This window comes from Pseudomonas sp. B21128 (genome assembly GCF_044218865.1).
Taxonomy (GTDB): Bacteria; Pseudomonadota; Gammaproteobacteria; order Pseudomonadales; family Pseudomonadaceae; genus Aquipseudomonas; species Aquipseudomonas iridis.
Genome location: NZ_CP162590.1, coordinates 2,419,395 through 2,477,065, shown reverse-complemented (window position 1 = coordinate 2,477,065; position 57,671 = coordinate 2,419,395). Strand labels below are relative to the sequence as shown.

Genomic DNA, 57,671 nt, shown 5'->3' with positions numbered 1-57,671 from the left:
TATCTCGCCTGCCACTGACAAGCGCGCCACACCTAAATTTTCGACAATCAAGTTTAACTTTAGAAGTCGAGCATACCTTTCAAGAAAAAACTTTAGCGAAAACCTACTCCTACGATAAATAGTGAACGGTTCCAATCCGCCTGACGACGCCAAAATAATGTATAACAACTTTACATCGGCAAGTATGAGATCGCGTTGCACTTCAGGACTGAAATTCATGCATCCCCCATAGCCCTAGTCATTAATACATGTCTATCTTCGCCATCACTATTGAAAGCCCACCAGAAAATAGGAAAAACACTATTGGGGGCGTTTCCATCCTCTCGGCAGTATGTTGCTTGGGCCTCATTATAACCGAGGCTCGGCATTGCTCTGCCTTCATACTCAGTGGAAAGATTTCCCTCAACAAGTCGCATTAAATCGCGATGCCGAGCAGCCTCTACTGATGGGTAATAGTCATCAATACCCTTTTTGACAAGCCTTTGCGCAGTCATATCGATACCAGCGGCAGTCACATTCCCCAGACCAAACTCAGTAGAGACTAATACTTTCACCGCAATAGAATAATCCACGACCCCAGCATTTGTTAACTGCCTATGGATTGACGCAACTCTACCTAAAACGGTTTGCCCCGAGCCAACGAACTCATCGATTAGCACTATTTGGTTGTGTTTGGTTTTTTTGTATTGTTTGTATACATCTCCAAAATCATTAATTATCGCATGATGTCGCCACTTTTTTTTCTCCATAATCGGCTTTAGAGTGTAGGCTACAAGTTGCGAGCTGTCAGTTGCGGAGCCGGTACCCATCGCAGTTATTAGCGTACTAGCTTCCCGACCATAATACTTAGCAACTATTTCGCTGGCGAGGTTATCTATAAGTCGATAGTTATCTTCTCTATTTATATAAAGAAATCTATCTATTACGTCAGAGATAAGCTGTCTTGATGTATCGCACTGACAATCAGAAAAAAGAACATGTTCAAGCTCATCAATCTTTCCTTCCAGCCATGGCTGACTTCTGATTATATTAAGCATCAAATTAAAGTGTTCTTTTTTCATTGGTGCGCTACACGCCTGAGCTGATCATGCCTTGACAAGAAACGGCATCATAGCAGTTAAATTAATAGCCACAAGCCATTATAGCGCTGATCAATACCTTCCAAGGTGCGTTCGATAATGCTGAAACGCCCCGGGTTTCGTTGACACTTCTAAGCCTCAATACAGACCTGCTAGGGCACCCTGCGCAACAGTCTGCTTTTGGCCGGTAGCGGTCGCTTGCCAACGTCCGCTTCTCGCCGCTTGCAGGCGGTCGTTGCGGTCCGCTGCCAGACGCGAAGCTGCCGCTCAAAACAGATCCACTAAGTCGAAAGTCGCCAGAGCGGATGCCTTTCCGTAGGCACTCGGAGCCAGCTATTCGGCCTGAGCCCGGCTGATGAGGTTTTTGTTAGAGATCGCCCAAGCTGGGTAAATGTAATTAGAAGATGGTCTTGATGACCTTGTCGACGCCATTGATTAGGTCAGTTACTTCGTCGGCAGTGGGATCCGTTGCGTTCTTGTGACCGCACTTATTTCTTACATCACCAAGGAACTGGATGTGCCGATGTTGAGGCAGTCCGATGACGTCGGCTCCCTTGAGGGCGTCGTTGAGAACCGCGATGGTGCCGGATTTCTTCGGTAAGCTGTGATTGTCACATACGTGCTTCAGGTGACCTTCCAGGACAACGCCGGCCACGGCTCCTGCGGCGCGAGCGAATCCTGCCTTCAGTAAGCCCTTGGCGGTATCAAGCTCGGAGTCGAAGAGGTCGGCTTGTACGAGCTGCTTGATATCAAACAGCGAACTCTCGAAGCGACGCTTGATCGCTTCTACTATCGCGATCTGTTGTTCTAACAGATTGATTGCAGTCTTGGGGTCCACCGTCACCAGACCGCCCCGCGTACCTGACAACCCCTGGCATGCGTCCTCGATACGATACGAGGCATGGGTTATCTCCTTCCGGGTCTTGGGTCGTTCATAAAGACGAATAAAATCCGCGAGTCGATCTGGTAGAAGCTGCCTCACAAGTGGCAAAGCTTCCGAATACCAGTGATGATAAATCTTCTCGAAAGGTTGCACGCTCTCGATCTCTTCGTTGGCTTTTTTCTCGTCTCCCTTGTGCTGGCGTAAGACGGCGTCGCGATACACCTGGCCGTAAGCCATTTTATAAAGCGAGATGCTTGCGCTGGCACCCTCGCGGAGCAGTTTGTCCAGATCGTCCCTGTACTTTTCTAAATTCGATATCGTCATAACATTCCTTGCTTGCTGGGCTGAAATTCGCTCCATGAGCGCCTAGCGGTTGAGAGTAGTGTCAACAAGCCTTATCGCAAAGCGGGATGCCATTACTCGTGACTTTTGCGGCCGGTTTACTCATAAGCCGGGTTGTTCAGGGTGAGATACTTCAGAAATTTCTGGGGCAACGTCACCTGAACAAATAGGGACACCGATATTGGTGATGCTAACCGTCCGAATCTGGCCGAAAACAGTCTTTTGCGACTGCCTGCGAATTGCTGACACAACTGACGGCCTGATGCCAGGTGACTACCGACGGCTAACCATTAATAACGGGCGGTCAACCCCATGGAGCGCCCTGCCTTCATCTGAAACTGTTACACGACTTGACTCAGTTACACGCTTGAAAATTGGTGTGTCAGATCGGTGTAACCCAAATAAAACCCAATAGATACAATGAGTTATAGATTTTTGTTACACGAGTTACACGAGTTACACAGCGTTTCAAACAGATACGAACCCCGCTCCCCGGTAGCACCACGCCCTCCAGCGAACTTCAGGTGCATCTCCCGCGATCTGCCGGGGGCCCCTGAGGTTTTCATTGAGACACGGGGTCGGAAACCCGCCGGACTTTGTTAGCGGACAGGTGCGCAGCTTAGTGAACTGGTGAACCGGGTGAACACACAGCTCACCAGTGCAATTGCACAAGGTGTTGAGAGGTAGCCGGGGACCCTGAGCATTTCTGAATGGCACGGGGCATAAAACCCGCGTGATCTTGGCAGTGGCTGATTTTTGTACATTGGTTGACAGGTTGACGGCCCAAGGTGTCCATAATCATCAACACAAAAGGCCATCGTTACCGCTGCGGGAACGATGGCCTTTTTTCAGCAAAATTCTTTCGATTTCAACGGCTGAAATTTCAGTAACTTTGAAATCCTCCCACTAACACAGTGCTGCGGGTTTCCGACCCCGTGCAACTACAAAGCTCCCAGGGTCCCCGGCACCTAATTCGAACTGAAGATCGGATGACCTTGAAAATCGAACCCCGGCAAGGCCCGCTCCAAATATCCGAGGGTTCGCGATTCTAATAGGGCTTTGGCATCGGGCAGCAGTGCATGTACCTCACCTCTCGTGGGCGCTCTATCCAACCGCTTGTTCTTCACCAGTTCCACCAGCTCAGTACGAAGACGTGTAGCCGCCTGTTTTGGACCAATCCTCGCATAGACCGAATCTCTCACCAGAAATGTCGGGAACGCCTCTTTGTACACTTCAACCAACGCATTCCAACGTAGGTCGTGAAACTCCTTACCTACTAGCTCTTTCACCATGGCAAACGCCTGCCTATGCTTTTCTCGTGATGCATCCCCATCGGCGTAGCTGTCGGCCATGTACTGCGCTTCCTGCTCGTCTTCTAGTTCGCGACTACGGTTAATGCTGTCGAGAACCTCTTGTGCCTGGGCGATCAGTAACGAGTCATTCGTTATGATCCCGACATCCAGAGCAAGAAGAGCGGCGCCATGGGCGATGCCTTCGCTTTCGTAATCATCCCTTTCGCGCTGCTCGAAAGCACCGAATCTAATTTGCAAAGCTTGGCTCACTGCCTGGTTGGAATGCATTGCTGAACACTCTTATCTGGAATTTTGAAAAGCGTCACACCGGTAGAGACCGGTTATAGCAGAACCTTCCACCGGCGCAGCTACATTCGCCCATCCATAAAACGCATGAGGGGGCTGACATGCAGCAAAAACTCGACAGCTACAAAGGCCCACTTTCCATTACTCAAATAGCTGATGGAATGAATGCCGCTTTACGAAACGCGGCACGTCTCGCCAAAGATGCCCGATTGCTTTTTGACGCTGATCGGCTCCCTTCAGCCGTATCGCTCGCGATCCTTTCCATTGAAGAAGCCGGGAAGATTTCAATTCTCCGCGCATTGGCTTTTGCCGGGAACGAGCAGGATCTAAAAACGGAGTGGAGGAGATATCGGTCTCATACCAGCAAGAACCTACAGTGGATTTTTCCACAACTGGTGGTCGCGGGAGCTCGATCTCTCGATGACATGCGCCCACTGTTTGACGAGGATTCGGATCATCCGCAGGTGCTGGATCAACTGAAACAAATCGGTTTCTATACTGATTGTTTGGGGAGCAAAGCTCATTGGTCACTTCCGGAAGAGGTCATCGACCTCGATCTGGCAAAAATGCTCGTAAATACAGCAGAGATCTTAAGCTCTGGCTCCCACACGACTGAGCGAGAGATCGCATTGTGGGTTGAACATCTCGGGCCTGTTTGGAAACAGAGTGACCGACAAATGAAGCAGGCTTTGGTCGATTGGTATGGAGCTATGCAAGCAGAAGGTTTGAAAGAAGCCGGACCAAATAAAATGGAGCAGTTCGCTCGCGGTGGACTGGTCGATTGACCAGTTGGGGCCTCCGGCTTACCCTTTCTTAAAGCACAGCACTTATGACCGTGTATCCCTACATGTATCCCTTGAAGCATAAAAGGGCTACACACCACGGATTATATGGAACGCTCGAGTCTCCCTCGGCACCAAAATTAAGAAAGGTCTTGCTTAGGCAAGGCCTTTTTTTTCGTCTGCGATAAAGTCCTCGCCCTTGTAGAAGCTGTCGCAGGCTGCGATCTTTTGATCTTCAGCTTCTTGATCAACAGAAATCCCAAGGATCCACCCCATGGAAACGTCACTGGAAACAGTCGCTCTCTTCTCCCTCAAGCTCGCTTACGAGGAAGAAGGCCTGAGCCCGATTTTGCGGGACGACATGGTCATGGGGGATTACCAGAAGGACATTTTCGAGTTGCTGGTGCGGCGGGGTGATGTCGAGACCATTCAGTTGAAGATGAACGAATGTCTGGCGCTGGCGATGGATGCGCTGGGCGGTGTCGAGAAACCGTTGGGGCGTGAGCTGCACAAGTTGTCTGCCGACCTCCGCCAGGCGCAATCGCTGGAGCAGCTTGATCAGCCGCTCCTCGCGCTCAAGGGTTACTTGAAAGATATTCTGTGATTGTCCGCCCCGGGCACTCTTACAAAATCCCGTCCCTATCGATGCTCTCGCCTCTTTCCACACTTTCCCCGCCCGGCACCGCGACCTCCTTACAGACTGCGCAACTGCCCTCATCAGGATGGGCGGTGCAGATCACATAGGGTTTGACGTACCCCACGGCGCGAACATGGCGGCCGCAGCCCCAGTCGACCGTGATCATCAACGTCTTCAGATTCGCCTCGCCATCCATTTCCGAATGTTGGTCGAGTTCGCCGACGTCGGCGAAGCCCAGAGAGCGGGCGCAAGGCCGAAGCAGTAGTCGACATGTGTAGTCCATTACGGGAATCAAGCGTGTGGCACGACGCTACTAGTTTGCTATCTTGCCGTCCACTTTAAGACGGAGCGCGCAAATGGCAGCTCCACTGACATTGTCATCAAGGAACGAGCACGATGGAATTTCTGTGGGCCATGGCAATCACGGCCGGCATGTGGACTTGGGTTGTAAAAAGCCGAGGTGAATGGAACCTGGTTCTCGCCAACCTTGCGGGGCTCGGCAGCGGCTTGATCGTCTACGTGGTATCGGCTGTGGTTTTAGAGGATGTGTTCGATCTTGAAAACCCGAAGAACCTGGCTTACAGCATCATTGCGCTCATGACGAGTCTGGGTGCCTTGTTCGGCGTGTGGATGTGGATCGCGAGTCAACCTCAGCCGGAACATGCAGTCGCGCGACACTTATTGGGCGCGCTTGGTGGTCTAGTGGCCGGCGTAGTCATGATGAGTATCTTTGCTCTCAATGATTAGTCTGTTTTGATATCGTGCTGCGCCTCTTCGCGGCACTCTGCGAATGCCTGTTGTCGGTTATTGAAAGTTAAGGAAAGGATCAAATGGAGTTTTTGCGTTTTCTGGCGTTTGTCGCGGCTTGGGGTTTCATGTGGCGCTGGGTGGTCAAGAACCGTGGCAGCTGGAATATTTTCTACGGCAACATTGTTGGCGCGGCCGGTGGTTTTATTGTGGCCATGGTGGTGTTGTCGATCACCCTGTCGCTGTTTCCGTCTTCACCTGATTACGAAACCGTGCAGACGCAGGAGGCCGAACCCACTTCGCTGTTGCCCGAAGCCGAATCAGTCACCCCTCCCGCTGCGCTGAATGATGCGCCGGTGTTTGCCGCCATCGAACCGGATGACAAACCTTCGCCCGCCGACTCTGCCTTGCTGCCGAACTACGCCAGCCGAGCGCCGAAGTCGATGGCGGTACAAACCGTGCTGGACCAGAGTGACGACCAGGGGCGCAAAGCCCTCGCGGCGTTGAGCAAAAAGTTTCGCAGCGACGCACAAGCCGACAAGTCGATGCTCGCGTATGTCATGTGCAGCCCGTTCGTGACCGGCACGTTGCGCTTCCCTGCGTCGGCTCGCTTTGCTGACAGCAAAAGCCTTGTCAGCCACCGTTTCAAGGATCAGGTTTACACCTTCAGCAACACCGTCATCGCTCGCAACATGAACGGCGACGATGTCACCTACCGTTTCGATTGCTCCTTGCAAGAGCTGCCGAGAGTTGACGCGACACCTCCTGAATGGCGTCTGCTGGGCCTGAAGCTGCAGAAAGCGGACTCTTAAGCCTCACTTAAGCGTTCAAGGCGCCGGCTGCGCTATCATCGCCGGCCGTGCGCCTTGAGTCTTGTCCCCGGATGTCTCCACCACTTGATGAACTGATCCCGCTGCCACCGGTTTTGGCCGGCCCGTTGTTGCGACGGCTTGAGCCCAAGCGACTGGTCCTGTGGCTGGTTGGCACGCGCCAACTGTCGCTGACTTTGCGCGTGCAAGGTGTAGGAGACATTCCTCTGGATGCCGAGAAATGCACGGTCATTCCCGTAGGCACTCGCGCATTCGTTCATCTCATTGATGTCAGCCTCGAAAACGCCCTGCCCCTCGACGAATGTATCGACTACGACCTGCTGATCGATGGCCAGGAGGGTATCGCCGATTGGGCGCCACATCTGTTGTACGGCGGCGCTACGTGTCCAGACTTCGTCGTGCGCTCGCGGATCGATCAGTTGCTTCACGGTTCCTGCCGCAAGCCGCACCATCCGGCGGTGGATGGTTTGCTCTGTGTCGACCAACTGCTGGCCGCCGAAACCGACCCGCAGCAGCGCCCGGCGCTGTTGATGATGAGTGGTGATCAGGTCTACGCCGATGACGTCGCCGGACCGACGCTACGAGCGATTCATGACTTGATCAGGCGCCTCGGCCTGTTCGACGAACACCTCGAAGGCGCCGTGGTCAGCGACAGCGCCAAGCTCTACGAACACCCGGCCAGCTACTACCACCGTGCGGATTTATTACCGGCGCTAGAGAGCAACGAGACTCTGCGTGAGCGATTTTTCGGCGGCGCGCGTAAGCCGATTTTCACCAGCAGCAGCGCCGACAATCATCTGGTGACGTTTGCCGAAGTCATGGCGATGTATTTGCTGGTGTGGTCGCCGGTCGCGTGGACACTGATCAACCCGACAGCGCCAACGCTGACGCCCGAACGGCTCAAGCGCTATACCCTCGAACAGACGCGTATCGACGCTTTCAAGTCAGGGCTGGGCAACGTCGCCCGGGCGCTGGCGCATTTGCCGAGCCTGATGATTTTCGACGACCACGACATCACCGATGACTGGAATCTGTCCGCGCAATGGGAGGAAACGGCCTACGGCCATCCGTTCTCCAAACGCATCATCGGCAACGCGTTGATCGCCTATATGTTGTGCCAGGGCTGGGGCAATAACCCGGACGCTTTCAAGGATGTGCTGGTGAAGACTCGACGTCTGATTGCCAGCGGCGATGACCATTACCTCGACAGCCCGGTGCAGGATGATCTGATTGATGAACTGCTGCGCTTTCAGCACTGGCATTTCGTGCTGCCCACCAGCCCGGCGCTGGTGGTCATCGACACCCGGACCCGACGCTGGCGCAGCGAAGTGGCGCTTAAGCAACCCTCAGGACTGCTCGACTGGGAAGCGTTGAGCGAACTGCAACAGGAGCTGCTCGATCACCCATCGGCGATCATCGTTTCACCCGCGCCGATCTTCGGTGTGAAGCTGATTGAAACCGTGCAGAAGATCTTTAGCTGGTGCGGTTTTCCACTGCTGGTCGATGCCGAAAACTGGATGGCCCATCGGGGTGCTGCGCAGGTGATCCTGAACATTTTCCGACACTCGCGCACACCCGGAAACTACGTGGTGCTGTCCGGCGATGTGCATTATTCCTTCGTCTACGAAGTGCTTATCCGACACCGCAAGGCCGGTCCGCGCATCTGGCAGATCACCAGCAGCGGCATCAAGAACGAGTTTCCGCCTACGTTGCTGGAGTGGTTTGATCGCCTCAACCGCTGGCTTTATTCACCACGCTCACCGCTCAACTGGCTGACCAAACGCCGCCGCATGCGCATCGTCCCGTATACGCCGGAACACGCTGAGGCCGGTGAGCGCCTGTGGAATTCGGCGGGGATCGGTCAGGTGTTTTTCAATGAACAGGGGCAGCCGCGAGAGATCATTCAGCACAACTCGAACGGCGCGCCGAAAACGCGGATGCTGGCGCCGGATTTGGCGGATTATCCGGACTGAACTTATCCAGGCAACATCCTTTCGTGTGGGAGCGCGCTTGCTCGCGAAAGCAGCAGGTCAGTCGACATCCATTTTGAATGATCAAACGCATTCGCGAGCAAGCTCGCTCCCACAGGGTTATCGCGTAGCGATCAAATCGCGGTCACAGCCCGCGCAACACCCCGAACAATCATCCCCACCTCCCGCTCATCAATCGTCAGCGGCGGCAGCAGCCGTATCGTCTTGCCGCGCGTGACGTTGATCAGCAGCCCATGATCCCGCGCTGCGATCAGTGTCAGATCCCGAATCGGCTGTTTCAGCTCGATGCCGATCATCAATCCCAGCCCTCGAATCGCCAGTACATTGGGGTTGTCCGCCAACTCTGCGCGTAACCGCGTCAACAGGCGCTCACCCTGCACTTGGGCATTCTTCAGCAGGCCTTGTTCTTCGATGATATCCAGCACGGTGCAGCCAACCCGACAGGCCAATGGGTTACCGCCAAACGTGCTGCCATGACTGCCCGGTGTAAACAGATCCGCCGCCCTGCCCCGCGCCAGACACGCGCCGATCGGCACGCCGTTGCCGAGTCCTTTGGCCAACGTCATGACGTCCGGAACGATACCTTCGTGCTGGAAGGCAAACCACTGGCCAGTGCGGCCGATGCCGGTCTGGATCTCGTCAAGCATCAACAACCAGGCATGCCGGTTACAGATGTCGCGCAGGGCTTTCAGGTAACCGGGCGGCGCCAGTTGCACGCCGCTTTCGCCCTGAATCGGCTCGACCAGAATCGCCGCGATCCGCTCGCCATGCTTGCGCTGAACCTGCTCGATTGCGGCGAGATCACCGAACGGGACTTTGACGAAATCACCCGGCAGTTCACTGAAGCTCGAACGCACCGCCGGCCCGTCGCTGGCAGACAGCGTGCCGAGCGTGCGGCCATGAAATGCGTTGGCCATCACCACCACCAGCGGTTGCTCGATGCCTTTGCGCCAGCCGTAGAGCCGTGCCAGTTTCAGTGCAGTTTCATTGGCCTCGGCCCCGGAATTGTTGAAGAACGCGCGCTGCATCCCCGACAGTTCGGTCAACCGTTTTGCCAATTGCTGCTGCCAGTCGATGCTGTACAGATTTGAAGTGTGCAGCAGCAGTCCGACCTGCTCGCTGATGGCCGCCACGATCCGCGGGTGCGAGTGGCCGACGTTGGTCACGGCGACCCCAGCGACCGCATCCAGATACTCGCGACCCGCCTGATCCCACAGTCGAGTGCCCAGGCCCTTGGTGAAGCTCAGGGCCAGTGGTTGGTAGGTGTTCATCAGGGCGGCGGTCATGACTTCAAACTCCAGTGAAGGTCGGTGTGTTTGCAGTATGGTTAGCCACCAGAACTGGATAAACTCGGTAAAACTTCAATCATTTAGAAGCTGGGCTTGATAATGGATGTGTTCCAGTCAATGAACGTCTACGTCAAAGTCGTTGAAGCCGGGAGCATGACGGCGGCCGCGTTGCAGTGCGACATGTCGACGACGATGGTAGGCAATCATCTGCGCGCGCTGGAGCAACGGCTCGGTGTGCAATTGCTGCAGCGCACCACCCGGCGTCAGCGGCTCACCGAATTCGGCAGCGTTTATTACCAGCGTTGCCTGGATGTATTGGGGCTGGTGGCGGACTCCGAACGCCTCGCCGAACAGGCGCTCGATGAGCCGCGCGGCATCCTGCGCATTACCGCGCCGCTGACCTTCGGCGTTGAACGGCTGGCGCCGGCACTGAGTGAATATTCGCTGCAATGGCCGAAGGTCAAACTCGACGTGGTGCTGACCAACAGCCGCCCGGATCTGCTGGAAAGCGGCCTCGACGTCGCCTTTCGACTGGGCCACTTCGAGCAATCCAACCTGATTGCCCGGCCGCTGATCGATTACACACTGACCGTCTGCGCGTCGCCGGACTATGTGGCACGGCGCGGCATGCCGCTGACGCCCCAAGACCTGCAACAGCATGACTGTCTGTCCTTCGCCTACCCCACCGGCGATGACTGGCAATCGGTGGAGAAGCGCTGGCGCCTCAGCGGCCCGGACGGCGAAATCATGGTCGATGTCAGCGGCCCGATGCTGATCAACAGCTCTGCCGGTTTGCATCAGGCCGCACGCACCGGCATGGGCATCGTGATGCTGCCCGATGCACTGGTGGAACAGGACCTGCGCGATGGCAGACTGGTGACGGTCATCCCCGACTACCAGCCGCCCAGCCGTCCATTGCACCTGTTGTACGCCCCGGATCGGTATCGATTGCCCAAGCTCAGACGTTTCGTCGAGTTTGCCATGACAGCCTGGGGCAGATCCTGATTCAGATAACCATTAACCTGACCTCGAATGATCACCGACAAGGAGTCGCCCACCGATGAACACCAACCCGAACGTACGCGACATGCTGCCCGCCGAAGCGGAGTCGGTTCGACGATTCCTTGATCAAAATGGCTGGGAACACCGGGCAGGCTCCAGCAAGTACTTTGCGCAACTCGTCAGAAATTCCCAACGCACTGCCGTCGCGTTGGATGGCCAACAGATCATCGGCTTCGCGCGTGGCATCACCGATGGTTTGTCCAATGGTTACCTGTCGATGGTCGTGGTCGACGGGGAACATCGACGCCGAGGGGTTGGCCGGGCGTTGGTCGAGCACATCATGGGCGACAACCCGGACATCACATGGGTGCTGCGGGCTGGCCGTGAAGGTGCGGAAGCGTTTTTTGCCGGTCTGGGTTTTGAAACATCCATGATCGCGATGGAACGCAGACGGTTGAAGTAGCCCTCAATTCGTCAATGAAGAGTCGGAGCGCAATGGATGTCTTTTGATCTCCTCTATAAGCAGACCTGACCTCTATCTCCGAAATACATGTAGGAAATTTCGTTATCCTTTTTTTCGAAACAATTGGCACCTGACACCTGAATACAATCCGTCGCCTCCACGGACGTCGAACGCGACAAGGCGACTCATGACCTTCAGCTCTCCAAAATTTATCCTGATCTTCCTGCCCATTGTCTTTTTCGTGTACTTCCTCCTCAATCGCCAACGGCTGATCACTGCGGGTAAATGGTGGCTGGTTATCGCCAGCCTGGTATTTTATGGACACTGGAGTGTGATCTATATCCCCCTCCTGTTGCTGTCAATCTCTTTTAACTTCACCGTCGGAAAAAGGCTTTCCTCGACTGATGAAAACAACGTTTCGACCATCCCCCGAAAGACCCTTCTCTGTATGGGTATCGGCGCCAACCTGTTACTTCTTGGCTACTTCAAATATACAAATTTCTTTATCGACAATATCAATTCCACTTTCGGCACTAATCTATTCTTTGAGCAAATCATTCTACCGCTTGGAATCAGCTTTTATACATTTACCCAAATCGCATTTCTTGTGGACTGCCACAGAAACCTGGCCAAAGAGTACAACTTCATAAACTACGCGCTCTTTGTGACCTTCTTCCCGCACCTCATCGCCGGGCCGATCCTTCATCACAAAGAAATGATGAGCCAGTTCCAGTCCAGATGGACACTCGCCATTCGCCATAGAAATATAATGATGGGGCTGTCCATATTCGGCATCGGCCTGTTCAAAAAAGTTGTAATCGCCGACACATTGGCCGTCTGGGCCGATGCAGGATTCGCCAGCGGTGTCAGCCACAACTTCTTCAGTGCCTGGACAACCAGTCTTTCCTACACGTTTCAGCTCTACTTCGACTTCAGCGGCTACTGCGACATGGCGATTGGCGCTGCCCTGCTCTTCAACATCTGGCTGCCGGTCAACTTCAATTCTCCTTACAAATCGCTTGATATTCAGGATTTCTGGCGACGCTGGCATATGACGTTGAGCCGCTATCTGCGTGATTATTTATACGTCCCTCTGGGTGGTAACCGCTGTGGTCGACAACGATTGTATTTCAACTTAATGGCCACATTTGTACTTGGCGGACTTTGGCACGGTGCAAGCTGGATGTTTATCATCTGGGGCGCGTTGCATGGCGGAGCCATTGTTACTCATCGAATATGGAAACTGTCCGGACTGTCAATGCCTCATTGGGCCGGCTGGTTTTGCACCTTCATGTTCGTGAATGTGACGTGGGTATTTTTCAGAGCCACCTCAGTGCCCGACGCCATTCTTATACTGCAAGGCATGATTGATTTTGACTCGATTCGCAGTTTGCCTACGAACTTGATTCCAACGGCGAATCTGGCGTGGGGAGGAACCTTGTCCGATCAGTTACTTTATTTACTGCCCGACGGCGTTGCTGCCCACTTGTGGCCGATATCAATGATCGTGGTCTGCCTTATCATCATCCGTCAAAAAAATGCATTTGAGCTTGCCATTCCCCTACAAGCTGAAAAAGCACAGACGCTCAGAATGTCTATTATATTTTGCCTGGCTCTGTACTCCACCATTCAAAGCAACAGCTCCATCTTTCTTTATTTTAATTTTTAAGGCTGCTTTTTTATGAAAAAGAGTCTGTACTCAGCGCTTATCATTTCAATGTTGTTTATGTGCATAGTCCCCGCCATTAATCTGCACCGCGTACTGACAACCCAAAGCGAAGTTAAATGGTGGAAACGCAAAGTGCTGTACAACATGGATTTCATTTATGCAGCAATCAGTCGATTAACCTATCCCTACGGGGTGTCGATTGACCCATCGCGGGCAATCATCGGCAAGGAAGGCTGGCTGTTCCTGGGCGACGATTTCGCCGATTCGATCACTTCGAAACGCATGGGTCTTGGCGCCCAGGATTCTCGAGTACTTGAGACAGTCGCAGAGTCCGCCGTGGCCTGGGATCATTGGCTGACAGGTATGAACGTAGCGGCATTTCGCATTGTGGTAGGTCCGGACAAAGACTCTGTTTACCCGGAATATCTCCCCGACTGGTACGCGCATGCCATCGCCCGGCCGACCGATACGCTGATCCGCCGCGTCAGCGCGAACATCTATATCGACCCGACCAAAGCGCTAATTCAGGCCAAGGCAGAATACTCAGAGCCGCTGTACTACAAGACCGACACTCACTGGAACAATCTGGGTGCATTGATCGCTTTCGATGAGTTGCGCAAAAATCTGGCCGAGAGCGCAATCCAGTTGAGCTGGCCACAGACCCGGGAAAACCTGCTAGCCGACAGCGTCGAACGCAACGGCGGCGACCTGGCCAAATTCCTGCGGATTCAGGAGCAATTGACCGACCGCGAAGTGGTGCTGAATGTCGATGCGGTGTACACATTGCAGGTCGAACACCATGATTTCGACAAAGGGCAAATCGCTTTCTCGGGCCACAACCTTGGCATCGCCTCCCCTGAAACACCGTTACTGGTCAAATCTAAGCACGCCCTCAATCGCAAGAAAGTACTTTGGCTGCGCGATTCGTTTGGCTCGGCAATGGCGCCGTTAATGGCTGCTACGTTCACCGAGACGCTGCACGTCTACTATCCGCTGCTTAAAGCACAAGGATTGGCGGAGCTGGTTGAACGCTACCAACCAGACCTTGTATTGGTCACAGCGGTTGAGCGCGATATGCGCAGTGATTTTTTCCAAACCGTCCCCCCTTTGCCGACCGATGGATAGCAAACCGCCGGACAACGGAGGGCGCAGGTAAATAGTTGGGACCACCGGCCCGTTGCTCCGTGACAACGTCGCCCCGCTCCCCTAAATTAGTCGACCTGAAAAAGCCCCGTGCTTGCTCATCCCCACTCAAGTTAAAAAGTAGTGAAATTTCAATGTCCGATTTCAACACCGCTGAATCCGTAGTCACCGAATCGTCCAAAGCGGAATACGAAAACTCCATCAATCTTTCACAACACCTGCCACAAGCCAAAATCATCAGCGAGATGGTGCTGGACGCGTTCCAGTCGAGCCGCGAGAGCGACCAGATCCGTGAACTGCGCACGGCGATCCGTGAAGCTCACGACCGCTTCGATGACGACAAGGCCTACGAACTGATGGGCGAACTCAAGAGCCTCAAGGATGCCGAGGCTGCCGACATCGCCGCCCTCGAAGACCTGAGCAGCAAGTTCTCGATCGGCCGCATCCTCTCTAGCTTCAAGGACGATCCGGCTTTCCAGGAAATCGTTTACGGCCTCGCGCTCAAAGTGCTGAACCAGACCCATCAGGCGATCAGCAACCCGAGCGGCGGCAAGAGCAAAGCGGCACGTGCGAAGAAAGAAGTCGAAATATTCACCATCAGCAAGGATGGCAGCAGCGTGACCCTGCCATTGCGCACGCCACGCTCGCGTCTGAATGTTGACCGAGAAGCGCTGGAGTTCCTTGGTTTCACCTTCGTCGGTGAAGGTGAGGAAGCCGAAATCGATAGCGAAACCTTCGTCGACAATGCCGGCACCGAACAGGCCGTCAACCGCAAGAACATCATCACGGCCCTGCAGCAGCAGACCGCATTTGATGGCTACAGCATCGCCGCGCAGTAATCCGGCCACGCTGACGAAAAAGCCCCGCACTGAGTGATCAGGCGGGGTTTTTAGCTTTCCGGCGCGAGGATTATGCGCCCGAGTGCAACGCCACAATCATGTCGACTTCAATCGCCGCATTCTTCGGCAACTGATAAACACCCACCGTGGTGCGCGTATGCCGGCCAGCGTCGCCGAGCACATGGCTGAACACATCCGATGCGCCGTTGGCCACTTCACTCAGGTCAACAAAGTCTGGCGTGGACTTCACGTACACCGTGACCCGCAACAACGCCCGGATCTTGTCCAGTGAACCGACCGCATCGACGATCAGCGCCAGACAACGCATCGCGCTGATGCTCGCGGCGGCCTGTGCATCCTTGAGCGTCAACTCCAGGCCAACCCGACCGGGGTACTGAATCTTGCCGTGGGTACGGGGCACCATGCCGCTGATGTACAGCTCATCGTGATGACGGATCAGCGGCGCATAGTTGCCGCCGGCGGTGTTCTCACCGTGGATGTCGTAGTTCAGCTCTTGTGCCAGGGCAATGAAGCGCTCGTCGCAAGACATCCTTTCAGTCATTTCGCCCAGCCTCGTTATCGGTGCATGAAGAACAGTTGAGCATCCGGAAAATGGCATGACGCTATCACTGTCGTGGTTGGATCCGAATCTAGGGGGTTTGCACTCGACTCGCAACCCTCACCCTAGCCCTCTCCCAGAGGGCGAGGGGACCGAGCGTGGGATATTGGCGCAATACACCGACTTGCACGCGCTGTAACGAATCCATCATCGCCACGAACTTTCAGTTCGACGGAGGACTGAAGACAACGGGGGCGGCTCCCTCTCCCTCGGCAGAGTGCTGGGCGGGCGGCGCTTCGATGAGGGGGAAGCCGCTCAGCAACAAAAAACCCCGCACATCTCTCGATGGCGGGGTTTTTCTTGAAGCGTCCAAACCTTACGGCGCGTACGTCAGCAACAACTCGCTCGGCACCTTGAAGTCCAGGGACATCATGACGCTCAACGCAGTGATGGTGAAGATCGAGAACACGAACAGCTTGCGTGCCCAGACCGTGTCATCCACTGCCTTGTAGCCGGTCCAGGCCATGTACAACCAGTACATGCCCATCGCGGCTGCGACGGCGAGGTAGCTCATGCCGGCGTAGCCACTGAAGGTCAGCATCAAGGTCGCCACGAGGAACGCCAGGATGTAGAGCAGGATGTGCTTCTTGGCCACTTTAATCCCGCGCTTCACTGGCAGCACCGGAATCGATGCGGCCAGGTAATCGTTGAAGCGGAAGATCGCGATGGCGTAGGAATGCGGCATCTGCCACAGGCTGAACATCACCAGCAGAACCAGCGCGGCCATGTCGAAGCTATTGGTTACAGCGACGTAACCGATCACTGGCGGCATGGCGCCCGACAGACTACCCACCAGCGTGCCGTGAACCGACTTGCGCTTGAGGTACAGGCTGTAGAAGCCGACGTAGATCACGAAGCCGATTACCGCGAACAGGGCGGCCAACGGATTGGCCACCTTGTACAACAATGCAACGCCGAGAACACCAAGGATGGTCGCGTAGACCAGGGCCAGTTTCAGGGAGATCAAGCCCTGGACCAGCACCCGGTTCTTGGTGCGTTCCATCTTCAGGTCGATGTCGCGGTCGATGCAGTTGTTGAACACGCAACCGGAGGCTACAACCAGGGAGGTGCCGATCATGGCTGCCAGAAACACCGCCAGATCGACATGCCCTTTCGAGGCCAGGAAGAACCCGCCTGCCACAGAAAGCACGTTACCGAAAATGATCCCCGGTTTGGTGATTTGGATAAAGTGCTTGAGCGACATCGGGTCTACCTCACTTCGCCATCATGTACGTGTGAATGCTGAACATGATCCACAGCGACAGGCCAACCAGCAGCACGATCACGATGGCCGTGAAGACGAACGCAATCACGTTGTTACGCTGAGCAATGGAACGGTCCAGGTGCAGGAAGTAATACAGGTGAACAATCACCTGGATCACTGCGAACAGCAGGACGATTGCCAGTGTCGTCATCTTCGGCAAGGTCGGGTACATCACCAGGCCGAACGGAATGACAGTCAGGATTACCGACAGAATGAAGCCAATGGCGTACGACTTGGCGCTGCCGTGGCCAGCATCGTGGCTGTCATGGGAGTGTGCGTTAGCCATTACAGAGTCCCCATCAGGTAAACAACGGTGAATACGCAGATCCACACCACGTCCAGGAAGTGCCAGAACAGGCTCAGGCAGCTCAGACGGGTCTTGTTGGTCGCCGTCAGGCCGTGCTTGTTGACCTGGTACATCATGATGCCCATCCAGATCAGACCTGCGGATACGTGCAGACCGTGGGTACCGACCAGGGTGAAGAACGCGGACAGGAAGCCCGAACGGCTAGGACCGAAGCCCTCGGAGATCAGCAGGTGGAACTCGTTGATCTCCATGGCGATGAAGCCAGCGCCGAGCAGGAAGGTCATGAACAACCAGCCCAGGACCTGCTGCTTCTTGCCTTTGTACAACGCCAGCATGGCGAAGCCGTAGGTGATCGAACTGAACAACAGCAGAGCGGTTTCGCCCAGCACGTAGGGCAGTTCGAAGATGTCGTGGCCCGACGGGCCACCGGCAACGTTGTTTACCAGTACCGCGTATACCGCGAAGATCGACGCAAACAAGATGCAGTCGGTCATCAGGTAGAGCCAGAAACCGTATACGGTCATCTCGCCCGAATCGTGGTGATGGTCATCGTGCCCATGTTCGCCATGGGCGTGTCCAGCATTGGTCACTAAATTCGACATGGTTTAAGCCTGTTCCAACGAGGTTTCAACACGGGTGGCACCGGCCGGGATTTTCCCTGCCGCAACCAGACGCTTGTGCTGCTCGGCTTCGATGCGCTCGATCGTTTCAACCGGAACCATATAGCCCTGGTCGTCACGTGCAGCGTGGATCACGAAGTAGACGACAGTGCCTACCAGGCTCGCGATTGCCAGCCACCAGATGTGCCAGATCATGGCAAAACCGAAGACGGTCAACAGCGCGCCCATCACAACGCCAGTGGCGGTGTTGTTCGGCATGTGGATCGGCTCGTACTTGGCCGGACGCTGGTACGCGGTACCGTTTTCCTTGGCTTCGGTGAACGGGTCGATGCAGTCAGCCTTAGGCAGCACAGCGAAGTTGTAGAACGGCGGTGGCGACGAGGTCGACCATTCCAGGGTGTGTGCATTCCACGGGTCACCGTGATCGCAAACGTTCTCTGGCTTGTTGCGGTCACGCACACTGACGTACAGCTGGATCAGTTGGCAGGCGATACCGACAGCGATCATCACCGCACCGAACATGGCAACGTACAGGTACGGTACCCACTCAGGGTTGGTGGTGGCGTTCAGACGACGGGTCATGCCCATGAAGCCCAGTGCATAGAGCGGCATGAACGCGACGAAGAAGCCCGAGATCCAGAACCAGAACGCTGCTTTACCCCAGCCTTCGTGCAGCTTGAAGCCGAACGCTTTCGGGAAGTAGAACGCGAAACCTGCGATGTAACCGAATACCGCACCGCCGATGATCACGTTGTGGAAGTGAGCGATCACGAACAGGCTGTTGTGCAGAACGAAGTCAGCACCCGGGATGGCCAGCAGTACGCCAGTCATGCCGCCGATGGCGAAGGTCACCATGAAGCCCAGCGTCCACAGCACCTGGCTGGTGAAGCGCAGACGGCCCTGGTAAATGGTGAACAGCCAGTTGAATAGCTTCACACCCGTCGGGATGGAAATCAGCATCGTCGCCAGACCGAAGAAGGCGTTGACGCTGGCACCCGAACCCATGGTGAAGAAGTGGTGCAGCCAAACCATGAAGCCCAGTACCGAGATCGCGCCCGAGGCGTAGATCATCGAGTGGTGGCCGAACAGTTTCTTGCCGGTGAAGGCCGAGATGACTTCCGAGAAAATGCCGAATGCCGGCAGGATCAGGATGTATACCTCAGGGTGGCCCCACGCCCAGAACAGGTTGACGTACATCATTGGATTGCCACCAAGTTCATTGGTGAAAATGTGGAAATCCATGTAACGGTCAAGGGTCAGCAGTGCCAGGGTAGCGGTCAGGATCGGGAACGAAGCCACGATCAGAACGTTTGCCCAGGTGCAGGTCCAGGTGAAGATCGGCATGTCCATCAGTTTCATGCCAGGGGTACGCATTTTCAGCACGGTGGCGAGGAAGTTAACCCCCGTCAACGTTGTACCCAACCCGGATAACTGTAGCGCCCAGATGTAGTAATCCATCCCCACGCCCGGACTGTATTGCAGGCCCGACAGCGGTGGATAAGCAACCCAACCGGTCTTGGCGAATTCGCCAACGCCCAGCGACAGGTTGATCAGCACAACGCCGGATACCAGCAGCCAGAAGCTCAGGGAGTTCAGGAACGGGAAGGCAACGTCACGCGCGCCGATCTGCAGCGGCACTGCAAGGTTCATCAGGCCGGTGAAGAATGGCATCGCCATGAAGATGATCATGATCACACCGTGAGCGGTGAAGATCTGGTCATAGTGTTCAGGTGGCAGGTAGCCAGGCGAACCCTCGGTGGCCATGGCCAACTGGGTACGCATCATGATGGCGTCGGCAAAACCGCGCAGCAGCATGACCATGGCGACGATGATGTACATCACGCCGATTTTCTTGTGGTCAACCGAGGTCAACCACTCGGTCCACAAGTACGTCCACTTCTTGAAGTAAGTGATTGCAGCGAACAGTGCCAGACCACCCAGCGCGATCATGGCGATGGTCACCATCACGATCGGCTCGTGGAAAGGAACCGCTTCCCAACTTAATTTACCAAACATTGTTTACTCCTCTGCCCCGGCAGCTGAATGCGAACTCGAGTCAATTTCCGTGGCCGCCACTTCTTTCTCTTTCTTCTCGTGCTTCAGCGGCTTGCCCGGCTTCATACCTTCGTACTTGTCGACGATGATCTGGAACTGGTTCGGCGTGACCGAGGAGTAGAGCTCGACTGGGTTGTTCTGGCTCGGTTTGGCAAGGGCTGCGTATTCAGCTTGATCAAGCTGTTTAGGTGACTTCTTGACTTCACTTACCCAGGCGTCGAAATCTTCCTGAGTTGTCGAGATGGCTTTGAACTTCATGCCGGTGAAACCTGCGCCGCTGTAGTTGGCGGAGATACCGTCCATTTCAGCGTTGCGGTCAGCGATCAGGTGCAGTTTGGTCTGCATGCCCGCCATCGCGTAGATCTGGCCGCCCAGGCCCGGGATGAAGAACGAGTTCATCACGGCGTCGGAGGTGATCTTGAAGTTGATTGGCGTGTGCGCCGGGAACACGATCTTGTTGACCGTGGCAATGCCTTGTTCCGGGTAGATGAACAGCCACTTCCAGTCCAGCGCAACCACTTCGATGGTGATCGGCTTGACGTCGGATTCGATTGGACGATACGGGTCCAGTTCGTGGGTCGAAATGTAGGTGATGTAACCCAGCGCGATGATGATCAGAACCGGAATGGTCCAGACGGCCACTTCGATCTTGGTCGAGTGCGACCATTTCGGCGTGTAGATGGCGTCTTTGTTGGAGGCGCGATACTTCCAGGCGAACAGGAAGGTCATGACGATAACCGGCACGACGACCAACAGCATCAGCAGGGTCGCGGTGATGATCAGGTTGCGCTGTTCCAGGCCGACCTGGCCCGTTGGATTGAGCAGGGTCATGTTGCAGCCTCCCAGCAACAACGTGCCGAGCAGCGGCGCTAGGCCTAGTAATCTGGGGTACCTGTTTTTACTCATCTCACGACCTCTAAAGCAGCTTGCGCAATGCAGTTGGGTTTTGATCGCCAACACTTCACCCTGCCAAGGGTTGGCATTTTCTTTGGATTGAATAAGGGCCGCCCGTCGCGCGTCAGACGCTCGACAAAACCTGGGACAGCGGTAAGTTCTTATTCGAATTCGTGGTCAAAGGCCTTGTTACAGACCAATTCCATTTGGTGCGGAAAGTTGGAAGGCACCGACACCTGGGTGTCTTGAAAGCCTCACAGCCTGCTCGACACCCGACTTCCTGCTCGCCTCCTTAATAAAGGCTGAACAGCGCCGGGAATTCAGTGCGGGCGATTGTAGATAGGTAGCGCCCTATACACCATGTCTTATCCCGAAATAATTTTTATCCGTTCGAGCAACAATCCATCGCCATTTTTGCAAAAGTTCCGCATGTTATCGAAATAGATTCTCAACAAAACGCCAAAATTTGTAGGTGTATCCGCCTCAGTTCAGACAGCTCCGAAGGCTTTTTCCGAGGGCAGGATCGGCGCAAAGCCCGATACCCCAAGGCTTCTGGCCATTTGCCCGCGCTTGTTAAAACTGCCTGATCTGGCACTCGCGTTCAAAAGCCCAAAAACACCAAAACAGACCAATCCTTTTTTGTAACAGTGCGCCAATCCGGGTAGGTGGATCGGCTTGCGACACCGCCTGTGTGACAACATGTCGCACACCTGCCACACCCTTCCTTGCCGTTCGTCACGGTGTTTTCACAAACACTCTGAAATGCAAAACGCCCCGATTTGCTGAACCGCAAATCGAGGCGTTTTCTGTATCGGCAGTAACGCGCGATAGTTGACTCAGCGCAGTGCTTTTCGATTACGCGAGGCCAGCAGCGGAACCAGGATCACCACCAGCACGAACGCTACCAGCGCCCATTGCGCCAGCGACAGACCGAGGATCGGCGGGTACGGCGTCGAGCAGAAACCGTCGACCTGGAAGCCCAGCGGGAAGATCTTCGCCAGCGGCAGATCATCAACAATAGGCTGCAACACATCGATGCCACAGCTGATCGCCGGATAGAACTGGGTGTACACGTGATGCCCGGCGACTGCCGCCCCGGCAATCGCACAGATCACCACCAGGACTTCGAATACGGTGATGCTGCGCCGGGTGCGCGTGGCCGCACCGATAAAGGCAAACAGCGCGATCAGCAGCAACGCATAACGCTGCAGGATGCACAGTGGGCACGGCGCCTCGCCGAGCACGATCTGCATGTACAGCGCGCCGCCGATCAACGCCAGGCAGATGATGCCCAGCAGCACCAGAAAGCGTCGCTCACGTCCCAATCGAATTGTTTCCTCGCTCATCGCGTTTCCCTTATATGTCCATGGTTCAGCCGTCTGGCGACTGAAAGTTGTCGCAAGTCTACACCGGGGAAATAAACGATAAAGCGGTTAAGGAACCATTAACCTCAAGCTCGATTGATAAATTCACACCGCGTAACGGCCTTCGCGAGCAAGCTCGCTCCCACATAGGATTTGCGGCGAACACAAATCGTGTGGGAGCGAGCTTGCTCGCGAAGCAGACAACTCAGTCTCGACTATCTATTCCAAAGCAGCAGCCGGCCCGAAGAACTCATACCGGCTCTGTTTCTCCGGCACACCCAGCGCTTTCAGATGCCGCTTGATCGCGCTCATGAAACCTTTCGGCCCAAGGAAGTAGGCGTCGACATCACGCTGCTCCGGCAGCCATTGAGCGAGCAACTCCTGGCTCAGTATCCCGACCTTGTCTGCTGCCGGGCTCACGCCGTCGTCTTCGGCGTAGCAATAGAAACGCTTGAGTTGCGGATGACGCGCAGCCAGGCCGTCGATCCAGTCGCGGAACGCATGCACACTGCCATTGCGCGCGCAGTGGATGAAGTGCACTGGGCGCTCGGTTTCCAGCGCCGCTTCGAGCATCGCCAACGTCGGGGTGATGCCAACGCCGCCGCTGATCAACACCAGTGGTTTATCGCTGGCAGCCAGGGTGAACTCACCCGATGGCGGGAACAGCTGAATGCTCGCGCCGACATGCAACTGATCGTGCAAGTGATTGGACGCGCGGCCACCCGGTTCGCGTTTGACGCTGATACGGTACTGACCTTTATTCGCCAGCGCCGACAGCGAATAGTTGCGGCGGACCTCTTCGCCATCCAGCACCAGTTTCATGCCGATGTACTGACCCGGTTCGGCCGCCAGAGTCGGGCCCTTGTCCGCAGGCTCAAAGTAGAAGGAGGTGATTTCCGCGCTCTCCTCGACCTTGGCCGCAACGATGAATTCGCGCGCCCCGCGCCAGCCACCGACGGCTTGCTCTTTCTGGTCGTAGATGGCGGTTTCGGCGCCGATCAGGATGTCGGCCAGTTGACCGTACGCCGCGCCCCAGGCACTCATCACTTCGGGCGTGGCGATCTCCTCGCCGAGCACTTCAGAGATGGCGCGCAACAGGCAGGCACCGACAATCGGGTAGTGCTCCGGCAGGATCTGCAAGGCGACGTGCTTGTTGATGATCTTCGCCACCAGATCGCCCAACTGGTCGAGCTGATCGATGTGCCGGGCGTACATCAACACACCGTTGGCCAGCGCACGCGGCTGGTCGCCGCTGGCCTGATGCGCCTGGTTGAACAATGGGCGCACTTGCGGGTATTCGGAGAGCATCATGCGGTAGAAGTGCGTGATCAGCGCCTCACCGCCGCTTTCCAGCAGAGGCACGGTGGATTTGACGATGGCACGATCCTGGACGCTAAGCATAAAGGTGACTCCTGCTTTATTTGAAAAGTTAACCTGGCTTTATCAGATTTCGTGCCAACTATTTTTCTGTTTTAAATCAGTCACTTGAAAATATCGTAGTCATATCGACTCAAAGCACCTTATAGTCACTCCGACTACATCTTGTCTCTTTGACTACACGACCATGATCGCCAAATCCTTGCTGACCGCTCTACTGCCGCTGGTCTCCGACCTCTCCCGCGAATTGCCGGAGGGTGAGCGTTATCGTCGACTGCTCGAAGCCATGCGCGCCCTGTTGCCTTGCGATGCCGCCGCGTTGTTGCGCCTCGACGGCGAATCGCTGGTGCCGCTGGCGGTGGATGGCTTGAGTACGGACACCCTCGGCCGTCGCTTCAAGGTCAGTGAGCACCCGCGCTTTGAAGTGTTGCTGGCAGGGTCCGGGCCGACCCGGTTTGCCGCCGACAGCGACTTGCCCGACCCTTACGACGGTTTGATCGACGGCCTCGACGATCACCTGGAAGTTCACGACTGCCTCGGCTGTCCACTGTTTGTCGATGAAAAACTGTGGGGGCTGATCACCCTCGACGCGCTCGATCCGGAGCGCTTCGAGCCGATCGAACTGGACGTATTGCAAGCCTTCGCCAGCCTTGCCTCGGCCACGGTCAACGCCGCCGAACGCATCGAGCGTCTGGCGATCCGCGTTGAAGACGAGCACCAGCGCGCCGAGATTTACCGTCAGGCCAGCGGTCAGCAGGACCGCGAAATGATCGGCCAGAGCAAGACGCACAAGCGCCTCGTGAAAGAGATCAACCTGGTCGGCGGTAGCGACCTGACCGTGTTGATCACCGGCGAAACCGGGGTTGGCAAGGAGTTGGTGGCTCAGGCGATCCACGCTGCCTCGGCGCGCGCCGACCAACCGATCATCAGCCTCAACTGCGCGGCACTGCCCGACACCTTGGTGGAAAGCGAGTTGTTCGGCCACGTGCGCGGCGCCTTCACTGGCGCTACCAGCGACCGCCGCGGCAAATTTGAACTGGCCAATGGCGGCACGCTGTTTCTCGATGAGGTGGGCGAATTGTCGCTGACCGTCCAGGCCAAACTGTTGCGCGTGCTGCAGAGCGGCCAGTTACAACGTTTAGGCTCGGACAAGGAGCATCAGGTCGACGTGCGCCTGATCGCTGCGACCAACCGCGACCTGGCCGAAGAAGTGCGCAGCGGTCGCTATCGTGCCGACTTTTACCATCGCCTGAGTGTCTACCCGCTGCGAGTGCCGGCCCTGCGTGATCGCGGGCGTGATGTGTTGTTGCTCAGCGGTTTCTTCCTCGAACAGAACCGCTCGCGCATGGGCCTTAATAGCCTGCGGCTGAACAGTGACGCCCAGGAAGCCCTCCTCGCCTACACTTGGCCAGGCAACGTGCGCGAACTGGAACACTTGATCGGGCGCAGCGCGTTGAAGGCCTTGGGCAACTGCAAGGTGCGGCCGAAGATTCTCAGTTTGAGTGCAGCGGATCTCGATTTGCCGCGTGAGGTTGTGGATAACCTGCCTGAGCCGCTTGCCGGGGTTGTGGCGTCGGCGCCATTGATCAGCGGGGATTTGCGCAGTGCTACCGAGGCGTACCAGCGCCAGTTGATCAGTGCGGCGCTGGAACGTCATCAGGATAATTGGGCGAGTGCGGCGCGGGAGTTGGGGCTTGATCGGGCGAATCTGGGACGGATGGCCAAGCGGTTGGGCATGAAAAGCTAAAAGCCCCCTCACCCTAACCCTCTCCCGGAGGGAGAGGGGACTGAGTGGGGGATATTGGAGCACTGCGCCGACGTGAGCGTGCAGTGTCGAATCCATAATCGACTGGGTCTTTCAGGTCGATGTATTGCGCAAGACACCTCGGTCGGCCCCTTCTCCCGGAGGGAGAAGGACTGATTGGGGGATATTGGAGAGCTATGCCGACGTGAGCGTGCAGTGTCGAATCCATAATCGAATCGGTCTTTCAGGTCGATGTATGGCGCAAGACACCTCGGTCGGCCCCCTCTCCCTCCGGGAGAGGGCTGGGGTGAGGGGCTTTGGCTCTGGAACGCAACGCCATCCGACAACTGACCTAAAGCCCACCCCATTAGCGCCGATAACCCGGCATCAATAGTTTCTGGCGATTTCCACCCTCGCCCATCACCTTTTTCCACAGAAGGTTTTTATGTCTTCCAACAAAGCCCGCGCAGATTCACTTTCGCTTCTGCTATTTACCTTGCGCAGCGGCAAGCTGATGGCGATCAACCTGCTGAAAGTCAGTGAAATCATTCCCTGCCCGCCGCTGACCAAGCTGCCGGAATCGCATCCGCACGTCAAAGGCATCGCCACCTTGCGCGGTGCCGCGCTGTCGGTCATCGACCTCAGCCGCGCCATCGGCGAGCGACCGCTGGAAGACCCCAATGGTGGCTGTCTGATCGTCACTGACGTCAGCCGCTCCAAGCAGGGCCTGCACGTTCAAGCGGTGAGCAAAATCGTCCACTGCCTGACCACCGACATCAAACCACCGCCGTTCGGTTCCGGCGGGCCGCGCGCCTACATCACCGGTGTGACCTCGGTGGACGGCACGCTGGTGCAGGTGCTGGACATCGAAAAAGTCATCCACAGCATCGCCCCGGCGCAGATCGAAATGGCCCCGACCGACCTGACCATGGAAGACGCCGACGTTCTCGGCAACGCGCGGATTCTGGTGGTCGACGACAGTCAGGTGGCGCTGCAACAATCGGTGCACACCCTGCGCAATCTCGGCCTGCAATGCCACACCGCACGCAGCGCCAAGGAAGCCATCGACTGCCTGCTCGATTTGCAGGGCACTGCCCAACAGATCAACCTGATCGTCTCCGACATCGAAATGTCCGAGATGGACGGCTACGCCTTCACCCGCACCCTGCGCGAGACCCCGGATTTCGCCCATCTCTACGTGCTGCTGCACACCTCGCTCGATAGCGCGATGAACAGCGAAAAGGCACGACTGGCCGGCGCCAACGCAGTGCTGACGAAGTTCTCCTCGCCGGAGCTGACCCAACGTCTGATCGAAGCGGCCAAACACGTCGCGGCCAACGGTTATTGACTCTTGGGCGAGATTTACTGCTTTTTGCTGCGGCGCGATCTGAGTGCAGACGTGCCGGATGTCGTCTGGCCGCAAGGTGTTGAAATCAGCACCTATCGCCCGGAACTGGCTGGCGCCGTGCATGCCTTGATGCAACTTGGTCACCGCGAAGGCGGCGGCCGGGTACCGGCGCTGGAGGTTTGGCAGCGACGGTTTGAACGCGATCCGGAATATGACCCGGCGCTGTGTTTCATTGCCATTGATGCCGAGGGTGTCGTGGGTGTGGCGCAGTGCTGGACCAGTTCATATATCAAGAGCCTTGTGGTGCATCCGCGTGCCCAGGGACTTGGTTTGGGCCGGGCCTTACTGCTCAATGCATTCAAGGTGTTTCAGCAACGGCGCGAAGGATTTGTTGATTTGAAGGTGCTGGAAGATAACCTTCGGGCGCAGCGCCTGTATGAGGGGGCCGGGATGTATAGGGTTCGCCTTGAGTTAGTGCACGACTGATCCACCGCCATCGCTGGCAAGCCAGCTCCCACAGAGATTGGCGGCGCTCACAAAACCTGTGTGAGCCGGCGTGCCAGCGATGGCGGCCCCAAAGACAACTTTTCGCTCTCAGGCATACTCCAACCCTTGCCACTACAAGGATGCCAAAACCATGAAAGCGACCACCCTGAGCTTCATCTGCCTCACCGCCCTCGCCTCCAACGCCCACGCGTCCAGCCCTGACGCCTGGGCTGCCTACGACAAAACCGTGCTCGCCAGTTGCACCAAAGCCAGCGGTTTGAAGAACGCCAAACCGGTCGGCAATGCCGCGCAATTTGACGACCGTGTCGGCTACACCGCTGTGTTGCTGCAAGGCCAATATCCGCAGAAACACATGAAAGGCCAACAAGGTACCGAGCTGTGCCTGTACAACAAAAAATCGAAAACCGCATTCGTCACCGAATGGGATTCGATCCGCCCGACCGCCAAAACCCAATGAATGGCGCATAACTTGCTTCGATCGGTGATCCCATGGCGGCTTTACGTCGCTGATTCACACCTGATTGAAGATTGATCGTTCAATGAATACGACGTTTTCCTGCGTAGGCTGCGGCAAGTGCTGCACCGACCACCATGTCCCCCTGACCCTAGCCGAAGCCCGCATGTGGGCGGCCGACGGTGGTCAGGTGATCGTGCTGGTAGAGGCTTTTCTCGGCAACGGTCTAGGCTTGCCGGCGCAGCAGCGTGAACATGCCGAACGGCGTTCGGTCGCGGTGCGCAGCGGTGAATCGGCGGCGCACGTGGCCATCACTTTCGCCGCGTACAATGTCGGACCTTGTCGGAATCTTGACGATGACAAGCGGTGCCGCATCTACGAGCGTCGACCGTTGGTGTGTCGGATTTATCCGGCGGAGATCAATCCGCACATCCCGCTCAACCCTGCCGCCAAGGATTGCCCGCCCGAATCGTGGGAACAGGGGCCGCTGTTGATCGTCGGGGGCGATCTGGTCGATCAGGAACTGATCGAGCTGATTCAGCGTTCCCGTCAGGCTGATCGTGATGACATTCGGACAAAGGATGCGATCTGCGCTGCGCTGGGTATCCGGACCACGGCGCTCAAGGGCGACGGGTTTACCGCGTATCTGCCGAATATGGAGGCTTTTGCGAAGGTAATTGATCAGGTGAACGCGCAGTCACTGGATGAAGTGGCCAGTGAATGGCTGTTTCATTTGTCCGGAGAGGATGTGGCCGCGCAAGTGCGGGAGGCGGGGGCGCGGGTGGTGACGGAGCCGGCGCTGACCTACGCGTTTATTTCGTTGCGGGCGGCTTGATACAGATACTCGAGTGGTGTTCGGGCCTCATCGTTGGCAAGCCAGCTCCCACAGGGTTGTGGGTCGTGCATCACTGAAGTGAACAACCGGAAAACCTGTGGGAGCTGGCTTGCCAGCGATGGGGCCAGTGAAGACGACCTCAATCCCAAACCTGTCGCCGCCCCTCAAAAACCCGCGCAAGCCAATGCAATTCCCCGAAGGAAACTCAGCGCTTGCCCATCGAACGACGGGTGCCCGGCGGCGCCATGCCTGGGCTCTTGGTATGGCCGTTCTTGGCGCCGTTCTTGTACCACGGCTGGTTAGAGCCTTTGGCACCTGCCAGTTCGCCCGGTTTGAACGGGAACTTGAATGCCGGGATCTCGGCTTTGGAATCGCTGGCGTCGGCCATATCGGCCGGGACATCGCTCACGGCGTCGTCAACCGGCGGTTGGATCGGGGAAGTCATGAAAGCTCCGCAAAACGAAAAGTCGCGCCCGGTAAGTGAGCCGCGAAGGCGCGCAGTATACCTATGTACCGACGGCCGGCATCTGAAGATTTAAGCCTTACGCCGAACGGCTGACAGGTAAGCGGTGGTCACGATGCCGTCCACGCAGCTCTATCGTCATGACTAGCGGGCTGGCTGCCACCATTGCAACACCAGGTCGAACTCGCGCTTCGGCGCCATGCATCAAAAGCCCCTCTCCCTGGCCCTCTCCCAGTGGTAGAGGGGACTGACCGAGGTGATTGGAAAAGTGACCCGCCGTAAGGGCGGAACCCTAAGTGGCCGTTACCACAGCAACGAATATGTACACAAAACGAAACTGACAGCGCTGACAGCTAGCCGTCACCCTCCTGACCCCCACACTGGTTTATAACCGACCCAATCTGCCCGAACTCCAAACCTTGGCGCCCTAAAGCATGCGAATCCAAAAGCACAAAGCCCTGCTAGCCATCCTGTTGATTACCTTGGCAGCCGCAGGCCTGTGGCTTGCAACCAGACCCGCCCCGACCAAACTCGCCACCCCTACCGCCATCCCGGTGCGCGTGATCGCCGTCAGCGAAAAAGACGTTCCCCGCTACACCAGCGGCATCGGCTCGGTGCTGTCCCTGCACAGCGTGGTCATACGCCCCCAAATCGACGGCACCCTCACCAAAATCCTCGTCAAGGAAGGTCAGTTAGTAAAAGCAGGCGACCTGCTCGCCACCATCGACGACCGCTCGATCCGCGCCAGCCTCGACCAGGCCCGCGCCCAACTCGGCGAGAGCCAGGCGCAACTGCAAGTCGCCCAGGTCAACCTCAAGCGCTACAAACTGCTCAGCGTCGATGACGGCGTCTCCAAGCAGACCTACGACCAGCAACAGGCTCTAGTGAACCAACTGAAAGCCAGCGCCCAAGGCAACCAGGCCTCGATTGATGCAGCGCAGGTACAACTTTCCTACACGCAGATTCGCTCCCCGGTCACCGGCCGCGTCGGTATTCGCACAGTCGATGAGGGCAACTTCCTGCGCATGACCGACACCCAGGGCCTGTTCACCGTCACCCAGATCGACCCGATTGCCGTCGAGTTCTCCCTGCCACAACAAATGCTGCCGACCCTGCAAGGCCTGATCGCCGACCCGCAACACGCACAGGTCAAAGCCTACATCGGTGCCGACACCGATGGAGAAACCGGCAACCTGCTCGGCGAAGGTCACCTGACCCTGATCGACAACCAGATCAACGCCAACACCGGCACCATCCGCGCCAAAGCCGAATTCGCCAACGCCAGCCAGAAGCTCTGGCCGGGCCTGCTGGTGACGGTAAAAATTCAGACGGCCCTCGACAAAAATGCGCTGGTCGTACCGCCCACCGTCGTACAACGCGGTCTCGACCAACACTTCGTTTACCGAGTGAATGGCGACAAGGTGGAAGCCGTGCAAGTGCAGATGGTTTATCAGGGCAGCGGTCAGGACATCATCAAAGGTGTGAAGGCCGGTGACGTGCTGGTAACCGATGGCCAGTCGCGGCTCAAACCCGGTTCGACCGTGCAAGTCATGACCGAGCCGCCGCAAGTGGTGCAGGCGGAGCCGAAACCATGAAGGCGCACAAAGGGGTTTCGACGTGGTGCATTGATCACCCGGTGGCGACGATTCTGCACACCCTCGCACTGGTGCTGGTCGGCATCCTTGCTTTCCCGCGCTTGCCAATTGCCCCACTGCCGGAAGCGGAATTTCCTACGATTCAGGTGTCCGCAAAATTGCCCGGCGCCAACCCCGACACCATGGCCTCGTCCGTGGCCACGCCTTTGGAGGTGCAATTCAGCGCCATCCCCGGCATGACCCAGATGACTTCCAGCAGTGCTTTGGGCTCGACCCTGCTGACCCTGCAGTTCAGCCTCGACAAAAGCATCGACACGGCCGCGCAGGAAGTCCAGGCGGCGATCAACACCGCCGCCGGCAAGCTGCCCAAGGACATGCCGACGCTGCCGACCTGGAGGAAGGTCAACCCCGCCGACAGCCCTGTGCTGATCCTGAGTGTCACTTCGACGCAGATGCCCGGCACCGAACTCAGCGATCTGGTGGAAACCCTGCTGGCCCGTCAGATCAGTCAGATCGACGGTGTAGGCCAAATCAACATTACCGGTCAGCAACGTCCGGCGATTCGCGTTCAGGCTTCGGCAGATAAACTCGCGGCCATCGGTCTGACCCTCGCCGACATTCGTCTGGCGATTCAGCAAACCAGCCTCAACCTGGCCAAAGGTGCGCTGTACGGCGAGTCGAGTATTTCCACGCTGTCGACCAACGACCAGTTATTCCATCCCGAGGATTACAGCCAACTCATCGTTTCCTACAAGAATGGCGCCCCGGTCCACCTAAGAGATGTCGCCAGCGTCGTTAACGGTTCGGAAGATGATTATGTGCAAGCGTGGGCGGGTGATCGACCGGGGGTAAACCTGGTGATCTCGCGCCAACCGGGCGCCAACATCGTCGAAACCGTGGACCGGATTCAGGCCGCCCTGCCCGCCCTCGAGGCCATGCTGCCGGCCTCTGTGCAGGTCGACGTACTGATCGACCGCACCCAGACCATCCGCGCCTCCCTGCACGAGGTCGAGATCACCTTGTTGATCGCGATCCTGCTGGTGGTGGCGGTGATGGCGCTGTTTTTGCGTCAGTTGTCGGCAACGTTGATTGTCTCGGCAGTGCTCGGTGTGTCGCTGATCGCCAGTTTCGCGCTGATGTACATCCTCGGGTTCAGCCTGAACAACCTGACCCTGGTCGCCATCGTGGTGGCGGTGGGATTTGTGGTCGATGACGCGATTGTGGTGGTGGAAAACATTCACCGGCACCTGGAGGCCGGCGATGATATGCGCGAGGCGGCGATCAAAGGCGCAGGCGAGATCGGTTTCACCGTGGTCTCGATCAGTTTCTCGCTGGTGGCAGCGTTTATTCCGCTGTTGTTCATGGACGGCGTGGTCGGGCGACTTTTCAAGGAGTTTGCCCTGACCGCCACCTCGACCATCATGATTTCCGTGGTGGTTTCGCTGACGTTGGCGCCGACCCTCGCGGCGCTGTTCATGCGCAAACCGGTGCATCACGCCCACGCGAAACCGGGTTTTAGTGAACGCTTGCTTGGTGGGTACGAGAAAGGCCTGCGCCGCGCCTTCGCCCACCAGAAATTGATGATCGGCGTGTTCGGTTTGTCCCTTGCGTTGGCCATCGCCGGCTACATCCTTATCCCCAAGGGTTTCTTCCCGGTGCAGGACACGGGCTTCGTGCTCGGTACGACTGAGGCTGCTGCGGACATTTCCTACGGCGACATGGTGAAAAAACACTTGGCCATGGCCGAAATCGTCGCCGCCGACCCGGCAGTACAGGCGTTTTCTCACTCGGTGGGTGTTTCCGGCAGTAACCAGACCATCGCCAACGGGCGCTTCTGGATCGCCCTGAAGAAACGCGGCGACCGTGACGTCAGCGCCAGCCAGTTCATCGACCGGATTCGTCCGCAACTGATGAAAGTCCCCGGCATCGTGCTCTATCTGCGTGCCGGCCAGGACATCAACCTCAGCTCCGGCCCAAGTCGCGCGCAGTACCAATACGTACTCAAAAGCAACGACGGCGCGACGCTCGCCACCTGGACCCAGCGCCTGACCGAAAAACTGCGCAGCAACCCGGCGTTTCGCGACATTTCCAACGACCTGCAACTGGGTGGCAGCATCACTCACATCAGCATCGACCGCAGCGCGGCGGCGCGTTTCGGCCTGACTGCCAGCGATGTCGACGAGGCGCTGTACGATGCGTTCGGCCAACGCCAGATCAATGAATTCCAGACTCAGGTCAACCAGTACAACGTGATTCTGGAGCTGGACACCAAACAGCGCGGCAAGGCCGAAAGCCTTAACTATTTCTACCTGCGCTCGCCGCTGAGCGGGGCAATGGTGCCGCTGTCGGCGCTGGCCAGATTCGATGCACCGACCATTGGCCCACTGTCGATTGCCCATGACGGTATGTTTCCGGCCGCCAACATGTCGTTCAACCTGGCGCCCGGCGTGGCGCTGGGCGATGCGGTGATTCTGCTCAATCAGGCCAAGGCCGAAATCGGCATGCCGACCGCGATCAGCGGCAACTTCCAGGGGGCGGCGCAGGCATTCCAGAGTTCGCTGGCCAGCCAGCCGTGGCTGATTCTCGCGGCGCTGGTGGCGGTGTACATCATTCTCGGTGTGCTTTATGAGAGCTTCGTGCATCCGCTGACGATCATTTCGACTTTGCCGGCAGCGGGTTTGGGCGCGGTGATCATGTTGTGGATCTGCGGCCAGGATTTTTCGATCATGGCGCTGATCGGGCTGGTCTTGCTGATCGGCATTGTGAAGAAGAACGGCATCCTGATGATCGACTTCGCCCTCGAAGCCCAACGTCAACGCGGGATGTCACCTGAGGATGCGATTTTCGAAGCGTGCATCACGCGGTTCCGGCCAATCATCATGACCACTCTCGCCGCGCTGCTCGGTGCCTTGCCGCTGATGCTCGGCTACGGCACCGGCGCCGAACTGCGCCAGCCGCTGGGGATCGCGGTAGTGGGCGGCTTGCTGGTCAGCCAGATGCTGACGCTGTTTACCACGCCGGTCATATACTTGTGGCTTGAGCGACTTTTCCATAGACCCAAACCTGCGCCCGTACCGGCGTTGGCGACCACAGACTGAGGCGGGTCATGCGCGTTCTGATTATCGAAGACGAGGAAAAAACCGCGGACTATCTGCACCGCGGTCTGACGGAACAGGGTTACACCGTGGACCTGGCCCGCGACGGCGTCGAAGGCCTGCACCTGGCGCTGGAAAGCGACTACGCGGTGATCGTCCTCGACGTCATGTTGCCGGGCCTCGACGGCTTCGGCGTGCTGCGCGCATTGCGTGCGCGCAAGCAAACTCCGGTGATCATGCTCACCGCCCGCGAGCGGGTTGAAGACCGGATCAAAGGCCTGCGCGACGGCGCCGATGATTACCTGGGCAAACCCTTTTCCTTCCTCGAACTGGTCGCGCGTCTGCAAGCGCTGACCCGGCGCAGTGGCGGGCATGAGCCGGTACAGGTGAGCATCGCCGACCTGTGGATAGATCTGATCAGCCGCAAGGCGACTCGCGCCGGCACGCGCCTGGACCTGACCGCCAAAGAGTTCTCGTTGCTCAGTGTCCTCGCCCGCCGCCAGGGTGAAATCCTCTCGAAAACCGCCATCGCCGAAATGGTCTGGGACATCAATTTCGACAGCGATGCCAACGTCGTCGAGGTGGCAATCAAACGCCTGCGCGCCAAGCTCGACGGCCCGTTCGACGAGAAACTGCTGCACACCATTCGTGGCATGGGTTATGTGCTGGAGAGTCGTGGTGTCCAGTAACTCGATTGCCCTGCGCCTGAGCGGAATGTTCACCTTGGTGGCGCTGCTGGTGTTTCTGTTGATCGGCGGCGCGCTGTATCAACAGGTGGATAAAGGCTTGGGATTGCTCCCGGAAGCCGAGCTGGATGCGCGCTATAGCGTGCTCGAATCCACCGTTGGCCGCTTCGGCACTCCAGAGCACTGGGTGAAAATCAACAACAAACTCAAGTTGCTGGGCGAAGAGGATAAACGCATCAGCTTCTGGATCAGCAGCAGCGATCCACAGTACGAATACGGCAGTTTGACCCCGCAGATCCGCGAGTTTGCCAATGGCCCGCTGGGCATGCGTGACCTGCAATTGCCGGATCAGCCTTTTCCGCTGAAAGTGCTGGTCAGCCAGTTCCCTGCCAAGGATCAGCGCCCGCCGCTGCGTTTTATGATCGGCATCAATACCGAGACCTTTCACCAGACCCAGCATCATTTGCTGATCGCCTTGATCAGCCTGGCAATTGTCGGCGTGCTGTTGGCCTCGGCGCTGGGGTATTGGGTGGCGCGGATCGGCCTCAAGCCGCTGATCAAACTGTCCCACGAAGCCCAACGCCTGACCCCGCCGCTGCGAGCCGGTCGCTTGCGATTGTCGCCATTGCCACCGGAGCTGGAACAGTTCGTCAACTCGTTCAACTCGACGCTGGAGCGGGTCGAAATGGCCTATTCGCGACTGGAGTCGTTCAATGCAGACGTGGCGCACGAACTGCGTTCGCCGCTGACCAATCTCATTGGCCAGACCCAGGTAGCATTGACGCGCGGGCGTTCGGCTGAACATTACTTCGAAGTGCTGCAATCCAATCTCGAAGAGCTGGAGCGGCTGCGCTCGATCATCAACGACATGCTGTTTCTGGCCAGTGCGGATCAGGGCAACAAGGCGACCAAACTGACGTCGACATCGTTGGCCGATGAAGTGGCAACCACGCTGGAGTATCTGGATTTCATTCTCGAAGACGCGCAGGTTCAGGTGCAGGTCAGCGGCGATGCGCAGGTGCAGATCGAAGTCGCGCATTTGCGTCGGGCATTGATCAATCTATTGAGCAACGCAGTGCAACACACCGGGCCGGGTCAGGTGATCAAGGTGCGGATTGAGGTAGAAGAACATCTAGTCAGCATCGGCGTCACCAACCCCGGCTCGCCGATTGCCATTGAGCATCTGCCACGGTTGTTCGAGCGCTTTTATCGGGTGGATGCTTCGCGCAGCAACAGTGGGAACAACCATGGGCTGGGGCTGGCGATCGTGAAAGCGATTGCGCTGATGCATGGCGGGGATGTGTTTGTGCGCAGTGATCGGGGGATGAATACGTTTGGGATTTGTTTGCCGGTTTGAAAAGCCCCTCACCCTAACCCTCTCCCGGAGGGAGAGGGGACCGACCGCGTTGCTCTCCCGAGTTACACTGAACTGAAATATCCTGTCGAACTCAGTTTCTCAAAAGCCCCCGATCGGCTCCCTTTCCCCCTCGCCCCCTTGGGGGAGAGGGCTGGGGTGAGGGGGTAGGCTCTTGGCACCAACGCAGGGTTCGACTTTTACCTCCTGCGCAATAGTCATTTATGAAAATCACGCTGTTTCCCAAGCCCCGGCAACCTTATCTTTGCCCGCACCAAACAGCACTTGCCAAGCAAGAAGGTTTTCAAGATGTCCAACAGTATGGGTATTGCCAGCGCTTTCGTTTTGTCCTCACTGATCCTGTCGCCGATGGCGATGGCTGAAGAGTCCCCGGCGTTCGTTGCGCACAACAGCGCTCGGGCCCAGGCGTATGATCAGCATCAGACAGAAATGATGGCCAAGGCCAAAGACGCGACGCAGACCCCTCAGGCTGCCGCAACCCAGGCTCAAGCCTCCGAGAAAGACAGCTGAGTCGCACATCGCTCCGTTTCCCTCGACGCGGCTGTTTGGCTCTTCCCGTTCAACCGTCGTCATTCCAGGCCGCTGCCATTCAGCGGCCTTTTTTCGTTGTGGTCTGAAAGCTGTTTGGTGCGTCTTTTACAACAAGAAACATTTCGCGCCTCGGAACATTGAGGTGCCGTTGACCCAAGGAGCTTTACCGCACGTGCGTTACCCAGTCCGTTTCACTCCACTGTTCATTGCAATTGCCGCAACGATTGCCCCCGCCGTTCACGCTGATGAGCCCGCGCCAGAAGGTTTTATCGAAGGCTCGAGCCTCAACCTCAACGCCCGCAACTACTACATGAATCGCAACCGCCTGCAGAAGGCGGACGACAACATCGAGTGGGGTCAGGGTTTTCTCGGGGTATTCCAGTCGGGCTACACCCAAGGCACAGTCGGTTTCGGCATTGATGCCCACGCCATGCTCGGGCTGAAACTCGACGGCGGTGGCGGCACGGATGGCTCCAGCATCCTGCCGATCAGCGATGGCAACGGTAAGGCACCGGGCGCGTTTTCGACAGCCGGCGGTACTTTGAAAATGCGTGCGTTCGACACCGAATTGAAGGCTGGTGACTTGTTCCTCACCAACCCGGTGATTGCCGGCGGCGACACGCGCATGCTGCCGCAGACGTTCCGTGGCGTCAGCCTGACCAACCACAGTTTCGATGGCTGGTTGATCGAAGGCGGCCAGGCCAGTTTCACCAAGCCTTACAACCAAAGTGGTCACCAGCGCATCGGCACTTCGTACGGCACGCTGGCCGAGGGCGACGAAAGCCGCCACCTGAACTGGGCCGGTGTGGCCTGGAGCGGTGCCGAAGGCTTGACCAGCAGCCTGTATGCGTCCGAGCTCAAGGACATCTGGAACCAGTATTACTACGACCTGGATTACACCTGGCAGCTGAACGACCAGGTCAGCCTCAACCCGGGCCTGCACTTCTATCACACCCAGGACACCGGCGACGCGCTGCTCGGCAACATCGACAACAACACCTACAGCCTGCATTTCACCGTCGGCATCGGCAGCCATAGCGTCACCGCCGCTTACCAACGGGTCAACGGCAACACGCCGTTCGACTACATCAGCCAGGGCGACAGCGTTTACCTCGACAACTCCCAGCAATACTCGGACTTCAACGGCCCGAACGAGCGCTCGTGGAAGCTCAAGTACGCCTACGACTTTGCCGGTGTCGGCGTGCCGGGACTGACCTCGGCGGTGTCCTACTCGCGGGGGAAGGTTGATTTGAGCAAGGCTGACCCGAGCAGCCTGGGGTATTCCAATTGGTACAGCGCCGACGGTAGCAACGCCAAGCACTGGGAACGCGATCTCGACTTGAAGTACGTCGTACAAAGCGGTCAGGCGAAAGACCTCGCAGTGCGCCTGCAATGGGCCACTCATCGGGTTGGCAACGGTTATGGCGGAATTGATTCGGACACAGATGAATATCGCGTGATCGTCGACTACCCGATCAACGTCTTCTAAGATCGGCGCTATAACACCGTCTGGAATGTAGTGATGTACCCTGTGGGAGCGAGCAGACTTGCTCCCACGTTGGGAATCGATTCTGGCTTTGGCTGCCGTGTTTGCCCTACTACGCTTATAAGACTCCCCAACCGATAACCCCACCATGATCGCGAGCCGTACCCCACCTGTTGCGGGCAAGACCGGACGCCCCGAGCGGCTCCTGATTGTCGGCAGCCTGCTGAGCGTGATCGCGATCGCGTGCATCGTCACGTTCCTGTTGATTCGTGAGCACGCCAGCGCTCAGGAGTCAGGCACCCGCAGCGCCGCCACCATCGCCCAGTTGATCGACGCCGACGTACTGCGCACCGTCGAGTTATACGACCTGACGCTGCAAGGCCTGATCGCCACGTCGCAGCGTGATGACCTGCGTGACCTGACCCCACAGATCCGCCATCTGGCACTGTTTGATCGCTCGACCACTGCGCGCTTCAAGGGCGATATCCTGTTGCTCGACAAGCTCGGCAATGTGGTTGCCGACTCATCGCAGCTCGTGCCGAAACCGGGCAACTTCGCTGACCGCGATTACTTTCTCGCCCATGCCTTCAACCGCGATGTCGGCATGTTTATCAGCCGACCGTTCAAGACCCGTTGCGACTGCGATGAGGCCAATCAATGGCGCCTCAGCTTCAGTCGACGTATTTCCTCGGACACCGGCGAGTTCGTCGGCGTGGCCGTGGCATCGTTGAAGCTCAATTACTTCGACCAATTATTCAACACCCTCGACATCGGCAATGGCAGCACACTGAACATCATCGACAACGATGGCGTGTTGCTGGCGCAGAAGCCATACCTGCAAAGCGACTCCGTCGGTAAAAGTTTCGGCAATCGACCCAATGTGGTGCGGATTCTGAACGACAGAAGTGGCAACGGCAGTTTTACCAGCACGTCGAGCATGGATTATCAGCAGCGGCTCTACACCTATTCGCGGGTCGGTAACCTGCCGCTGACGGTGATCGTCGCGTTGTCCAGCGACGAGGTATTCGCCGCCTGGCGTCGCACCGCAATACTGATCAGTGGCGCCACCGGCGTGCTGTGCCTAGGCCTGCTCTGGCTGACCTGGCTGCTCGTGCGTGAACTGCGCCTGCGTCACCGCGCCGAACACGAACTGGCGCAATTGGCCGCCACCGATGCGCTTACCGGGGTGGCCAACCGGCGAATGCTCGATCAGTCGCTGCGCCATGAATGGTTTCGCGCCCAGCGCTCGGGCAAACCGCTGTCGGTGATGATGATCGACGCCGATCACTTCAAGGCGTTCAACGACCGGCACGGCCATCAGGCAGGGGATCAGGCGTTGCGCGAATTGGCCAACGTGATCACGGCGAATGTGCGACGGCCGACGGATCTGGTGGCGCGTTACGGCGGCGAGGAGTTTTCGGTGATTGTTGCCGAGACCGACAGTGCGGGCGCGCAGCAGATTGCCGAGCATATTCGGCTGGCGGTGGAACAATTGCCGTTGGTCGCAGGGGCCGAGTGGCCGATGACGGTGAGTATCGGTATCGCTTCGTGGACGACAACGAGCGAGATGACCCTGGAGCAGTTGCTGTTCGCGGCGGACAAGGCGTTGTATCAGGCCAAGGAAAGTGGGCGCAATCGGGTGGTGGTGGCTGCCTGATTAATGCTTTGCCCGTATCGGCCCCATCGCTGGCAAGCCAGCTCCCACATGGATTTGTGGTGCTGTGGATATCTATGGAAAACGAAGAAACCTGTGGGAGCTGGCTTGCCAGCGATGAGGTCAGCTCAGGCAACACAAAAACACCAGGCATAAAAAAAGGCCATCCGCAGATGGCCTTCAAAAAACTAGAGAGGTTTTTTACTTACACCGCCGCAACAGGGCGCATGTAAGAGATGGGTGCGGTACTGGCGTCTTCGAACGTCACCACTTCCCACGCATCTGTCTGCTCAATCAATTTGCGCAGCAGCTGGTTGTTCAGTGCATGACCGGACTTGAAGCCTTTGAACTCACCAATCAGGCTATTGCCCAGCAGGTACAGATCGCCAATGGCATCGAGGATTTTGTGCTTCACGAATTCGTCTTCATAGCGAAGGCCGTCTTCGTTCAGTACGCCATCGGCATCGACCACGATTGCGTTTTCAACGCTGCCGCCGAGTGCGAGGTTGTGCTTGCGCAGGTACTCGATATCACTCATGAAGCCGAAAGTACGGGCGCGGCTGACTTCTTTTACGAACGAAGTGCTGGAAAAATCCACGCTTGCACTCTGGGTGCGGTCCCGGAAAACCGGGTGATCGAAATCAATCTCGAAGCTCACCTTGAACCCTTCGAAAGGGACGAAAGTGGCGCGCTTGTCGCCGTCTTCCACTGTCACTTCACGCAGGATGCGGATGAATTTCTTGGCGGCGTCCTGTTCTTCCAGGCCAGCCGATTGAATCAGGAATACGAAGGGTCCAGCGCTGCCATCCATGATCGGGACTTCGGACGCGGAGAGCTCGACGTAGGCGTTATCGATGCCCAGGCCAGCCATGGCCGAGAGCAAGTGCTCTACCGTGTCCACTTTGACGTCGCCGTTTACCAGCGTCGTCGACATAGTGGTTTCACCGACGTTTTCCGCGCGGGCAGGAATCTGCACCACAGGGTCGAGGTCAGCGCGACAAAACACAATGCCAGTGTCGACAGGCGCAGGCTTGAGGGTCAGATAGACCTTCTCACCGGAGTGCAGGCCTACACCTGTGGCACGGATAATATTTTTCAGTGTGCGTTGTTTAATCATGGCTTGGGCCGCTTCAGCGCAAATTGCGAACTGGTATCAACAAAGGCTGGCGATAATAGCAGACCGAGCCTTTGCTGAACACCAATCACCTTCATAGCCCTGATACATTCCATCAATCGGCCTGACGACGCAGGAATGCCGGGATGTCCAGGTAGTCCAGGTCATCTTGCGGATTCATCTTCGCGGCAGCCGCAGCACCGGCCTGAGCCTGGTTGCGCATGACGGTCGGACGATCCAGATCGCGGTAGTTCACCGCTGGCGCTTCCTGACGGGACGGAGCCGGTTGCTGAACCTGAGAAGCCGCCATGGACGTGTGAACGGTGTTGTCGATGACCTTCACAGGCTTCTCGATTTTCGCGCCCAGACCGGTGGCAACGACGGTGACGTGCAGCTCGTCACGCATGTCCGGATCGATAACGGTACCGACCTTGACCATGGCGTGCTCGGATGCGAAGGCTTCGATGATGCTACCCACGTCGGAGTACTCACCCAGGGACAGGTCAGGACCGGCGGTGATGTTCACCAGAATGCCGCGTGCGCCTTGCAGGTTCACGTCTTCGAGCAGCGGGTTGCGAATTGCTGCTTCGGTGGCTTCACGTGCACGGTTCGGACCGCTGGCGCAGCCAGTGCCCATCATCGCCATGCCCATTTCGCTCATCACGGTACGTACGTCGGCGAAGTCGACGTTGATCATGCCCGGACGCTTGATGATGTCGGAGATACCGCGAACGGCACCGGCCAGTACATCGTCGGCCTTGGCGAAAGCCGACAGCAGGCTCGCGTCTTTACCGAGGATGGTCAGCAGCTTCTCGTTAGGAATGGTGATCAACGAGTCGACGCTTTCAGACAGCAGACGGATACCTTCGTCGGCGATCTGCATGCGCTTGCGGCCTTCGAACGGGAACGGACGAGTCACGACCGCAACGGTCAGAATGCCCATTTCCTTGGCCACTTCGGCGATGATCGGCGCAGCACCGGTACCGGTACCACCGCCCATGCCCGTGGTGATGAACACCATGTTGGTGCCCTGCAGGACTTCGGCAATGCGCTCACGGTCTTCGAGAGCGGCCTGACGACCTACTTCAGGGTTGGCGCCAGCGCCGAGACCTTTGGTCACGCCGGTGCCCAGTTGCAGGATGGTCCGCGCGCCGATGGATTTCAGCGCTTGAGCATCCGTGTTGGCGCAGATGAATTCAACGCCTTCGATGTTGCTCTTGACCATGTGATTGACAGCGTTGCCGCCGCCACCGCCAACACCGATAACTTTGATTACCGGGCTTGCGGGGATGTTGTCTACGAGTTCGAACATTTTCCCTCTCCTTACATTCTCTAGTTTTTTCGCCTACTGCTGTTTGTTGCCGTGTATCTACTGCTGTTGCTTGCCGCTTGAAGCTTGTCGCTTCGCGCGGCTTTTAAAAATTGCCCTGGACCCACTTTTTCAGTCGGTCGAGCAGCGGCGCCTGAGGCTCTTCGCTGCTGTAGCTGTCGCGGCTGCCGATGCCGGAGAACGACACTCCGTCGGACTGCTTTTGCAGGCCGTACATCAACAAGCCAACGCCAGTGGAATAAATCGGGTTGCGCACCACGTCATCCAGACCTTTCACACCGTGCGGGACACCGAGGCGTACCGGCATGTGGAAGATTTCTTCGGCCAGCTCAGTGGCGCCTTCCATCTTCGACGTACCGCCGGTCAGGACGATGCCGGCCGGAATCAGGTCTTCGTAGCCGCTGCGACGCAGTTCGGCCTGGATCAGGGTGAACAGCTCGTCGTAACGCGGCTCGACCACTTCGGCCAGGGCCTGACGCGACAGTTCACGCGGGGGACGGTCGCCAACGCTTGGCACCTTGATGGTTTCGCCGGCGCCAGCCAGTTTGGCCAGGGCGCAGGCGTAACGGATCTTGATCTCTTCGGCGTACTGGGTCGGGGTGCGCAACGCCATGGCGATGTCGTTGGTCACCTGATCACCGGCAATCGGGATCACGGCCGTGTGGCGGATCGCGCCTTCGGTGAAGATCGCGATGTCGGTGGTACCGCCGCCGATGTCGACCAGGCACACGCCCAGCTCTTTCTCGTCATCGGTCAGCACCGAATACGCGGACGCCAGTTGCTCCAGAATGATGTCGTCGATTTCCAGACCGCAGCGGCGCACGCATTTTTCAATGTTCTGTGCGGCGTTGACGGCGCAGGTAACCACGTGAACTTTGGCTTCCAGACGTACGCCGGACATGCCCAGGGGTTCGCGAACGCCTTCCTGGTTATCGATCACGTAATCCTGCGGCAGGGTATGCAGCACACGCTGATCAGCCGGGATCGCGACAGCCTGGGCGGCGTCGAGCACGCGCTCAAGGTCGGCCGAGCTGACTTCGCGATCACGAATCGCAACGATGCCGTGGGAGTTCAGGCTGCGGATGTGATTACCCGCCACGCCGACGAACGCCGAGTGAATGCGGCAGCCCGCCATCAGTTGGGCTTCTTCGATCGCGCGCTGGATCGATTGCACGGTGGACTCGATATTCACCACCACGCCTTTTTTCAGGCCGCGGGACGGATGTGTACCGATACCGACGATTTCCAGCGTGCCGTCGTCCGAGACCTCGCCTACCAGCGCCACCACCTTGGAGGTGCCGATATCCAGACCGACGATCATTTTGCCGCTTTGCACGTTTGCCATGGGTCCTGCCTCTTCTTAATTCTTTGCGACAGCGGGTTGGGCTGCCGTCGGCGCTACTGGTTCCCGCCAGCCAACAGCAAGGCCGTTGGCGTAGCGCAGATCGATGCGCGCAATGTTCGTAATCTGTTCTTTAAGCGTCTTGTCATAGATGGCGATAAAGCGGCGCATCTTTTCCACGAGGTTGCCGCGTCCCAGCAGCAATTCGATGCCGGGGCCGGAACTGCCGGCACCGGTGGTCAGGAACCAGCTACCTCGCTCACGCAATTCCAGGCGTGCAATCGAGAAGCCCATAGGCCGGAGCATCTGGCTCAGCACCTGGTATTGCTGCATCACTTGCAGCTGAGCCCGCTGTGGGCCGAACAGTTGTGGCAGGTGTTCGTAGTTCGCCAGCTCCCTGGGCGTAAACGCCTGGCCCTGGTTGTTGAGCAATGACTCGTCGCCCCAACGCGCTATCGGCAGTTGCTCTTCGAGGCGGATCACCACTTGATCCGGCCACACCCGACGCACTTCGGCATGGGCAATCCAGGGCATTTGCTCAAGCTCTTTACGCATGCTGGCCAGGTCGATGGTGAAGAAGCTCGACGCGACGAACGGGGCGATTCGCTGCTGCACCGCTTGCTGGCTGATGTAGCTCAGGTCGCCCTGCACGGCGATTTTGGCGATCGGCCGGTCGGCGTAAGGCAGCAACCGCTGCGCACCTTCGTAAGTACCGAACCCGAGCACCACCAGCAGCACTGGCCAGAACAGGCTTTTCACAAAACCGAAGTTGGCTTTTGGCAGGCGCGCGGACATCGGCTCTTTGGCCACCATTCGGCTGGCACCCCGCGGCACCGGCTTGCGGCCGGGTGCGGGTGGCTGATGTCTGAGCTGTGCGCCTTGCATCGTCTTAACCTCGCGCCTCTTCTACGCTGGCAGCCAGAATGGCCAGTACCAGTTGCTGGAAATCCAGACCGGCAGCACGGGCCGCCATCGGCACCAGACTGTGATCGGTCATGCCCGGTGCGGTGTTCACTTCCAGGAACCAGAACTGCCCGTCGGCGTCCTGCATCACATCCGCCCTGCCCCAACCGGCGATACCCAGCGCCTCACAGGCCTTGGCCGTGAGATCCATGAGTTCTTTTTCCTTGGCGGCATCCAGCCCGCACGGAATGCGGTACTGGGTATCGTTGGCGATGTACTTGGCGTCGTAGTCGTAGAACGTGTGCGGTGTACCCAGGGCGATTGGAGGCAACACCTGGTCACGCAGGGTGGCGATGGTGAACTCCGGACCTTGAATCCATTGCTCGACCAACACTTGCGAATCGTAGGTACTGGCCGCTTTCCATGCGTCGATCAACTCGGACGCAGAACTCACTTTGGCCATCCCGATACTTGAACCTTCATGCGCCGGTTTGACGATCAAAGGGAAGCCCAGTTCCGTCGCTGCCAAAATACAATCGGCTTCGCTGCACAACACGGCGTGACGCGGCGTCGGAATCCCGAGGCTGTGCCAGACCTGCTTGGTGCGCAGTTTGTCCATCGCCAGTGCCGAAGCCAGAATGCCGCTGCCGGTGTAGGGAATGCCGGCGACCTCGAGCAGGCCCTGCATGGAGCCGTCTTCACCGCCACGACCGTGGAGAATGATGAAGGCGCGATCGATTTTTTCGCTCAACAGACGCTGCAGAATATCGTCGCCGACGTCGATGCCGAACGCGTCCACGCCAGCGCTCTGCAGCGCCTCGAGCACGGCGTTGCCGGATTTCAACGACACCTCACGCTCGGCACTCAGGCCACCGAACAGCACGGCGACACGGCCGAAGTCTTTCGGCGCGATGGTGGAGAACAGATTGGCGTAGGCAGCAGTCATTTCAACTTCCCCTCGACCGGCGCGGCCACGGCGCCAGCGAACAATTCACTTTTCAACAGCTTCGGCGCGAGACCGCCGATATCACCAGCGCCCTGGCACAGCAGGATGTCGCCGGCGCGCAACAGCGGCTTGACCAGCGGCGCCAGATCGACGCCCCGCTCGATGTAGATCGGGTCGAGCGCACCGCGCTGCCGAATGCTGTTGCACAGCTTGCGGCTGTCGGCGCCCGGGATCGGTTCTTCACCGGCCGGATAGACTTCCATCAACAGCAACACGTTGGCGTCAGCCAGCACATTGACGAAGTCGTCGTACAGATCGCGGGTGCGGCTGTAGCGGTGCGGCTGGTAAACCATCACCAGACGGCGCTCCGGCCAGCCACCCCGCACGGCTTTGATCACGGCCGCGACTTCGGTCGGATGGTGGCCGTAGTCGTCGACCAGCATCACACTGCCGCCGTCCACCGGCAGTTCGCCGTAGACCTGGAAACGTCGACCGACACCCTGGAAGCCCGACAGGCCCTGAACGATGGCTTCATCGCTGACGCCCTCGTCGGTGGCGATGCAGATGGTAGCCAGCGAATTGAGCACGTTGTGGTTGCCCGGCATGTTCACCGACACATCCAGCGGCTCTCGATCAGGGCGCAGCACGGTAAAGAAGGTCTGCATGCCTTGCTGACGCACGTTGATCGCACGGATGTCGGCGTCTTCACTGAAGCCGTATGTCACGGTTGGACGTTTGACCAGCGGCAGGATTTCGCGCACGACCGGATCGTCCAGGCACATCACCGCCAAACCGTAGAACGGCAGGTTGTGCAGGAATTCGACGAAGGTTTTCTTCAGTATGTTGAAGTCGCCGCCGTAGGTCGCCATGTGATCGGCGTCGATGTTGGTGACCACGGCCACCAGCGGCTGCAAGTGCAGGAAGCTCGCGTCGCTTTCATCGGCTTCGGCGATCAGGTAACGACTGGTGCCGAGTTGCGCGTTGGTGCCGGCAGCGTTCAGACGCCCACCGATCACGAACGTCGGATCGAGACCACCGGCGGCGAACACAGAAGCAATCAGGCTGGTCGTGGTGGTTTTGCCGTGGGTACCGGCAACGGCGATGCCGTGGCGATAGCGCATCAGCTCAGCCAGCATTTCGGCACGCGGCACCACCGGGATGCGGCGTTCCAGTGCAGTCGCCACTTCCGGGTTGGAAGTGTTGACGGCGCTCGACACCACCAGCACATCGGCGGCGGCGGCGTTCTCGGCGCGGTGGCCGATGAAGATCTTCGCGCCGAACGATTCCAGACGCTCGGTGACCGGCGAGGCTTTCAGGTCGGAACCGGACACTTCATAGCCCAGGTTCAACAACACTTCGGCGATGCCGCACATGCCCACGCCGCCGATACCGACGAAGTGGATGCGACGGATGCGGCGCATTTCCGGTTGCGGCATGGCTTTCTGATTCTCAACCATGGACCACCTCCAGACAGGTATCGACCACGCTACGGGTGGCATCGGGTTTCGCCAGACGGCGGGCCGCTTGGGCCATTTCTTCGAGTCGTTGCGGTTGCATCAAGACCTCTGTCAGGCGCGCGGCAAGGTCCGCGGCACCAGTCGTTCTTTGCGGCATCAGGAAGGCAGCGCCTTCACGGGCCAAATAATCGGCGTTGCGGGTCTGGTGATCGTCGATCGCATGGGGCAAAGGCACCAGCATCGAGGGCAGACCGGCGGCAGCCAGCTCACTGATGGTCAACGCGCCTGCACGGCACACCACCAGGTCAGCCCAGCCATAGGCCTGGGCCATGTCTTTGATGAACGGCTGCACCTGCGCTTCCACGCCGGCGGCGCGGTAGCGCTCTGCAGTCACTTCATCGTGGTTTTTGCCAGCCTGATGGAACACTTCCGGACGCAAATCGACAGCGACTTGCGCCAGCGCTTCAGGCAGCAACTTGTTCAACGGTTCTGCGCCAAGGCTTCCGCCCAGGATCAGCAAACGCGCTTTGCGACCGGCCAGAGCAGGTCGCGGTGTTTCGAGGAACAGCTCGCTGCGCACCGGGTTACCGGTGGTACGGCGGCTGTCCGACAGAGTAAAGGTGTCGGGGAACGCTTCACACACTCGGGCGGCGAACGGCACCAGCAACCGATTGGCGGTGCCGGCGACGGCGTTCTGCTCGTGAACGATCACCGGCACACCGGCCAGTTTCGCCGCGAGACCACCGGGGCCGGTCACGTAGCCACCGAAGCCGACCACACACACCGGACGCAGCCGACGAATGATCGCCCGTGCCTGCCAGACCGATTTGAGCAGCATGAGCGGCGCCTTGAGCAGCGACAGCTTGCCCTTGCCACGCAGGCCACTGGCGTTGATGCGGTGCAGCTCCAGCCCGGCGGCCGGCACCAGTTCGTTCTCGATCCCGCGTGGGGTGCCGAGCCAGTGCACGGTGTAGCCGCGCGCCTGAAACTCGCGGGCACAGGCCAGCGCCGGGAATACGTGGCCGCCGGTTCCGCCGGCCATGATCAATACGTTAGCGCCCATGATTCGGCTCCTCGGCGAAGTCGCTCTCATGGAATTCCATCTCTTCACTGCCCAAATGGGTTCGACTCTCCCACTCGATCCTCAGCAACAGGCCAAGGCAGGCACAGCAGATCACCAGCGAACTGCCGCCGTAACTGAGAAACGGCAAGGTCAGACCCTTGGTTGGCAGCAGGCCGACGTTCACACCGATGTTGATCAGGAACTGACCAATCCACAGGAATGACAGGCCGTATGCCACATAAGCAGCGAAGAACTGCTTGGCTTTCTCGGCCCACAGACCGATGTACATGCCGCGGATACACACGAACACGAACAGCGCCACGGTGCACAGCGAACCCACCGCGCCGAGCTCTTCGGCGAGTACCGAGAACACGAAGTCGGTGTGCGCTTCCGGCAGGTAGAACTGCTTTTGCACGCTGTTGCCCAGGCCCACGCCCAGCCATTCACCACGACCGAACGCGATCAGCGCTTGCGACAACTGATAACCGGCGCCGAACTGGTCGGCCCACGGGTCGGCGAAGTTGGTCAGACGCGCCATCCGGTAAGGCTGCATCTGAATCAGCAAGACCACGGCCCCGACCGCCAGCACCACCATCAGCGAGAAGCGGAACAAGCCGACCCCGCCAAGGAACAGCATCGCCGCCGCCGCACCCATCATGACAACGGTGGCACCGAAGTCCGGCTCCATCAGCAACAGGCCGGCCATTGGCAGCAGCACGATGAACGGCTTGAAGAAACCCATCCAGCTCTCGCGCACTTCTTTCTGGCGACGCACCAGATAACCGGCGAGGTAAATCACCACGAATACCTTGGCGATCTCCGAGGGCTGCACGTTGAAGAAGCTGAAACCGATCCAGCGCATCGAACCGTTAACCTCACGGCCGATCCCCGGGATGATCACCATGATCAGCAGGCCGAACGCACCCAGCAGCATCAACCAGCCAAGGCGTTGCCAGGTGGCGATCGGAATCATCATGGTGATGATGCACGCGCCCAATCCCAGCACCACATAGATAAGGTGGCGGATCATGTAATACAGCGGACTGCCCGACTGCGCGGCTGCCACTTCGGTGGAGGCCGAAGCGATCATGATCAGGCCCAGGCCGAGCAGCGCCAGGCAACCGGCGAGCATCGGGAAGTCGAGATCGATGCCGCGCCCGGTAATCAGCGGCGACGGGTACGGTTTGATGATGTTTCTCAGGTTCATGCCAATTCCTCCACGGCGCGGACGAACTGGTGACCACGGTCTTCGTAATTCTTGAACATGTCGAAGCTGGCACAGGCCGGCGACAGCAGCACCACATCACCCGGTTGGGCGGCGGCGCGGCATTGCGCGACAGCATCCACCAGGGAAGTTGCGCGAATCAGTGGCACGCCATCGCCGATGGCCGCGCCGATCTTGTCGGAGTCGCGACCCATCAGGATCACGGCGCGGCAGTTGGCTGCCACCGGATCATGCAGGTCGTTGAACTCGGCACCTTTGCCATCACCACCGGCGATCAGAATGACCTTGCCGTCGATGTCCGCACCCAGGCCTTCGATCGCCGCCAGTGCGGCGCCAACGTTGGTGGCTTTGGAATCGTTGTAGTAAGCGACGCCGTCCAGATCACGCACCCATTGGCAGCGATGTTCGAGACCGGCGAAGGTGCGCAGGGCCGCGAGCATCGCGTCGAATGGCAGGCCGACCGCATGGCCGAGCGCCAGCGCCGCCAGTGCGTTGGACTGGTTGTGCGCACCACGAATTTTCAGCTCGCGGACCGGCATCAGGTTCTGGAATTCGAAGGCCAGGTACTTCTCGCCCTCTTCTTCGCGGATACCGAATGCCTTGAAATCAGGTTTGGTCAGGCCGAACGTCCAGCATGGCTGGCCCTCGCCCATCAGCGGACGGGTCAGTGCATCCTGACGGTTGACCACGAACTGCCTGGCACCGCGGAAAATGCGGTGCTTGGCCAAGTGATACGCCGGCAGGCCACTGTAGCGATCCATGTGGTCTTCGCTGATGTTCAGCACGGTCGCCACTTCAGCGTTGAGCTGATCGGTGGTTTCCAGCTGAAAGCTCGACAGCTCCATCACGTACAACTCGACGTCGTCGCTGAGCAGATCCAGCGCCGGGGTACCGAGATTGCCGCCCACCGCCACACGTTTGCCGGCCGCAGCCGCCATCTCGCCGACCAGGGTGGTGACGGTGCTTTTCGCGTTGGAACCGCTGATGGCCACAATCGGCGCTTTCGCGTTACGCGCGAACAGCTCGATGTCACCGGACAGTTTCACGCCACGGGCCGCAGCGGCTTGCAGGGCCGGGGTCGCCAGCGCCAGGCCGGGGCTCACGTAGAGCTCGTCGGCACGGCAGAGGAATTCAACGTCCAGCTCGCCACAACGCACTTCCACGTGCGGATAGTCACGCTTGAGCGTGGCCAGTTCCGGTGGATTCTCCCGCGTATCGGCCACGGCAAACGACGTGCCCCGGTTCGCCAGGAAGCGAACCAGGGACATGCCGCTCTTGCCGAGGCCGACAACGATGCGGAAGTGGTCAGAAGCGATCAGAGACACTCGTTCTACCTCAGCTTCAGGGTGGCAAGGCCAACCAGCACGAGAATCACGGTGATGATCCAGAAACGGACGATCACGCGCGGCTCGGGCCAGCCCTTGAGTTCAAAGTGGTGGTGTATCGGTGCCATGCGGAAGACCCGGCGACCGGTCAGCTTGAAGGACGCCACCTGAATAACCACTGACAGGGTTTCCATCACGAACACGCCGCCCATGATGAACAGGACGATTTCCTGACGGACGATCACCGCGATGGTGCCCAGTGCAGCACCCAGCGCCAGTGCGCCGACGTCACCCATGAAGACTTGGGCCGGATAGGTGTTGAACCAGAGGAAACCCAGCCCGGCACCGATCAAAGCACCGCAGAACACAATCAGTTCGCCTGCGCCCGGCACATACGGGATCAACAGGTATTCAGCGAATTTCACGTTACCCGACAGGTAGCAGAAGATGCCGAGACCACCGCCAACCATCACGGTCGGCATGATTGCCAGACCGTCGAGGCCGTCGGTGAGGTTGACCGCGTTGCTCGAACCGACAATCACGAAGTAGGTCAGCACGATGAAACCGAAGCCCAGCGGAATGCTGTAGTCCTTGAGCATCGGCAGGATCAGCGTGGTTTCCACCGGCGTCGAAGCGGTCATATAAAGGAAGATCGCCGCGCCCAGACCAAACACCGACTGCCAGAAATACTTCCAGCGGCTCGGCAAGCCACGCGAATTTTTCTCGATGACTTTGCGGTAATCGTCGACCCAGCCGATGGCGCCGAACAACAGGGTCACCAGCAGCACGGTCCAGACATAGCGGTTGCTCAGGTCAGCCCAGAGCAACGTACTGACGCCGATAGACGACAGAATCAGCGCGCCGCCCATGGTCGGTGTACCCGACTTGGACAGGTGCGATTGCGGACCGTCGTTACGAACGGACTGGCCGATCTGACGGTTCTGCAGAGTGCGGATCATCCACGGGCCATAGCACAGCGACAAAACCAGCGCGGTCAGCACACCGAGGATCCCGCGCAGGGTCAGGTACTGAAAGACCGCGAAGCCTTTGTGGAACTGTTGCAGATACTCCGCTAGCAGCAGCAGCATTAATGTTTCTCCAGACTGGACCCACACAGAGCCGCAACGATGTTTTCCATCGCTGCACTGCGCGAACCCTTGATCAAAATGGTGGTGTTTGTGTCCTGCTCGGCGTCCAGGGCCTGGATCAGTTCGGCCTGTGTGCCGAAGTGATGCGCCTGCTCACCGAATGCGTTGACGGCGTGAACCATGTTCGGTCCGACCGCGTAAAGCGCGGATACCTTGCCCCGGGCGTACTCACCCACGTCGCGGTGCCCCTGCTCCGCCCAATCGCCCAACTCGCCGATATCTCCGAGCACCAGGACGGTGCGGCCGGAAAAGCCGGCGAGTATATCAACGGCCGCGCACATCGAGGTGGGGTTTGCGTTGTAAGTGTCATCAATCACGCGCATGCCGTTTTTCGCCAATTGCGCGACGGTGCGACCCTTGACCGGTTGCACCGCGCCAAGGCCAGTGGCGATGCCGAACAGCGACACACCCAGGGCGTGGGCAGCAGCGGCGGCGGCCATGGCGTTGGCAACGTTATGGGTGCCGAGCAGGTTCAGTTGAACGCGCTCGCTACCTTCAGGCGTGTGCAGATTGAAGGCCGGGCAACCGCGTGCATCAGTGCTCAGGTCGCTGGCGTAGAAGTCCGCTTGAGTGTTGCTCAGCGCGAAGGTCAGCACCTTTCGACCGGCAGCGCGGGTCTTCCAGATACCAAAGGCCTTGTCGTCAAGGTTGAGCACGGCGATGCCATCGGCCGCCAGCCCTTCGATGATTTCGCCTTTGGCTTCGACGATTTTTTCCGGGCCACCGAACTCACCAACGTGAGCGGTACCGGCATTGTTCAGGATCGCTACGTGCGGCTTGGTCAGCCCGACGGTATAGGCGATTTCGCCCAGACGCGAGGCGCCCAGTTCGATCACGGCGGAGGTGTGTTCCGGCGCGAGTTCGATCAGGGTCAGCGGAACGCCGAGGTCATTGTTCAGATTGCCGCGTGTGGCCAGCACCGGACCGCGCGTGCGCAGGATGCTGGCGAGCATTTCCTTGACCGTGGTCTTGCCGCTGGAACCGGTCACGGCAGCCACTGGCTGAGTGAACGCGGCACGGTTCAAGGCCCCCAGCTGGCCCAGGGCCTGGCGGGTGTCCTTGACCAGCAATTGCGGCAGGGTGCTGTCGTCGACTTCGCGCTCGACCAATGCAGCCACGGCGCCTTTGCCGGCAACGTCGTTCAGATAATCATGACCGTCGAAACGCGGGCCAGTCAGGGCGATAAACAGTTGGCCGGGTTTGATACCGCGGCTGTCGATGCTCACGCCGTCGAAACTGGCATCGGCGCTGATCAGGCGTGCGTCGAGCGCGTTGGTCAGTTCGCTGAGTGTCAGGGCCTTAAGCATGGGCCATCTCCCAAGCGGTCAGCGCGTGATCCGCTTCGACCAGATCCGAGAAGGCATGACGCTCGCCGTTGATTTCCTGATAGTCCTCGTGACCTTTACCGGCCAGAACGATCACGTCATCCGCTGAAGCGTCGGCAATCAATTGCGCGATTGCCTGACCACGACCGGAAACGAAGATGACTTTATCCACAGCCGTGAAACCGGCGCGGATGTCATCGAAAATCACTGCCGGGTCTTCGGTGCGCGGATTGTCATCGGTGACAAGCACTTGATCGGCCAGACGCTCGACCACTTCAGCCATCAACGGACGCTTGCCGCGATCACGGTCACCGCCACAGCCGAACAGGCACAGCAACTGACCTTTGACGTGCGGGCGCAAAGCCGTCAGGACTTTTTCCAGTGCATCCGGGGTGTGGGCGTAATCGACCACCACCAACGGCTGAGTGCCGCCGCCAAGACGCTGCATGCGTCCGGCCGGGCCTTCGAGTTTCGGCAGTACCTTGAGAATTTCGTCGAGCGCGTAATCCAGGCCGAGCAAGGCGCCAACGGCTGCCAATACGTTGCTCAGGTTAAAACGGCCGAGCAGCGTGCTGCGCAGAAGATGCTCGCCCTGCGGCGTGACCAAGGTGGCGCGCACGCCATGATCGTCAAACTGCGCTTCGCGGCAGTACAGGTAAGCGCTGCTGTCGAGCAGGCTGTAGGTGATCAAACGCGACTCGCGTTTTTCGGCGGCCAGTTGCCGGCCGAAATCGTCGTCGAGGTTGACCACACGGCACTTCAGATCATTCCAGGCGAACAGCTTGGACTTGGCCTGCGCGTAAGCCTCCATCGTGCCGTGATAATCCAGATGATCGCGGGACAGATTGGTCATCACGGCAACGTCGAACGCCAGCGCGGTGACGCGGCCCTGATCCAGGCCGTGGGACGACACTTCCATGGCCACGGCTTTGGCGCCGGCCTTTTTCAGGTCGCCCAGAGTCGCTTGCACGGCGATCGGATTCGGCGTGGTGTGCAGCCCGCTTTGCAATGCGCCATAGAAGCCGGAACCGAGGGTGCCGACAACGCCGCAATGCTGGCCGAGCAGATCCAGCGCCTGCGCGACCAGTTGGGTCACGCTGGTTTTACCGTTGGTGCCCGTCACCCCCACCAGGTTCAGGTGATGGCTTGGCTCACCATAAAAACGCCCGGCAATGTCCGACAACTGCGCTGCCAGGCCCTTGACCGGAATCAGCGGCACATCAGTGATTGGCAGCACCGTGGCGCCTTCCACTTCATAGGCCACAGCAGCGGCGCCACGTTGCAAGGCATCGGCAATGTGCGCACGTCCATCGAATTTACCGCCCGGCACCGCGAGGAACAGGTCGCCCGCGCGTACGTTACGGCTATCCAGCGCCAATTCACGGATCAACAGATCGTGACCGGCGTGGGGGAATATCTTGTTCAGACTTAATGACATCAGCCGCGCCCTCCATTGGCTTTCAGCGGAACGACCGGGGTGGCGTTGGCCTGTTGTGTGGTCGGCAGGTTATCCGGGGTCACGTTCATCAAGCGCAGGGTGCCGGACATCACGCGGCTGAACACCGGCGCGGAAACCAGACCACCGAAGTAACCGGCCTTGCTTGGCTCATCGATCACCACAACGATGGCGTAACGCGGATCGCTCATCGGGCCGAAGCCGGCGAACAGCGAACGGTAGGAGTTTTCGGCGTAACCCTTGGTGCCCACCGAGGTCTTGCGCGCCGTACCCGATTTGCCCGCCACGTGATACGCCGGCACCTGCGCACGGAACACACCGCGCGGGGCCTCGATCACCTGGGTCAACATGCCCTGCATGGTTTTCGCGACCGTTTCCGGCAGCACTTGCGTGGTCTGCGGCATCTTGTCGGTTTTGATCAGCGTCAACGGTGCGAGGCGACCGTTGTTGGCCAGCGCCGAGAAGGCGTGAACCAGTTGAATCGCGGTCACGGAAATACCGTAGCCGTAGGACAGTGTCGCAGTTTCGGCCTTGCGCCAATCGCGGTAGTTAGGCAGGTTGCCGACGCGTTCGCCCGGGAAGCCGAGGCCGGTGTCCTGGCCGAGACCGACTTTCTGCGCCAGGCGGAAAATCGTTTCACCGCCGATATCGAACGCGACCTTACTCATGCCGACGTTACTGGAATTGATCAGGATGCCGGTCAGATCGAGTACCGGACCTTCGGACCGGGAAACGTCCTTAATGGTGTATTTGCCGATCTGCAGCGTGCCTGGATAAACCTCGACGGTATCGCTCGGTTTCCAGCGACCGGTTTCGATCGCGGCGGCCATCGAGATGGCTTTCATGGTCGAACCCGGTTCGAACACGTCGATCATCGCGCGGTTACGCATCATTGCCGGTTGCAGGTTGCGACGGTTGTTCGGGTTATAGGTCGGCTGGTTGACCATGGCGAGGATCTCGCCGGTCTTCACGTCCATGATCACCAGGCTGCCAGCCTTGGCGCCGTTCTCGATGATCGCGTTACGCAGCTCGCGGTTGGCCAGATATTGCAGGCGCAGGTCAATGGACAACGCCAAGGGCTTGCCGGCCTTGGCGTTTTTGGTGACCTGGACATCCTTGATCAGCCGCCCGCGCCGATCCTTGATGACTTGTCGCTTGCCCGGCACACCGGCCAGCCATTCGTCATAGGCCAGTTCGACACCTTCGCGCCCGTGATCATCGATGTCGGTGAAGCCGACCATGTGCGCGGTGACCTCACCGGCAGGGTAGAACCGGCGGAATTCTTCGATGCCGTAAACGCCCGGCACTTTCAGGTCGAGCACGGACTGGCCCTGCTCAGGGGTTAGCCCGCGCACCAGGTAAATGAATTCTTTATTGGCCTGCGCCTCAAGGCGTTCGGTCAGGGCTTTAGGGTCCTGACCCAGTGCGGCGGCCAGTGCTGGCCACTTCTCTTTGGCCGTCTGCATTTCCTTGGCGTTGGCCCACAGGGTGGTCACCGGGGTACTGACGGCCAAAGGCTCGCCGTTACGGTCGGTGATCAGACCACGGTGAGCAGGAATCGGGATGTGACGAAGACTGCGCGCATCGCCCTGACCCTTGAGGAAGTCACGGTCAACTACTTGCAGGTCAATGATGCGCCAGCAGATCGCGGCCACCATCAAACCGAGCAGCGCCACCATCAGGCGGAAGCGCCACGGGAACAGTGCGCCTTCAAGTTTCATCATGGCGCCACCATCTTCACGTCAGCCGCGCCTGGGATATGCATTTTCAGTTGTTCGGTGGCCAGCACTTCGATCCGGCTGTGCGCGGTCCAGGTGCTTTGCTCAAGAATCAAGCGCCCCCACTCGGCCTGCGCCTTGTCGCGCACGCTGAGTTCGTTATAAAGATTGTTGAGCAACTGACGGTTCCAGTGCGCGCTGTACGACACTGCGATAGCCGACACGAGCACGGCAACAAACAGCAGCAGCATGAAAAAGCTGCCGCCGGGCAGTGGCTTGGCGAAAAGCTTGCTCAACGCAATTTCTCCGCGACGCGCATGACGGCGCTACGGGAACGTGGGTTGGCTTTGAGTTCGGCGTCGGAGGCCGTCTGCGCTTTGCCATGGACTTTGATTTTCGGCTCGAACGCCACATGGCGAACCGGCAGGTTGCGCGGCAGGTTATCGGCTTCGCCTTTCACCAGCTTGCGCATGAACAGTTTGACGATGCGGTCTTCCAGCGAATGGAAGCTGATCACGACCAGACGGCCGCCCACTTCCAGGGCTTCCAGCGCTGCTTCGAGGCCGGCTTCCAGATCGCCCAACTCGTTGTTGACGTGAATGCGCAAACCCTGGAAGGCACGGGTGGCCGGGTTCTTGCCCTTTTCCCATGCCGGGTTGGCAACCTTGAGCACTTCGGCCAGATCGGCGGTACGCTCGAAAGGTTTGATATCGCGACGCTCGACGACGGCACGCGCCATGCGACCGGAGAAACGTTCTTCACCGTATTCCTTGAACACCCGGGCGATTTCTTCAGCCGGCGCGGTGTTGACGAATTCAGCGGCGCTGATGCCGCGGGACGGATCCATGCGCATGTCCAGCGGGCCGTCGTTGAGGAAACTGAAACCGCGCTCAGCATCATCGAGCTGCGGCGAGGACACGCCCAGGTCGAGCAGAATACCGCTGACCTTGCCGGCCAGACCGCGTTCGGCGATTTCCGAACCGAGCTCGGCAAAGCTGCGCTGCACAACGACAAAGCGGCCGTCTTCGGCCGCTAGCGTTTGCCCGGTGGCAATCGCTTGAGGATCTTTGTCGAATCCGATGAGTCGACCGTCCGGTCCGAGCTGGCTGAGGATCAACCGACTGTGTCCGCCGCGCCCGAACGTGCCGTCCAGATAGCAGCCATCAGGACGTACGGCGAGAGCCTCGACGGCTTCGTCAAGCAGTACGGTGATGTGGTTAAAGCCGCTATCAATAGTCACAGGATCAAATCACGCAGTTCATCAGGCATCGCGCCCGGTTGTTGAATGGCAGCAAGGTCAGCGGCAGATACCGCATTCCATGCATCCTCGTCCCACAATTGGAACTTGTTCAGTTGGCCCACCAGCATCGCTTTCTTATCAAGCTTTGCGTATTCGCGCAGACGCGGTGGAACCAGAAAACGACCACTGCCATCGAGTTCGAGATCGACGGCATTACCAATCAATAAACGCTGCAAGCGGCGGTTCTCTTCACGAAGCGAAGGGAGCGCGCGCAACTTGGTTTCAATAATTTCCCACTCGTCGAGCGGGTAGACACAAAGACAGGGATCAACGGCATCAATGGTGACGATCAATTGGCCGGAACTACGCGAATCCAGCTCGTCACGGTACCGGCTCGGCATAGCGAGACGGCCCTTTGCATCGAGACTGATAGCGTTAGCTCCGCGAAACACGTCTGCGTTTCTCCAATTTTTATCGTTTTGAGCTCAAAAAACCCACTTCATGCCACTTTC

Annotated in this window: 54 protein-coding genes (1 of these 54 only partly in view); 23 read left to right on the top strand and 31 right to left on the bottom strand. The window is 58.3% G+C overall.

Annotated features, from left to right (window positions below; translation table 11 throughout):
* The 4 genes from AB4P91_RS11075 to AB4P91_RS11060 form a co-directional block, all read right to left on the bottom strand.
* Positions 1 to 219, bottom strand: partial view of a hypothetical protein gene (locus AB4P91_RS11075; RefSeq protein WP_258606142.1) — the 5' portion only. It extends 147 nt beyond the left edge of the window; only the first 219 of its 366 coding nucleotides appear in the window; the start codon lies at positions 217 to 219; the stop codon falls past the left edge of the window.
* Positions 216 to 1,061 carry a hypothetical protein gene (locus AB4P91_RS11070; RefSeq protein ID WP_395604789.1) on the bottom strand — a complete coding sequence of 282 codons (846 nt, stop codon included), beginning with the start codon at positions 1,059 to 1,061 and terminating at the stop codon, positions 216 to 218. Before AB4P91_RS11070 ends, AB4P91_RS11075 begins: the two co-directional genes overlap by 4 nt.
* Before the next feature lie 415 nt (positions 1,062 to 1,476).
* Positions 1,477 to 2,286, bottom strand: coding sequence for a hypothetical protein (locus tag AB4P91_RS11065; protein WP_395604788.1), 810 nt, complete (start codon positions 2,284 to 2,286; stop codon positions 1,477 to 1,479).
* A gap of 986 nt (positions 2,287 to 3,272) precedes the next feature.
* Positions 3,273 to 3,884, bottom strand: a complete 612-nt coding sequence (locus AB4P91_RS11060; protein ID WP_395604787.1) for a hypothetical protein — start codon at positions 3,882 to 3,884, stop codon at positions 3,273 to 3,275.
* Between the two features lie 119 nt (positions 3,885 to 4,003).
* Between AB4P91_RS11060 and AB4P91_RS11055 the strand changes: the two genes are divergently transcribed.
* Together AB4P91_RS11055 and AB4P91_RS11050 are read left to right on the top strand one after the other, a co-directional pair.
* On the top strand, positions 4,004 to 4,687 hold the full coding sequence (locus tag AB4P91_RS11055) for an AbiV family abortive infection protein (RefSeq protein ID WP_395604786.1): 684 nt from the start codon (positions 4,004 to 4,006) through the stop codon (positions 4,685 to 4,687).
* Between the two features lie 271 nt (positions 4,688 to 4,958).
* A complete protein-coding gene (locus tag AB4P91_RS11050; protein WP_395604785.1) occupies positions 4,959 to 5,288 on the top strand; it encodes a hypothetical protein in 330 nt (109 codons plus the stop codon).
* Positions 5,289 to 5,307: 19 nt separating this feature from the next.
* On the opposite strand, the gene AB4P91_RS11045 is transcribed toward AB4P91_RS11050, so the two are convergent.
* Positions 5,308 to 5,604, bottom strand: coding sequence for a hypothetical protein (locus AB4P91_RS11045; RefSeq protein ID WP_395604784.1), 297 nt, complete (start codon positions 5,602 to 5,604; stop codon positions 5,308 to 5,310).
* Positions 5,605 to 5,717: 113 nt separating this feature from the next.
* Between AB4P91_RS11045 and AB4P91_RS11040 the strand changes: the two genes are divergently transcribed.
* The 3 genes from AB4P91_RS11040 (at position 5,718) to AB4P91_RS11030 (ending at position 8,871) form a co-directional block, all read left to right on the top strand.
* Positions 5,718 to 6,068, top strand: a complete 351-nt coding sequence (locus AB4P91_RS11040; protein WP_150687004.1) for a hypothetical protein — start codon at positions 5,718 to 5,720, stop codon at positions 6,066 to 6,068.
* 83 nt (positions 6,069 to 6,151) lie between these two features.
* Complete coding sequence (locus AB4P91_RS11035) at positions 6,152 to 6,880, top strand: hypothetical protein (RefSeq protein WP_150687005.1); 729 nt, start codon at positions 6,152 to 6,154, stop codon at positions 6,878 to 6,880.
* A 71-nt stretch (positions 6,881 to 6,951) separates the two neighbouring features.
* The gene (locus tag AB4P91_RS11030; RefSeq protein ID WP_395604783.1) at positions 6,952 to 8,871 is read left to right on the top strand and encodes an alkaline phosphatase D family protein; all 1,920 of its coding nucleotides are present in this window, start codon (positions 6,952 to 6,954) and stop codon (positions 8,869 to 8,871) included.
* Positions 8,872 to 9,002: 131 nt separating this feature from the next.
* On the opposite strand, the gene AB4P91_RS11025 is transcribed toward AB4P91_RS11030, so the two are convergent.
* The gene (locus AB4P91_RS11025; protein WP_395604782.1) at positions 9,003 to 10,175 is read right to left on the bottom strand and encodes an aspartate aminotransferase family protein; all 1,173 of its coding nucleotides are present in this window, start codon (positions 10,173 to 10,175) and stop codon (positions 9,003 to 9,005) included.
* A gap of 102 nt (positions 10,176 to 10,277) precedes the next feature.
* Here AB4P91_RS11025 and AB4P91_RS11020 point away from each other — a divergent pair, with 102 nt between their 5' ends.
* The 5 genes from AB4P91_RS11020 to AB4P91_RS11000 all read left to right on the top strand — a co-directional run bounded on the left by AB4P91_RS11020 (position 10,278) and on the right by AB4P91_RS11000 (position 15,294).
* The gene (locus tag AB4P91_RS11020; protein WP_150595779.1) at positions 10,278 to 11,183 is read left to right on the top strand and encodes a LysR family transcriptional regulator; all 906 of its coding nucleotides are present in this window, start codon (positions 10,278 to 10,280) and stop codon (positions 11,181 to 11,183) included.
* 55 nt (positions 11,184 to 11,238) lie between these two features.
* The gene (locus tag AB4P91_RS11015) at positions 11,239 to 11,643 is read left to right on the top strand and encodes a GNAT family N-acetyltransferase (protein ID WP_395604781.1); all 405 of its coding nucleotides are present in this window, start codon (positions 11,239 to 11,241) and stop codon (positions 11,641 to 11,643) included.
* A gap of 187 nt (positions 11,644 to 11,830) precedes the next feature.
* On the top strand, positions 11,831 to 13,312 hold the full coding sequence (locus AB4P91_RS11010; RefSeq protein ID WP_395604780.1) for an MBOAT family O-acyltransferase: 1,482 nt from the start codon (positions 11,831 to 11,833) through the stop codon (positions 13,310 to 13,312).
* Between the two features lie 12 nt (positions 13,313 to 13,324).
* A complete protein-coding gene (locus AB4P91_RS11005) occupies positions 13,325 to 14,437 on the top strand; it encodes a hypothetical protein (RefSeq protein WP_395604779.1) in 1,113 nt (370 codons plus the stop codon).
* Between the two features lie 152 nt (positions 14,438 to 14,589).
* Positions 14,590 to 15,294 carry a hypothetical protein gene (locus AB4P91_RS11000; RefSeq protein ID WP_395604778.1) on the top strand — a complete coding sequence of 235 codons (705 nt, stop codon included), beginning with the start codon at positions 14,590 to 14,592 and terminating at the stop codon, positions 15,292 to 15,294.
* A gap of 70 nt (positions 15,295 to 15,364) precedes the next feature.
* Here AB4P91_RS11000 and AB4P91_RS10995 read toward each other — a convergent pair whose 3' ends face one another.
* The 8 genes from AB4P91_RS10995 to hmpA form a co-directional block, all read right to left on the bottom strand.
* Complete coding sequence (locus AB4P91_RS10995) at positions 15,365 to 15,856, bottom strand: RidA family protein (protein ID WP_150592688.1); 492 nt, start codon at positions 15,854 to 15,856, stop codon at positions 15,365 to 15,367.
* A 373-nt stretch (positions 15,857 to 16,229) separates the two neighbouring features.
* On the bottom strand, positions 16,230 to 17,117 hold the full coding sequence (gene cyoE, locus AB4P91_RS10990) for a heme o synthase (protein WP_095191599.1): 888 nt from the start codon (positions 17,115 to 17,117) through the stop codon (positions 16,230 to 16,232).
* A 10-nt stretch (positions 17,118 to 17,127) separates the two neighbouring features.
* Complete coding sequence (cyoD, locus tag AB4P91_RS10985) at positions 17,128 to 17,463, bottom strand: cytochrome o ubiquinol oxidase subunit IV (protein WP_150592687.1); 336 nt, start codon at positions 17,461 to 17,463, stop codon at positions 17,128 to 17,130.
* Positions 17,463 to 18,086 (bottom strand): cytochrome o ubiquinol oxidase subunit III, encoded by a 624-nt coding sequence (gene cyoC / locus AB4P91_RS10980; RefSeq protein WP_042560958.1) that lies wholly within the window; start codon positions 18,084 to 18,086, stop codon positions 17,463 to 17,465. The genes cyoD and cyoC overlap by 1 nt, the downstream gene beginning before the upstream one ends.
* A 3-nt stretch (positions 18,087 to 18,089) precedes the next feature.
* Complete coding sequence (gene cyoB, locus AB4P91_RS10975) at positions 18,090 to 20,120, bottom strand: cytochrome o ubiquinol oxidase subunit I (protein ID WP_042560959.1); 2,031 nt, start codon at positions 20,118 to 20,120, stop codon at positions 18,090 to 18,092.
* Between the two features lie 3 nt (positions 20,121 to 20,123).
* Positions 20,124 to 21,065: a ubiquinol oxidase subunit II gene (gene cyoA, locus AB4P91_RS10970; RefSeq protein ID WP_395604777.1), complete on the bottom strand. Its 942-nt coding sequence runs from the start codon at positions 21,063 to 21,065 to the stop codon at positions 20,124 to 20,126.
* 824 nt (positions 21,066 to 21,889) lie between these two features.
* Positions 21,890 to 22,399, bottom strand: a complete 510-nt coding sequence (locus AB4P91_RS10965; RefSeq protein ID WP_042560961.1) for a disulfide bond formation protein B — start codon at positions 22,397 to 22,399, stop codon at positions 21,890 to 21,892.
* Positions 22,400 to 22,636: 237 nt separating this feature from the next.
* Positions 22,637 to 23,818, bottom strand: coding sequence for an NO-inducible flavohemoprotein (gene hmpA, locus AB4P91_RS10960; RefSeq protein WP_395604776.1), 1,182 nt, complete (start codon positions 23,816 to 23,818; stop codon positions 22,637 to 22,639).
* A 163-nt stretch (positions 23,819 to 23,981) separates the two neighbouring features.
* On the opposite strand from hmpA, the gene norR reads away from it, so the two are divergent.
* The 5 genes from norR (at position 23,982) to AB4P91_RS10935 (ending at position 28,682) form a co-directional block, all read left to right on the top strand.
* A complete protein-coding gene (gene norR, locus AB4P91_RS10955) occupies positions 23,982 to 25,541 on the top strand; it encodes a nitric oxide reductase transcriptional regulator NorR (protein WP_395604775.1) in 1,560 nt (519 codons plus the stop codon).
* A 442-nt stretch (positions 25,542 to 25,983) separates the two neighbouring features.
* Positions 25,984 to 26,886: a chemotaxis protein CheV gene (locus tag AB4P91_RS10950; RefSeq protein WP_042560964.1), complete on the top strand. Its 903-nt coding sequence runs from the start codon at positions 25,984 to 25,986 to the stop codon at positions 26,884 to 26,886.
* A gap of 27 nt (positions 26,887 to 26,913) precedes the next feature.
* A complete protein-coding gene (locus AB4P91_RS10945) occupies positions 26,914 to 27,372 on the top strand; it encodes a GNAT family N-acetyltransferase (protein WP_395604954.1) in 459 nt (152 codons plus the stop codon).
* 151 nt (positions 27,373 to 27,523) lie between these two features.
* The gene (locus AB4P91_RS10940) at positions 27,524 to 27,850 is read left to right on the top strand and encodes a hypothetical protein (protein ID WP_150592683.1); all 327 of its coding nucleotides are present in this window, start codon (positions 27,524 to 27,526) and stop codon (positions 27,848 to 27,850) included.
* A gap of 82 nt (positions 27,851 to 27,932) precedes the next feature.
* The gene (locus tag AB4P91_RS10935; protein WP_395604774.1) at positions 27,933 to 28,682 is read left to right on the top strand and encodes a YkgJ family cysteine cluster protein; all 750 of its coding nucleotides are present in this window, start codon (positions 27,933 to 27,935) and stop codon (positions 28,680 to 28,682) included.
* 205 nt (positions 28,683 to 28,887) lie between these two features.
* On the opposite strand, the gene AB4P91_RS10930 is transcribed toward AB4P91_RS10935, so the two are convergent.
* Positions 28,888 to 29,127 (bottom strand): hypothetical protein, encoded by a 240-nt coding sequence (locus AB4P91_RS10930; RefSeq protein WP_047303058.1) that lies wholly within the window; start codon positions 29,125 to 29,127, stop codon positions 28,888 to 28,890.
* Between the two features lie 452 nt (positions 29,128 to 29,579).
* Between AB4P91_RS10930 and AB4P91_RS10925 the strand changes: the two genes are divergently transcribed.
* From AB4P91_RS10925 to AB4P91_RS10890, 8 genes are all read left to right on the top strand, one after another.
* Complete coding sequence (locus AB4P91_RS10925; RefSeq protein ID WP_395604773.1) at positions 29,580 to 30,740, top strand: efflux RND transporter periplasmic adaptor subunit; 1,161 nt, start codon at positions 29,580 to 29,582, stop codon at positions 30,738 to 30,740.
* A complete protein-coding gene (locus AB4P91_RS10920; RefSeq protein ID WP_395604772.1) occupies positions 30,737 to 33,838 on the top strand; it encodes a multidrug efflux RND transporter permease subunit in 3,102 nt (1,033 codons plus the stop codon). Before AB4P91_RS10925 ends, AB4P91_RS10920 begins: the two co-directional genes overlap by 4 nt.
* An 8-nt stretch (positions 33,839 to 33,846) precedes the next feature.
* Entirely contained in the window at positions 33,847 to 34,524 is a 678-nt protein-coding gene (locus AB4P91_RS10915; protein WP_007916978.1) for a heavy metal response regulator transcription factor, read from the top strand.
* Positions 34,514 to 35,878 carry a heavy metal sensor histidine kinase gene (locus AB4P91_RS10910; RefSeq protein WP_150592679.1) on the top strand — a complete coding sequence of 455 codons (1,365 nt, stop codon included), beginning with the start codon at positions 34,514 to 34,516 and terminating at the stop codon, positions 35,876 to 35,878. Before AB4P91_RS10915 ends, AB4P91_RS10910 begins: the two co-directional genes overlap by 11 nt.
* Positions 35,879 to 36,184: 306 nt before the next feature.
* A complete protein-coding gene (locus AB4P91_RS10905; RefSeq protein ID WP_150592678.1) occupies positions 36,185 to 36,406 on the top strand; it encodes a hypothetical protein in 222 nt (73 codons plus the stop codon).
* A 193-nt stretch (positions 36,407 to 36,599) separates the two neighbouring features.
* A complete protein-coding gene (locus tag AB4P91_RS10900; RefSeq protein ID WP_395604771.1) occupies positions 36,600 to 37,916 on the top strand; it encodes an OprD family porin in 1,317 nt (438 codons plus the stop codon).
* Between the two features lie 145 nt (positions 37,917 to 38,061).
* Positions 38,062 to 39,570: a sensor domain-containing diguanylate cyclase gene (locus tag AB4P91_RS10895; RefSeq protein ID WP_395604770.1), complete on the top strand. Its 1,509-nt coding sequence runs from the start codon at positions 38,062 to 38,064 to the stop codon at positions 39,568 to 39,570.
* A gap of 74 nt (positions 39,571 to 39,644) precedes the next feature.
* Positions 39,645 to 39,800: a hypothetical protein gene (locus AB4P91_RS10890; RefSeq protein ID WP_395604769.1), complete on the top strand. Its 156-nt coding sequence runs from the start codon at positions 39,645 to 39,647 to the stop codon at positions 39,798 to 39,800.
* Here the strand turns inward: AB4P91_RS10890 and lpxC are convergent.
* The 16 genes from lpxC to mraZ all read right to left on the bottom strand — a co-directional run bounded on the left by lpxC (position 39,773) and on the right by mraZ (position 57,611).
* Entirely contained in the window at positions 39,773 to 40,684 is a 912-nt protein-coding gene (gene lpxC / locus AB4P91_RS10885; RefSeq protein ID WP_007939852.1) for a UDP-3-O-acyl-N-acetylglucosamine deacetylase, read from the bottom strand. The genes AB4P91_RS10890 and lpxC overlap by 28 nt on opposite strands.
* A gap of 112 nt (positions 40,685 to 40,796) precedes the next feature.
* Positions 40,797 to 41,993, bottom strand: coding sequence for a cell division protein FtsZ (gene ftsZ / locus AB4P91_RS10880; RefSeq protein ID WP_042560977.1), 1,197 nt, complete (start codon positions 41,991 to 41,993; stop codon positions 40,797 to 40,799).
* 103 nt (positions 41,994 to 42,096) lie between these two features.
* Positions 42,097 to 43,356: a cell division protein FtsA gene (ftsA, locus tag AB4P91_RS10875; protein WP_047303071.1), complete on the bottom strand. Its 1,260-nt coding sequence runs from the start codon at positions 43,354 to 43,356 to the stop codon at positions 42,097 to 42,099.
* Between the two features lie 15 nt (positions 43,357 to 43,371).
* Positions 43,372 to 44,238: a cell division protein FtsQ/DivIB gene (locus AB4P91_RS10870; RefSeq protein ID WP_047303073.1), complete on the bottom strand. Its 867-nt coding sequence runs from the start codon at positions 44,236 to 44,238 to the stop codon at positions 43,372 to 43,374.
* Positions 44,239 to 44,242: 4 nt separating this feature from the next.
* Positions 44,243 to 45,202 (bottom strand): D-alanine--D-alanine ligase, encoded by a 960-nt coding sequence (locus AB4P91_RS10865; protein ID WP_150592675.1) that lies wholly within the window; start codon positions 45,200 to 45,202, stop codon positions 44,243 to 44,245.
* Positions 45,199 to 46,659 (bottom strand): UDP-N-acetylmuramate--L-alanine ligase, encoded by a 1,461-nt coding sequence (gene murC, locus AB4P91_RS10860; protein ID WP_150592674.1) that lies wholly within the window; start codon positions 46,657 to 46,659, stop codon positions 45,199 to 45,201. The genes AB4P91_RS10865 and murC overlap by 4 nt, the downstream gene beginning before the upstream one ends.
* A complete protein-coding gene (gene murG, locus AB4P91_RS10855) occupies positions 46,652 to 47,722 on the bottom strand; it encodes an undecaprenyldiphospho-muramoylpentapeptide beta-N-acetylglucosaminyltransferase (protein WP_150592673.1) in 1,071 nt (356 codons plus the stop codon). The genes murC and murG overlap by 8 nt, the downstream gene beginning before the upstream one ends.
* The gene (gene ftsW / locus AB4P91_RS10850) at positions 47,712 to 48,929 is read right to left on the bottom strand and encodes a putative lipid II flippase FtsW (RefSeq protein WP_047303079.1); all 1,218 of its coding nucleotides are present in this window, start codon (positions 48,927 to 48,929) and stop codon (positions 47,712 to 47,714) included. The genes murG and ftsW overlap by 11 nt, the downstream gene beginning before the upstream one ends.
* Complete coding sequence (gene murD / locus AB4P91_RS10845) at positions 48,926 to 50,272, bottom strand: UDP-N-acetylmuramoyl-L-alanine--D-glutamate ligase (protein ID WP_395604768.1); 1,347 nt, start codon at positions 50,270 to 50,272, stop codon at positions 48,926 to 48,928. Before murD ends, ftsW begins: the two co-directional genes overlap by 4 nt.
* Positions 50,273 to 50,277: 5 nt before the next feature.
* Positions 50,278 to 51,360, bottom strand: a complete 1,083-nt coding sequence (gene mraY / locus AB4P91_RS10840) for a phospho-N-acetylmuramoyl-pentapeptide-transferase (RefSeq protein WP_047303084.1) — start codon at positions 51,358 to 51,360, stop codon at positions 50,278 to 50,280.
* Positions 51,360 to 52,727 (bottom strand): UDP-N-acetylmuramoyl-tripeptide--D-alanyl-D-alanine ligase, encoded by a 1,368-nt coding sequence (gene murF, locus AB4P91_RS10835; protein ID WP_395604767.1) that lies wholly within the window; start codon positions 52,725 to 52,727, stop codon positions 51,360 to 51,362. Before murF ends, mraY begins: the two co-directional genes overlap by 1 nt.
* Positions 52,720 to 54,183 (bottom strand): UDP-N-acetylmuramoyl-L-alanyl-D-glutamate--2,6-diaminopimelate ligase, encoded by a 1,464-nt coding sequence (locus AB4P91_RS10830; protein ID WP_395604766.1) that lies wholly within the window; start codon positions 54,181 to 54,183, stop codon positions 52,720 to 52,722. The genes murF and AB4P91_RS10830 overlap by 8 nt, the downstream gene beginning before the upstream one ends.
* Positions 54,183 to 55,922: a penicillin-binding protein 2 gene (locus AB4P91_RS10825; RefSeq protein ID WP_191624012.1), complete on the bottom strand. Its 1,740-nt coding sequence runs from the start codon at positions 55,920 to 55,922 to the stop codon at positions 54,183 to 54,185. Before AB4P91_RS10825 ends, AB4P91_RS10830 begins: the two co-directional genes overlap by 1 nt.
* Complete coding sequence (ftsL, locus tag AB4P91_RS10820; protein WP_042560990.1) at positions 55,922 to 56,215, bottom strand: cell division protein FtsL; 294 nt, start codon at positions 56,213 to 56,215, stop codon at positions 55,922 to 55,924. The genes AB4P91_RS10825 and ftsL overlap by 1 nt, the downstream gene beginning before the upstream one ends.
* Positions 56,212 to 57,159, bottom strand: a complete 948-nt coding sequence (rsmH, locus tag AB4P91_RS10815; RefSeq protein WP_395604765.1) for a 16S rRNA (cytosine(1402)-N(4))-methyltransferase RsmH — start codon at positions 57,157 to 57,159, stop codon at positions 56,212 to 56,214. The genes ftsL and rsmH overlap by 4 nt, the downstream gene beginning before the upstream one ends.
* Complete coding sequence (gene mraZ, locus AB4P91_RS10810) at positions 57,156 to 57,611, bottom strand: division/cell wall cluster transcriptional repressor MraZ (RefSeq protein ID WP_042560992.1); 456 nt, start codon at positions 57,609 to 57,611, stop codon at positions 57,156 to 57,158. The genes rsmH and mraZ overlap by 4 nt, the downstream gene beginning before the upstream one ends.
* Positions 57,612 to 57,671 lie beyond the last annotated feature (60 nt).

Coding starts and splice junctions, on each gene's coding strand:
- norR (WP_395604775.1), top strand. CDS start 23,982: ATGATCGCCAAATCCTTGCTGACCGCTCTACTGCCGCTGGTCTCCGAC.
- AB4P91_RS10925 (WP_395604773.1), top strand. CDS start 29,580: ATGCGAATCCAAAAGCACAAAGCCCTGCTAGCCATCCTGTTGATTACC.
- AB4P91_RS11005 (WP_395604779.1), top strand. CDS start 13,325: ATGAAAAAGAGTCTGTACTCAGCGCTTATCATTTCAATGTTGTTTATG.
- cyoB (WP_042560959.1), bottom strand. CDS start 20,120: ATGTTTGGTAAATTAAGTTGGGAAGCGGTTCCTTTCCACGAGCCGATC.
- AB4P91_RS11065 (WP_395604788.1), bottom strand. CDS start 2,286: ATGACGATATCGAATTTAGAAAAGTACAGGGACGATCTGGACAAACTG.
- AB4P91_RS10915 (WP_007916978.1), top strand. CDS start 33,847: ATGCGCGTTCTGATTATCGAAGACGAGGAAAAAACCGCGGACTATCTG.
- AB4P91_RS11070 (WP_395604789.1), bottom strand. CDS start 1,061: ATGAAAAAAGAACACTTTAATTTGATGCTTAATATAATCAGAAGTCAG.
- AB4P91_RS10995 (WP_150592688.1), bottom strand. CDS start 15,856: ATGACTGAAAGGATGTCTTGCGACGAGCGCTTCATTGCCCTGGCACAA.
- AB4P91_RS11050 (WP_395604785.1), top strand. CDS start 4,959: ATGGAAACGTCACTGGAAACAGTCGCTCTCTTCTCCCTCAAGCTCGCT.
- AB4P91_RS11035 (WP_150687005.1), top strand. CDS start 6,152: ATGGAGTTTTTGCGTTTTCTGGCGTTTGTCGCGGCTTGGGGTTTCATG.
- ftsW (WP_047303079.1), bottom strand. CDS start 48,929: ATGAACCTGAGAAACATCATCAAACCGTACCCGTCGCCGCTGATTACC.
- AB4P91_RS10865 (WP_150592675.1), bottom strand. CDS start 45,202: ATGACTGCTGCCTACGCCAATCTGTTCTCCACCATCGCGCCGAAAGAC.
- murC (WP_150592674.1), bottom strand. CDS start 46,659: ATGGTTGAGAATCAGAAAGCCATGCCGCAACCGGAAATGCGCCGCATC.
- hmpA (WP_395604776.1), bottom strand. CDS start 23,818: ATGCTTAGCGTCCAGGATCGTGCCATCGTCAAATCCACCGTGCCTCTG.
- AB4P91_RS10905 (WP_150592678.1), top strand. CDS start 36,185: ATGTCCAACAGTATGGGTATTGCCAGCGCTTTCGTTTTGTCCTCACTG.
- murF (WP_395604767.1), bottom strand. CDS start 52,727: ATGCTTAAGGCCCTGACACTCAGCGAACTGACCAACGCGCTCGACGCA.
- cyoE (WP_095191599.1), bottom strand. CDS start 17,117: ATGTCGCTCAAGCACTTTATCCAAATCACCAAACCGGGGATCATTTTC.
- AB4P91_RS11060 (WP_395604787.1), bottom strand. CDS start 3,884: ATGCATTCCAACCAGGCAGTGAGCCAAGCTTTGCAAATTAGATTCGGT.
- cyoA (WP_395604777.1), bottom strand. CDS start 21,065: ATGAGTAAAAACAGGTACCCCAGATTACTAGGCCTAGCGCCGCTGCTC.
- AB4P91_RS11020 (WP_150595779.1), top strand. CDS start 10,278: ATGGATGTGTTCCAGTCAATGAACGTCTACGTCAAAGTCGTTGAAGCC.
- murG (WP_150592673.1), bottom strand. CDS start 47,722: ATGGGCGCTAACGTATTGATCATGGCCGGCGGAACCGGCGGCCACGTA.
- AB4P91_RS11055 (WP_395604786.1), top strand. CDS start 4,004: ATGCAGCAAAAACTCGACAGCTACAAAGGCCCACTTTCCATTACTCAA.
- cyoD (WP_150592687.1), bottom strand. CDS start 17,463: ATGGCTAACGCACACTCCCATGACAGCCACGATGCTGGCCACGGCAGC.
- cyoC (WP_042560958.1), bottom strand. CDS start 18,086: ATGTCGAATTTAGTGACCAATGCTGGACACGCCCATGGCGAACATGGG.
- AB4P91_RS10830 (WP_395604766.1), bottom strand. CDS start 54,183: ATGTCATTAAGTCTGAACAAGATATTCCCCCACGCCGGTCACGATCTG.
- AB4P91_RS10965 (WP_042560961.1), bottom strand. CDS start 22,399: ATGAGCGAGGAAACAATTCGATTGGGACGTGAGCGACGCTTTCTGGTG.
- AB4P91_RS11025 (WP_395604782.1), bottom strand. CDS start 10,175: ATGACCGCCGCCCTGATGAACACCTACCAACCACTGGCCCTGAGCTTC.
- AB4P91_RS10825 (WP_191624012.1), bottom strand. CDS start 55,922: ATGAAACTTGAAGGCGCACTGTTCCCGTGGCGCTTCCGCCTGATGGTG.
- ftsZ (WP_042560977.1), bottom strand. CDS start 41,993: ATGTTCGAACTCGTAGACAACATCCCCGCAAGCCCGGTAATCAAAGTT.
- AB4P91_RS11040 (WP_150687004.1), top strand. CDS start 5,718: ATGGAATTTCTGTGGGCCATGGCAATCACGGCCGGCATGTGGACTTGG.
- ftsA (WP_047303071.1), bottom strand. CDS start 43,356: ATGGCAAACGTGCAAAGCGGCAAAATGATCGTCGGTCTGGATATCGGC.
- AB4P91_RS11015 (WP_395604781.1), top strand. CDS start 11,239: ATGAACACCAACCCGAACGTACGCGACATGCTGCCCGCCGAAGCGGAG.
- AB4P91_RS10940 (WP_150592683.1), top strand. CDS start 27,524: ATGAAAGCGACCACCCTGAGCTTCATCTGCCTCACCGCCCTCGCCTCC.
- lpxC (WP_007939852.1), bottom strand. CDS start 40,684: ATGATTAAACAACGCACACTGAAAAATATTATCCGTGCCACAGGTGTA.
- AB4P91_RS10870 (WP_047303073.1), bottom strand. CDS start 44,238: ATGCAAGGCGCACAGCTCAGACATCAGCCACCCGCACCCGGCCGCAAG.
- AB4P91_RS10895 (WP_395604770.1), top strand. CDS start 38,062: ATGATCGCGAGCCGTACCCCACCTGTTGCGGGCAAGACCGGACGCCCC.
- mraY (WP_047303084.1), bottom strand. CDS start 51,360: ATGCTGCTGCTGCTAGCGGAGTATCTGCAACAGTTCCACAAAGGCTTC.
- AB4P91_RS11000 (WP_395604778.1), top strand. CDS start 14,590: ATGTCCGATTTCAACACCGCTGAATCCGTAGTCACCGAATCGTCCAAA.
- AB4P91_RS10950 (WP_042560964.1), top strand. CDS start 25,984: ATGTCTTCCAACAAAGCCCGCGCAGATTCACTTTCGCTTCTGCTATTT.
- AB4P91_RS10890 (WP_395604769.1), top strand. CDS start 39,645: ATGGAAAACGAAGAAACCTGTGGGAGCTGGCTTGCCAGCGATGAGGTC.
- AB4P91_RS11045 (WP_395604784.1), bottom strand. CDS start 5,604: ATGGACTACACATGTCGACTACTGCTTCGGCCTTGCGCCCGCTCTCTG.
- AB4P91_RS11030 (WP_395604783.1), top strand. CDS start 6,952: ATGTCTCCACCACTTGATGAACTGATCCCGCTGCCACCGGTTTTGGCC.
- AB4P91_RS11010 (WP_395604780.1), top strand. CDS start 11,831: ATGACCTTCAGCTCTCCAAAATTTATCCTGATCTTCCTGCCCATTGTC.
- AB4P91_RS10935 (WP_395604774.1), top strand. CDS start 27,933: ATGAATACGACGTTTTCCTGCGTAGGCTGCGGCAAGTGCTGCACCGAC.
- AB4P91_RS10930 (WP_047303058.1), bottom strand. CDS start 29,127: ATGACTTCCCCGATCCAACCGCCGGTTGACGACGCCGTGAGCGATGTC.
- AB4P91_RS10920 (WP_395604772.1), top strand. CDS start 30,737: ATGAAGGCGCACAAAGGGGTTTCGACGTGGTGCATTGATCACCCGGTG.